The 57,671-nt window shown below is 46.9% G+C and carries 46 protein-coding genes, 5 tRNA genes, 1 other RNA gene and 1 pseudogene (2 of these 53 cut by a window edge); 26 read left to right on the forward strand and 27 right to left on the reverse strand.

Annotation, left to right across the window (positions count from 1 at the left end):
- Together NE536_RS01345 and NE536_RS01350 are read right to left on the reverse strand one after the other, a co-directional pair.
- A protein-coding gene (locus tag NE536_RS01345; protein WP_261271550.1) for a glycoside hydrolase family 13 protein crosses the window boundary here: on the reverse strand, positions 1–1,245 show its 5' portion. It extends 1,068 nt beyond the left edge of the window; only the first 1,245 of its 2,313 coding nucleotides appear in the window; the start codon lies at positions 1,243–1,245; its stop codon lies beyond the left edge, outside the window.
- A gap of 120 nt (positions 1,246–1,365) precedes the next feature.
- The gene (locus tag NE536_RS01350; RefSeq protein WP_261271551.1) at positions 1,366–4,188 is read right to left on the reverse strand and encodes a TonB-dependent receptor; all 2,823 of its coding nucleotides are present in this window, start codon (positions 4,186–4,188) and stop codon (positions 1,366–1,368) included.
- Positions 4,189–4,683: 495 nt separating this feature from the next.
- Between NE536_RS01350 and NE536_RS01355 the strand changes: the two genes are divergently transcribed.
- From NE536_RS01355 to NE536_RS01370, 4 genes are all read left to right on the forward strand, one after another.
- Positions 4,684–6,306 (forward strand): alpha-glucosidase, encoded by a 1,623-nt coding sequence (locus tag NE536_RS01355; protein WP_261271552.1) that lies wholly within the window; start codon positions 4,684–4,686, stop codon positions 6,304–6,306.
- Between the two features lie 394 nt (positions 6,307–6,700).
- Complete coding sequence (locus NE536_RS01360) at positions 6,701–7,972, forward strand: sugar MFS transporter (RefSeq protein ID WP_261271553.1); 1,272 nt, start codon at positions 6,701–6,703, stop codon at positions 7,970–7,972.
- A 144-nt stretch (positions 7,973–8,116) separates the two neighbouring features.
- The gene (locus NE536_RS01365; protein ID WP_261271554.1) at positions 8,117–9,331 is read left to right on the forward strand and encodes an RsmB/NOP family class I SAM-dependent RNA methyltransferase; all 1,215 of its coding nucleotides are present in this window, start codon (positions 8,117–8,119) and stop codon (positions 9,329–9,331) included.
- A gap of 148 nt (positions 9,332–9,479) precedes the next feature.
- Positions 9,480–11,729: a sensor domain-containing phosphodiesterase gene (locus tag NE536_RS01370; RefSeq protein WP_261271555.1), complete on the forward strand. Its 2,250-nt coding sequence runs from the start codon at positions 9,480–9,482 to the stop codon at positions 11,727–11,729.
- A gap of 210 nt (positions 11,730–11,939) precedes the next feature.
- Here NE536_RS01370 and NE536_RS01375 read toward each other — a convergent pair whose 3' ends face one another.
- Entirely contained in the window at positions 11,940–12,953 is a 1,014-nt protein-coding gene (locus NE536_RS01375; protein WP_107947413.1) for a D-alanine--D-alanine ligase, read from the reverse strand.
- A gap of 377 nt (positions 12,954–13,330) precedes the next feature.
- On the opposite strand from NE536_RS01375, the pseudogene NE536_RS01380 reads away from it, so the two are divergent.
- Positions 13,331–13,788: pseudogene (locus tag NE536_RS01380) on the forward strand (GNAT family N-acetyltransferase).
- Between the two features lie 21 nt (positions 13,789–13,809).
- On the opposite strand, the gene recD reads toward NE536_RS01380, so the two are convergent.
- From recD to rmuC, 9 genes are all read right to left on the reverse strand, one after another.
- Complete coding sequence (gene recD, locus NE536_RS01385) at positions 13,810–16,044, reverse strand: exodeoxyribonuclease V subunit alpha (protein WP_261271556.1); 2,235 nt, start codon at positions 16,042–16,044, stop codon at positions 13,810–13,812.
- Positions 16,041–19,862 (reverse strand): exodeoxyribonuclease V subunit beta, encoded by a 3,822-nt coding sequence (recB, locus tag NE536_RS01390; protein WP_261271557.1) that lies wholly within the window; start codon positions 19,860–19,862, stop codon positions 16,041–16,043. The genes recD and recB overlap by 4 nt, the downstream gene beginning before the upstream one ends.
- Entirely contained in the window at positions 19,859–23,626 is a 3,768-nt protein-coding gene (gene recC, locus NE536_RS01395) for an exodeoxyribonuclease V subunit gamma (protein ID WP_261271558.1), read from the reverse strand. Before recC ends, recB begins: the two co-directional genes overlap by 4 nt.
- A gap of 155 nt (positions 23,627–23,781) precedes the next feature.
- Positions 23,782–26,007, reverse strand: a complete 2,226-nt coding sequence (locus NE536_RS01400) for a transglutaminase TgpA family protein (protein ID WP_261271559.1) — start codon at positions 26,005–26,007, stop codon at positions 23,782–23,784.
- Complete coding sequence (locus NE536_RS01405) at positions 26,004–27,101, reverse strand: DUF58 domain-containing protein (RefSeq protein WP_261271560.1); 1,098 nt, start codon at positions 27,099–27,101, stop codon at positions 26,004–26,006. The genes NE536_RS01400 and NE536_RS01405 overlap by 4 nt, the downstream gene beginning before the upstream one ends.
- A gap of 99 nt (positions 27,102–27,200) precedes the next feature.
- Entirely contained in the window at positions 27,201–28,112 is a 912-nt protein-coding gene (locus NE536_RS01410; RefSeq protein ID WP_261271561.1) for an AAA family ATPase, read from the reverse strand.
- Positions 28,113–28,297: 185 nt separating this feature from the next.
- A complete protein-coding gene (locus NE536_RS01415) occupies positions 28,298–29,002 on the reverse strand; it encodes an EAL domain-containing protein (RefSeq protein ID WP_261271562.1) in 705 nt (234 codons plus the stop codon).
- Between the two features lie 239 nt (positions 29,003–29,241).
- Positions 29,242–31,167, reverse strand: coding sequence for a transglycosylase SLT domain-containing protein (locus NE536_RS01420; RefSeq protein WP_106650408.1), 1,926 nt, complete (start codon positions 31,165–31,167; stop codon positions 29,242–29,244).
- Positions 31,168–31,313: 146 nt separating this feature from the next.
- Positions 31,314–32,870 carry a DNA recombination protein RmuC gene (gene rmuC / locus NE536_RS01425; RefSeq protein ID WP_261271563.1) on the reverse strand — a complete coding sequence of 519 codons (1,557 nt, stop codon included), beginning with the start codon at positions 32,868–32,870 and terminating at the stop codon, positions 31,314–31,316.
- Between the two features lie 263 nt (positions 32,871–33,133).
- Between rmuC and msrP the strand changes: the two genes are divergently transcribed.
- Both msrP and msrQ read left to right on the forward strand, forming a co-directional pair.
- Positions 33,134–34,168: a protein-methionine-sulfoxide reductase catalytic subunit MsrP gene (msrP, locus tag NE536_RS01430; protein ID WP_126492015.1), complete on the forward strand. Its 1,035-nt coding sequence runs from the start codon at positions 33,134–33,136 to the stop codon at positions 34,166–34,168.
- Positions 34,169–34,211: 43 nt separating this feature from the next.
- Positions 34,212–34,880 (forward strand): protein-methionine-sulfoxide reductase heme-binding subunit MsrQ, encoded by a 669-nt coding sequence (gene msrQ, locus NE536_RS01435; RefSeq protein WP_261271564.1) that lies wholly within the window; start codon positions 34,212–34,214, stop codon positions 34,878–34,880.
- Positions 34,881–35,052: 172 nt separating this feature from the next.
- Here the strand turns inward: msrQ and gloA are convergent, their stop codons facing one another.
- On the reverse strand, positions 35,053–35,463 hold the full coding sequence (gene gloA, locus NE536_RS01440; protein WP_006087315.1) for a lactoylglutathione lyase: 411 nt from the start codon (positions 35,461–35,463) through the stop codon (positions 35,053–35,055).
- A gap of 463 nt (positions 35,464–35,926) precedes the next feature.
- Between gloA and NE536_RS01445 the strand changes: the two genes are divergently transcribed.
- On the forward strand, positions 35,927–36,184 hold the full coding sequence (locus tag NE536_RS01445; protein ID WP_261271565.1) for a hypothetical protein: 258 nt from the start codon (positions 35,927–35,929) through the stop codon (positions 36,182–36,184).
- Between the two features lie 11 nt (positions 36,185–36,195).
- Here the strand turns inward: NE536_RS01445 and nth are convergent, their stop codons facing one another.
- From nth to NE536_RS01515, 14 genes are all read right to left on the reverse strand, one after another.
- A complete protein-coding gene (gene nth / locus NE536_RS01450; protein ID WP_106650414.1) occupies positions 36,196–36,837 on the reverse strand; it encodes an endonuclease III in 642 nt (213 codons plus the stop codon).
- 244 nt (positions 36,838–37,081) lie between these two features.
- On the reverse strand, positions 37,082–37,780 hold the full coding sequence (locus NE536_RS01455) for an electron transport complex subunit E (RefSeq protein ID WP_106650415.1): 699 nt from the start codon (positions 37,778–37,780) through the stop codon (positions 37,082–37,084).
- Positions 37,773–38,411, reverse strand: coding sequence for an electron transport complex subunit RsxG (gene rsxG / locus NE536_RS01460; protein WP_106650416.1), 639 nt, complete (start codon positions 38,409–38,411; stop codon positions 37,773–37,775). The genes NE536_RS01455 and rsxG overlap by 8 nt, the downstream gene beginning before the upstream one ends.
- A gap of 56 nt (positions 38,412–38,467) precedes the next feature.
- Positions 38,468–39,517: an electron transport complex subunit RsxD gene (gene rsxD, locus NE536_RS01465; RefSeq protein WP_220592905.1), complete on the reverse strand. Its 1,050-nt coding sequence runs from the start codon at positions 39,515–39,517 to the stop codon at positions 38,468–38,470.
- 26 nt (positions 39,518–39,543) lie between these two features.
- On the reverse strand, positions 39,544–42,177 hold the full coding sequence (gene rsxC / locus NE536_RS01470) for an electron transport complex subunit RsxC (RefSeq protein WP_261271566.1): 2,634 nt from the start codon (positions 42,175–42,177) through the stop codon (positions 39,544–39,546).
- On the reverse strand, positions 42,171–42,770 hold the full coding sequence (gene rsxB / locus NE536_RS01475) for an electron transport complex subunit RsxB (RefSeq protein ID WP_261271567.1): 600 nt from the start codon (positions 42,768–42,770) through the stop codon (positions 42,171–42,173). Before rsxB ends, rsxC begins: the two co-directional genes overlap by 7 nt.
- A gap of 1 nt (position 42,771) precedes the next feature.
- Positions 42,772–43,350, reverse strand: a complete 579-nt coding sequence (rsxA, locus tag NE536_RS01480) for an electron transport complex subunit RsxA (protein WP_006081543.1) — start codon at positions 43,348–43,350, stop codon at positions 42,772–42,774.
- Positions 43,351–43,475: 125 nt separating this feature from the next.
- On the reverse strand, positions 43,476–45,380 hold the full coding sequence (locus NE536_RS01485) for an EAL domain-containing protein (RefSeq protein ID WP_261271568.1): 1,905 nt from the start codon (positions 45,378–45,380) through the stop codon (positions 43,476–43,478).
- Positions 45,381–45,584: 204 nt separating this feature from the next.
- Positions 45,585–45,660: transfer RNA gene (locus NE536_RS01490), tRNA-Asn, on the reverse strand.
- 50 nt (positions 45,661–45,710) lie between these two features.
- Positions 45,711–45,786: transfer RNA gene (locus tag NE536_RS01495), tRNA-Asn, on the reverse strand.
- A gap of 43 nt (positions 45,787–45,829) precedes the next feature.
- Positions 45,830–45,905 (reverse strand) — tRNA-Asn (locus NE536_RS01500).
- A gap of 32 nt (positions 45,906–45,937) precedes the next feature.
- Positions 45,938–46,013 (reverse strand) — tRNA-Asn (locus tag NE536_RS01505).
- Positions 46,014–46,067: 54 nt separating this feature from the next.
- Positions 46,068–46,143: transfer RNA gene (locus NE536_RS01510), tRNA-Asn, on the reverse strand.
- A 1,128-nt stretch (positions 46,144–47,271) separates the two neighbouring features.
- On the reverse strand, positions 47,272–48,015 hold the full coding sequence (locus NE536_RS01515) for a LexA family transcriptional regulator (RefSeq protein WP_261271569.1): 744 nt from the start codon (positions 48,013–48,015) through the stop codon (positions 47,272–47,274).
- A 289-nt stretch (positions 48,016–48,304) separates the two neighbouring features.
- Between NE536_RS01515 and NE536_RS01520 the strand changes: the two genes are divergently transcribed.
- The 18 genes from NE536_RS01520 to NE536_RS01605 form a co-directional block, all read left to right on the forward strand.
- The gene (locus NE536_RS01520) at positions 48,305–48,532 is read left to right on the forward strand and encodes a helix-turn-helix domain-containing protein (protein ID WP_041411143.1); all 228 of its coding nucleotides are present in this window, start codon (positions 48,305–48,307) and stop codon (positions 48,530–48,532) included.
- Positions 48,525–50,741: a DNA-binding protein gene (locus NE536_RS01525; RefSeq protein ID WP_261271570.1), complete on the forward strand. Its 2,217-nt coding sequence runs from the start codon at positions 48,525–48,527 to the stop codon at positions 50,739–50,741. The genes NE536_RS01520 and NE536_RS01525 overlap by 8 nt, the downstream gene beginning before the upstream one ends.
- Positions 50,742–50,801: 60 nt before the next feature.
- Complete coding sequence (locus NE536_RS01530; protein WP_012089134.1) at positions 50,802–51,524, forward strand: AAA family ATPase; 723 nt, start codon at positions 50,802–50,804, stop codon at positions 51,522–51,524.
- Positions 51,525–51,529: 5 nt separating this feature from the next.
- Positions 51,530–52,066, forward strand: coding sequence for a hypothetical protein (locus NE536_RS01535; protein ID WP_049770355.1), 537 nt, complete (start codon positions 51,530–51,532; stop codon positions 52,064–52,066).
- Positions 52,063–52,578, forward strand: a complete 516-nt coding sequence (locus NE536_RS01540; RefSeq protein WP_226058524.1) for a hypothetical protein — start codon at positions 52,063–52,065, stop codon at positions 52,576–52,578. Before NE536_RS01535 ends, NE536_RS01540 begins: the two co-directional genes overlap by 4 nt.
- A gap of 1 nt (position 52,579) precedes the next feature.
- Positions 52,580–52,792, forward strand: a complete 213-nt coding sequence (locus tag NE536_RS01545) for a hypothetical protein (RefSeq protein WP_063884365.1) — start codon at positions 52,580–52,582, stop codon at positions 52,790–52,792.
- A gap of 1 nt (position 52,793) precedes the next feature.
- Positions 52,794–53,429: a DUF3164 family protein gene (locus NE536_RS01550; RefSeq protein WP_261271571.1), complete on the forward strand. Its 636-nt coding sequence runs from the start codon at positions 52,794–52,796 to the stop codon at positions 53,427–53,429.
- A gap of 19 nt (positions 53,430–53,448) precedes the next feature.
- Entirely contained in the window at positions 53,449–53,757 is a 309-nt protein-coding gene (locus NE536_RS01555; RefSeq protein WP_261271572.1) for a hypothetical protein, read from the forward strand.
- A gap of 2 nt (positions 53,758–53,759) precedes the next feature.
- Positions 53,760–53,832: hammerhead ribozyme type II (locus NE536_RS01560), an RNA gene on the forward strand.
- 15 nt (positions 53,833–53,847) lie between these two features.
- Complete coding sequence (locus NE536_RS01565) at positions 53,848–54,069, forward strand: hypothetical protein (RefSeq protein ID WP_261271573.1); 222 nt, start codon at positions 53,848–53,850, stop codon at positions 54,067–54,069.
- A complete protein-coding gene (locus NE536_RS01570) occupies positions 54,063–54,698 on the forward strand; it encodes a gp16 family protein (RefSeq protein ID WP_261271574.1) in 636 nt (211 codons plus the stop codon). The genes NE536_RS01565 and NE536_RS01570 overlap by 7 nt, the downstream gene beginning before the upstream one ends.
- The gene (locus NE536_RS01575; RefSeq protein WP_131524994.1) at positions 54,691–55,146 is read left to right on the forward strand and encodes a Mor transcription activator family protein; all 456 of its coding nucleotides are present in this window, start codon (positions 54,691–54,693) and stop codon (positions 55,144–55,146) included. The genes NE536_RS01570 and NE536_RS01575 overlap by 8 nt, the downstream gene beginning before the upstream one ends.
- Before the next feature lie 109 nt (positions 55,147–55,255).
- Entirely contained in the window at positions 55,256–55,537 is a 282-nt protein-coding gene (locus tag NE536_RS01580; protein ID WP_261271575.1) for a hypothetical protein, read from the forward strand.
- Positions 55,538–55,573: 36 nt separating this feature from the next.
- Positions 55,574–56,008, forward strand: a complete 435-nt coding sequence (locus NE536_RS01585) for a DUF4124 domain-containing protein (protein WP_261271576.1) — start codon at positions 55,574–55,576, stop codon at positions 56,006–56,008.
- 166 nt (positions 56,009–56,174) lie between these two features.
- Positions 56,175–56,807 (forward strand): hypothetical protein, encoded by a 633-nt coding sequence (locus NE536_RS01590; RefSeq protein WP_261271577.1) that lies wholly within the window; start codon positions 56,175–56,177, stop codon positions 56,805–56,807.
- Positions 56,808–56,826: 19 nt separating this feature from the next.
- Positions 56,827–57,126 carry a hypothetical protein gene (locus tag NE536_RS01595; RefSeq protein ID WP_261271578.1) on the forward strand — a complete coding sequence of 100 codons (300 nt, stop codon included), beginning with the start codon at positions 56,827–56,829 and terminating at the stop codon, positions 57,124–57,126.
- Between the two features lie 5 nt (positions 57,127–57,131).
- Positions 57,132–57,545, forward strand: coding sequence for a protein-export chaperone SecB (locus NE536_RS01600; RefSeq protein ID WP_261271579.1), 414 nt, complete (start codon positions 57,132–57,134; stop codon positions 57,543–57,545).
- A 92-nt stretch (positions 57,546–57,637) separates the two neighbouring features.
- Positions 57,638–57,671, forward strand: partial view of a hypothetical protein gene (locus NE536_RS01605; RefSeq protein WP_261271580.1) — the start only. It continues 278 nt past the right edge of the window; 34 of the gene's 312 nt are visible here — the first part of the coding sequence; it begins with the start codon at positions 57,638–57,640; its stop codon lies off the right edge, out of view.

Below are 57,671 nucleotides of genomic sequence, written 5' to 3' on the forward strand. Positions count from 1 at the left end.
ATTCGGGTACTCAGTCATTACGGCCTTAGACCATTTAGCGAGAAACTCTTTGTCGGCGTAGGAATAAGTATCTTCGCGGATCCCTGAAAGTCCTGCGTACTCGACCCACCAAATACTGTTTTGGATGAGATAGGTTGCCAGTTTGGGATTGCTTTGATTCAGATCTGGCATAGTGTCGGTAAACCAGCCGTCGACAAAATCGATATGATCTTGCGCTGCCGCGTAGGGATCTTGCACTGTGGTGCGCCTATGACTGGTAAAACGGGGGCTGGTAAAGCTGGATTTAATAGCAATAGCACTGGATTTAGTATCGGCAGACTGAGTCAAGTGAGGCTTGGATTTTTGATTCTTTAGCTGCATTTTTGTGGCATCGTTCAGCCAGTCTTGGCTAGGTAAATCGTTGAGCCACCAATGATTAGAGCCGATATGATTCACGACAACATCTTTAATCACTCCAAGGCCAAGCTTGTTCGCCTTAGCGACTAAGGCTTTATAATCCTCGTTGCTGCCAAAGCGGGGATCGACGCGGTACAAATTGGTAATTGAGTAACCGTGGTATGAATACTGGGCTTGATTATTCTCAAGCAGTGGATTGATCCATAACTGAGTCACCCCGAGTTTTGCCAGATACGCTAAGTGCTGGCTGATCCCTGCGATATCGCCGCCATGGCGAGCATCGGGATAATAGGGGGTGCTGGGATTGCTAAGATTGCTAGGAGAGTTAGCCGCAACTTGCTCTAGCATATCGGCCTGATTGTCATTGCTCGTGTCGCCATTGGCGAATCTGTCCGGGGTGATAAGGTAAATCACATCCTTATTGCTAAACCCTTGGCGCTCACGACTGCCCTTAACACGCGCTTGCAACGTATAGGGCAGGCGATAAAGAGGCGTGTTGGTTTTTGAAGCCGAGTCCGAGCTGGAAATCACCAGCTCAAAGGTTTGCGGCGCAGCTTGGCTAAGATCTAAATTGATAAACAGATAGTGAGGGTTATCAGTGTGTTCAAGGCTTTTTAGCGTGATGCCTTGCCCTTGGATATCAACCTTAAGCTGCTGCTGTAAGCTAGGGAAATCGCGGCTATACAGCATCAACTGTAACTCAGGATTGTGCATCCCCGCCCACCAAAAAGCGGGTTCAAGTTTAACGTCCGTCGATATCTTCGGCTCTAGAGTGTTCGCATGGACAGGATTAAATGAACAGCACACTACGGATAAATAAAGCGCTATTAGCCAGTTTTGACGGATCATAATCTAAGCCTTTTAAAGATAGAGAAGTAAAATGCGCTGGCATGATGAAGTTTAACATCGCTGAAATCTACATAAGCAAAAGCCTGCTTCTTAATTGAAGCAGGCTTTATTCTGGGTAACTTATAAAGAGTAACTTAACCCTAGGAAGTACTGTCTACCGAAGTATTGGATTGTTCCTGTCTGATGTTCTTCACCAAAATAGGTTTTGTTCGGTTCATCAGTTAAGTTATTAATTTGGAATAAGAACTTAAGTCCATTTTCCAGAGCGTATGAAGCTTGATAATCCACAATCGTTTCGGCATCGAAGAAGGCGAGTTGTGATTCAACTGCAACTTGTTCTGAAACGTAGCTGCTACGATATCTCATGCTGACGCGAGTATCGAAACCATCTAGTGAATAGAACAGGGTTGTGTTCAGTACGCTTTCTGATAAACCTGGTAATGGAATCGTTAGGTTTGAACCACTTAAATCTGTTGTAAATTCCACTTCACTGTCTGAATACGAGTAGCTACCAGTGAAGCCAAGACCACTGAGTGGTGATGGTAGGAAATCAAAGACTTGGGTATAACCTAACTCAACACCACGAATATAGCCGCCATTGTCGTTGTTGATTGCAGTTTGATACTGACCTTCATCTTTCACCACTGGGAACTCAACACCATTATCGACAATAGTATCGGGAACAATAAATCCATTACCTTCAAAGTCATAAGGTTGGATTGTGAAGTTGTTGATAAAGGATTTAATATCTTTGTAGAACAAGGCTACGACAACTGCACCCTGTGAATCTTCAAAATAGTGCTCGTAAGATAAGTCGTATTGATCGGCATAAAATGGATCAAGTAGCGGACTGGTATTACCCCAAGCATTGTATTTTTTGTATCCCGGTGTGGCTGAATCGTCATACCAAGATCCCATGCCTGATTTCAGCTTGTCGATTGGAGGACGTGACATCACAGAAGCTGCAGCAAAACGCAGTTGATCATTTTCAGTGAGGTGGAAGCTCAAGTTAATCGACGGCAAGTAATCGGTATAGGTTTTACCTATCTCGTTACGAATATAGTCGTTACTGATCACGCCAAGTTCATCGGTAATCGCTTCACCTAGACCATAGCCAACTTGTTGTAGACCTTTACTGCTTTGGTCTGTGTGCACAACACGCACACCCACGTTACCCGTGACTTTAATATCACCTAAGTCAAACTCAAGATTACCCTGAACATAACCGGCTAGTACGTCTTCATTAACCGAACCACTTTGGATCATGGTCCAGTTATTAGACCAATTGGCCGTTGGGGTAAAAGGAGATTGCCCTGTCGCGGCTAACTGTGCGTTAACCAGTTCAATGGCTTTGTTGAAATCAACGGAAAGGAAGTTCGGGTAGCCAGACAATTCTCCGCCAAAGTTAACGACATTTGTCATGTCAGTGTTCATTTGAAGCACAGGTTGATTAGTTGGGTTTTTACCAAATTCAAAACCATATCCCGCTTGTGAACGTTGAGCATTAAACTCACGCTGTGAGTAGCGCAGACCAAAATCGACAGAAGATAAGAAACTAGAATCTAACACGTAGTTAAAATCTAACTTATAGGCGACAAGATCATTTTGCTGATCGTATGGCCACATACCCACTTCTTTCAAACCCAAGGTTGCCGTATTGGTATAGTCGTTTGAGAAATTAACATCGGCAGGGTTTAAGCCATGTAGTTGATAATTAATTGATTCGGCTGAACGTACTTCATTACCTAAATCATCATATAACACGGCACGCGTACCACCGTTGACGAATTCGCCATCGGCTTTTGAATAGCTAACGTCAGCCGCAACCGTTAAGGCGCCGCCATTATTCCACTCAACATTTACTGAGCCAGACGTCAGTTCTGAATACTTTGAGTCGTTATCATTGATAACAAAAACGGCAAAGTTATCATTGCCATCGGTTGATACGGTTCCGCCAGTCATAGAGCCATTTTCGACAACTGCATCACTGATCGTGCCGTTTTTTAATGACTTAACGCGAAAGCCACGGGCAAAGTTTTCGGAAGTGAATTTTGAATGGAATAAATCACTTTTCACACTAAGATTGTCTGTCGGTTGCCAATGGATAGCCGCCATATAACCATCGCGAGTATCATCACCGCCTTTTTGCTGTAACTCAAAACCTTCACTGATTGATTCGGCAACACCGTCGCCATTGACATCTTTTTTATCATCGTTGAAACGTAAGCCAATGAACTGACTTGCAACATAAGGTTGATAAAGGTGGGCATAGCCTAGCGCCACACCGAGCGTGTCTTCTAGGAATTTGCCTTGATAGGCTAAGCTGAGGCGATTGCCATACTGCTCGGCATCAGAGATTTCATCGGCTCTGTCATTAAAACTGCCACGAGCATTGATATTAAATGATTGGTCTTTATCGTTTTTTAGTGGATCTGCGGTTTTTAACTCAACAGTACCAGCAACGCCACCTTCAATGAGCGAGGCCTTGGGCGTTTTATATACTGCAGCTTGGCTAATCAATTCTGATGGGTATTGGTCAAACTCAATCGCGCGTTTACCACCCGTAGTAACTTGTTCATGTCCGTTAAGTGTTGCAAAGACAAAATCCCCATCAAGACCACGAATGTTGAGGCCGCTTGCTTGTCCACCAGTACGGACTGCAGTCACGCCGGGTAAACGAGTTAACGCATCAGCAATTGACTGGTCGGGAAGGGCGCCAAGATCATCGGCTGAAATCGATTCAGAGACGGTATCTCCAAAGCGTTTATCATTTAATGACTTGATAACACTGGTTCTAAAACCTTTTACTTCAATAACTTCAATTGCAGCTTCTTTCGCTTTCGCTTCTTTATCTGTGGTCACTTCATCTGCCGCATAGGAGTGCATACTCGCACCTGCGGCAATGAGCGCTAAGGTTAGCAAACTGGGTTTAAATCGCATCATATCTCTCTTCCCCTTGGAGTCGCTTTATCGCTTTGTAGAGCGTTTTATCGTTATCACCGCGTTATGTTTGCGGCCTTTTTTTGGTATCTAGGCGCTTAATTGACTGCATAAGTGCTGCGTTTATGACCAAATTGTTATGCAACGGTGAAGATATTACTCCCGAGCTTCTTAGCGGAACAACAGAGTGCATACGTATTCAATGCCTCGTTGAGTTAAGGATAGCCGTTAATTGAGGGAAATCTCATGGAATAAAATGATTTTACTTTGCAATTAAGTAGCTGTTAATGAATGGTAAAGTGAGTTAAAGCTCAATGTGATTTCTGGCGCGGTCTTTTGCATACGTATGCAGGTGTATTGAACCTTATTTCCCTCTTCACGTATGCTCGGTGACACAAAATAAGCCGCGATACCTTTACTCTGCAGTAACAAAACGATAACTGTTTGCGTGAGTGTGTTAGGGAAAAATCGCTGTAGAATAACGATAAAGGGGCAACAATGAGTGAGTTAACTTGGTGGCGTGGTGCGGTGATTTACCAAATTTATCCGCGTAGCCTTTTAGATACGAATGGTGATGGCGTTGGTGATTTACGCGGCATTATCACTAAGCTGGACTACATTGCAAGCCTCAATGTCGATGCCATCTGGATTTCGCCTTTCTTTAAATCGCCTATGGCAGATTTTGGCTACGACATCAGTGATTACCGCGAAGTTGACCCTCTTTTTGGCACTATGCATGATTTCGATGAATTGATTGAAAAAGCCCACGGCTTAGGCATTAAGGTCATTATCGATCAAGTATTAAGTCATACCTCTGATCAGCATGCGTGGTTTGTTGAAAGCCGCGAGAGCCGTACGAATCCCAAAGCGGATTGGTACGTGTGGGCCGATCCTAAGGAAGACGGCACTGCGCCTAACAACTGGCTCGCGATTTTTGGCGGTTGTGCTTGGGAATGGGAACCGCGCAGACAACAATACTATTTACATAACTTCCTGCGTAGCCAGCCAGATATCAATTTCCATAATCCTGACGTGCGCCAAGCTGTGCTGGATAATGTTGAATTCTGGCTTAAAAAAGGCGTTGATGGATTCCGCTTAGATGCGATTACCTTCTGTTATCACGATGAACAGCTCAGGGACAATCCGGCAAAACCTAAGGATAAACGTCAGGGCCGAGGTTTCAGTGAAGATAACCCTTACGCCTATCAATATCATTACTACAATAATGACCGTCCGCAAACCATCGCGTTTATCGAAGATTTACGAAAGCTCATCAATCGCTATCCCGGTGCTGTGACCTTAGGTGAAGTGTCGGCCGAAGATTCTTTAGCTGTGATGGCGGCTTACACTAAAGGTGAAGATCGCCTGCACATGGCCTACAGTTTTGAGCTATTAACCGACGATTACAGCGCCGCTTATATTCGCCAAACCGTAGAGGCATTAGAAGCGAGCATAGGTGATGGTTGGCCTTGTTGGGCTATCGGTAATCATGATGTGCAGCGCGTGGCGAGCCGTTGGGGGCAGGGCAAACAGAATTCTGACATGGTTAAAATGCTCAATGCCATGCTAAGTTCACTGCGCGGTAGTGTGTGTAGTTATCAAGGTGAAGAACTCGGTTTAACCGAAGCGTCGATTGAATACCATGAGTTGCAAGATCCCTTTGGCAAAACCTTCTGGCCTATGTTCAAAGGCCGCGATGGTTGCCGTACGCCAATGCCATGGCAGCAAGGCGCCGATTTTAGTGGTTTTAGTGAGGTATCGCCTTGGCTGCCGATAGCACCTGCACATCAAGTGTTAGCGGTAGGTGTACAAGAATCAGATGCTGATTCCATGCTTAATGGTTATCGACGTTTTCTTGCTTGGCGTAAATTACACCCAGTGCTGATTGAAGGCGATATCCAGTTTGTGGATACCAACGAGCCCATCTTGGCCTTTATCCGTACCTTAGGAGAGCTCAAAATATTCGTCGGATTCAACTTAGGGAATACCGATGTTGAGTTGGATTCATCACAGTTTGAATTTAGTGAAATGTTGCTGGGACATGGCCTGAAAACCGCACAAATAGAAAACAATCAGCTGAAGTTTTCGGCATTTGCCAGCTTTTATGCAGTTTTAAACTGAAAATGATTCATTTTTATTCGGCTGAGGTGTTATATACCCAAACAACTTGAAGATGCAGGATTCAGGGAATTTAACGCACTTTAGGCAAGGCGGTTATTTGCAGACCTAGTGGACTAAGTTAAAAATAACCAACACGGCATAAAGTGCGTTAAAACCCGCCGGGACGGAGCGCCTAGGGCACTCCACTTCGGTGTTGCATCAATTCAAAAGGTGGCCGACATTCTGTCATTGATGCGCCTTGAATTGAAGCACCCTAGGCGCTCTGAAACTCGTATCTTCAGGTAGCTTGGGTATATACCCAAGCCCACTATTCGACGTAAAGCCGCCCACGGGCACCATGGGGAATGTAACCTTAATTAGTTCCTGATAATAAAAACATACAGAGAGAATAACTATGGCGTCATCAATTAATACCGGTAGCTACACGAGCAGCACTGGCGAAAATGGGTCGGGCAGTTATCGTTTTGCCTTGATCTCATTGACTTCACTGTTTTTTATGTGGGGTTTTATCACCTGCTTGAACGATATTCTGATCCCGCATCTTAAAGCGGTGTTTTCACTGAATTATACTCAAGCCATGTTGATCCAATTTTGTTTCTTTGGAGCTTACTTTTTAGTGTCGATCCCAGCTGGTAACTTAGTCAAAAAACTGGGTTATCAAAAGGGGATAGTTACCGGTCTTGTGATTGCGAGTATTGGTTGTGCGCTGTTTTATCCAGCGGCCACGCTAGCGACCTATAATCTGTTCCTTGGCGCGCTATTCGTTTTAGCATCGGGCATCACTATCCTACAAGTGGCAGCCAACCCCTATGTTAACGCCTTAGGCAGTAGCGAGACCGCCTCGAGTCGTTTGAATTTAACGCAAGCTTTCAATGCGTTAGGTACAACTGTGGCACCATTCTTTGGTGCTATGCTCATTCTTTCTGTTGCCAGTTCAGTATCCAGCGATTTAGCCAACGCGAGCGCCGAAGCCGAAGTGGTTAAACTGCCATACCTGTTACTTTCTGGCGCCCTGGCAATCTTAGCGCTGATTTTTGCAAAATTAGATTTACCTGTGATCCGTGAGCATGATCACAGTGTTCAAGGTGAGGTCCAAACCCATCTAGGTAAAACCAGTGCCTTACAAAGCAAGCACTTAGTGCTCGGCGCTGTGGGTATTTTTGTGTATGTCGGCGCCGAAGTGTCTATCGGTAGTTTCTTAGTTAACTTTTTAGGCGAAAGCCACATTGCGGGCATGCCAGAAGCTGAAGCCGCCCATTACATCGCCTATTACTGGGGCGGCGCTATGGTGGGACGTTTCATTGGCTCTGTGGTCATGCAAAAAGTGCCGGCTGGCTCAGTGCTTGCGTTTAATGCCTTTATGGCGGCGCTACTTGTGGTTGTGGCGATGACAACCAGTGGCAGCATTGCCATGTGGGCAATTCTTGGGGTGGGGTTATTTAACTCGATTATGTTCCCAACGATCTTCAGCTTAGCGCTGCGTGATTTAGGTCCACACACTTCACAGGGCAGTGGCATTCTATGTCTGGCAATTGTGGGTGGTGCGATTCTACCTTTATTCCAAGGCATGTTAGCGGATAACCTTGGCGTGCAACTCGCCTTTATTCTGCCTGTTATTTGTTATGGCTTTATCTTGTTCTATGGCTCTAAAGGCTCAAAAATGTAACGGGTTAACTGGCTGACACTTAAAAGCGATCCCTTTGGATCGCTTTTTTTATGGCTTTAACCTTAACTCAGCGCCAGCGTGCTTGCGTATTAGGGCCTGACCTCCTATGATCCTCCGGTTTTATCATTCATGGTGACCTTTTAAATGTTGAATTCTCCGCTTTCTGCCAGCTCGAACGAATTAGTGATCAGTATCTTAACTATGGTGCTGAGCCAAGGAAAACCCTTAGATCGGGCCTATTCTCAGCATTTTTCTGGGTTGCAATTGGTACCCGCCGAACAGGCGCGTATCGCATTCACGACGGGTGATATCCTACGTCGCTTAAATTTATATTGTTATCTGGCGGAAATCAGTCCAGATGAGATGGAGCGCTTTGGCTCTAAATTGCTTAATGCGTGGCATTTATTCCACGGGCTTGAACTGCCTAAAATGCAATATTCGCTGCAAGTCGATGAGGCGCGTTTAGCCGAGCGCACCGAGCAGGCGAAAACTAAGCCAGTACTGTGGGACGGTTGCCCTGAGTGGCTCGATGCGATGGGCCGTGAGCAATTAGGCGAGTCTTGGGAAAAGGAGCGCGCCGCGTTAAGTACAGCGCCGAAGCGTTTTTTACGCGCAAATGGCCTTAAAGTGACGCGTGATGAATTGGCCGCTAAGCTTGCCGCTGAGTTTGTGAGCACGCTGAGCGTTGATGGGGTCGATTCTGCCCTTGAAGTGACCTCCGATTCTGCCTTGTTCCGTACCCAAAGCTTTAAAGATGGCTTATTCGAGCAGCAAGATGCGGGCTCTCAGCGCGTGGCGGCGGCGCTTGATGCCAAGCCAGGCATGAAAGTTATTGATGCTTGCGCAGGCGCGGGTGGCAAAACTTTACACATAGCCGCGCAAATGCAGGGAAAAGGGCGCTTGTTGGCCATGGATGTGGAGCAATGGAAACTCGACAAACTCAAAGAGCGTGCCCGTCGCAATGGCGCGCACAATGTCGAAACCCGCGTGATTGCCAGCAGTAAAACCATTAAACGCTTAAAGCTCAGCGCCGATCGGGTATTACTCGATGTGCCATGCTCAGGTTTGGGCGTATTAAAGCGTAATCCAGATGCAAAATGGCGCGATACTGTTGAGCGTTTGCCCGTGTTAATGGAGCTGCAAAAGCACATTTTGACCAGCTACAGCCGCATGGTGAAGGTTGGTGGCATAGTGGTTTATGCGACCTGTTCAATCTTCCCCTGCGAGAACCGCGGTCAAGTCGATGCGTTTTTAGCCGAGAATCCTAATTTCCGCCTGATTGAGGATGAAAGTATCAGCCCAGCCGATAGCGGATTTGATGGTTTTTACCTTGCAAAACTTGAACGTATTCAAGAATAAAGCCTTGCAGTTAAGACTAAAGTAAGCCCTTTATTGAATTGATACAGGGTTTACTTAGTTAACATTAGTGCCTAGAATTTCCTATAAGTTATAAATATTTTAACATTGTGAATGTGTATTTATATTGCAACTTTTTTCTAAGGGAATTATGACGTCCGGCGTTAATCTTCCAGATCTGCTCGACCATGCTGACGTTAAACTCGCCCACAATGTCAGCATAGCTTGCTATAGCAGTATTCTCTCTATGCTGCTTAATGGCGCACCGCTACATGAAATCTTGCACGCCTTAGTGCTAAAAATCGAAGCGCAAAAGATAGGCACTCGAGGGTCTGTATTACTGCTCAGCGGTGACGGCAAACGTTTGTTGTTAGGCGCCGCGCCCCATTTACCCGACAGTTACAACCAAGCGATTAATGGGGTCGAGATTGGCCCGAATGTCGGCTCCTGCGGAACGGCGGCTTATTTCGCAAAGCGGGTTATCGTTGAAGACATTGCTACACATCCCTATTGGGAAAATTATAAAGAACTGCCATTACGCGCCGGTCTTAAATCTTGCTGGTCTGAACCTATCAAAGATACTCAAGGCAAAGTACTCGGTACATTTGCCATGTACTACGATACGATAAAGTCCCCAACCGAGCTTGATTTAGAACTGATTACAGAGGCGGCACGATTAGCCAGCTTAGCCATTGAACGCAGTCGATCAATGGAGTTTCAGCGTTTAGCAGTGAAAATTTTTGACCGCTTACCTTTGGCACTGGTTATCTCCAATTCCGATGATTCCGTTCTCTATGCTAATCCCGCTTTTAAACATATCGCTCTTCCACAAGATATTGATATAGCAAACTTTAACCCCAAGATGTTTTTATCTGCGTCTCAACCCAATGAGTTAGCCGGCTTATTCGAGCATTTAGCGCAGGATAGAGTGTGGCAGGGGGAATTGGTTGGCTTAAGGGGCAATGGTGAGGAGTTTTATCTAGATCTCATCGTGAGCACATTTCGAGAGCCCAACGGATTACAACCTTGTTTTGCGTGGTTATTTTCAGATATTAGCGAACGTAAAAAAGCGGCGCAGCTGATTAAGTATCAGGCTAATAATGATTCGCTGACTGGGCTTGCTAACCGCAATGCCTTGTTTAAACTGATCCAATCCTTCATTACCTCCGACAGTCTGACGCCCGGCTTTAGTTTTATGCTGATGGATTTAGATAACTTTAAACAAGTTAACGACACCCATGGTCACGACAAAGGTGATGCGTTATTAGTGCAAGTGGTGCGGCAGATTTGCGAGTGCCTGAATGACACTATGGTGTTTGCGCGCCTCGGCGGTGATGAGTTTGCCTTGCTGTTACCTGGGATAGTTAACCAGAAAGAGTTGGCGCAACTTGCTGAAAAAATTAATAAGCATGTGGCTAAACGTTATGTGCTTGCCGATGGCAAAGGTGTTTATAGTTCGGTCAGTATAGGGATTGCGCGTTTTCCTGAAGATGCCCTCGATCTCGAGCAGCTGTTAAATTGCGCCGATCAGGCCATGTATATTTCAAAGGCTAATGGTCGTAATCGTTATCATTTTTTTACTGAGCAAATGCAGCTCAATGCCGAGCGTATTGCCAGCCTTCATAATCAACTTAAGCAGGCACTCGATCAACAGACCTTCGAGCTTTATTACCAGCCCATAGTGAATGCGACCACAGGTTTGATTGTTCGCGCCGAGGTTTTACTTCGTTGGCAGCTTGAAGGGCAATTCATTCCCCCCGATGAGTTTATTCCCATCGCGGAGAACAGCGGCTTAATCGTTGATATTGGTCGAGATGTGCGCCTTGGCGCTATGCAAACTATCTTAGAAATGCAGGCTCACAATTGGCCGATTAACTTGTCGGTGAATGTGTCGACCTTTGAGTTTTGGTCCCATGAACTGCAAGATGCCTTTGTGGAGTCCTTTGCTGCGATTACTGAGCAACTTGAGGTGACAGATTTCCCCTATGATAGATTAACCCTTGAGATCACTGAATCTTTGCTGATGAAGCAACATACGCATCTAATTGATGTGCTTAATGGTTTACGGATTATGGGGATTAAAATTTCCTTGGATGACTTTGGTACTGGCTATTCGTCCTTGTCCTATTTGGCGAATTTCCCTATCGATCAAATTAAAATCGACAAGAGCTTCATCGACCGATTAGATGAAGGCAAGCGCCACGAAGCGTTGGTGGAGGCCATAGTGCGGTTAAGCCATGCGTTAGATTTAACCGTGACGGCAGAAGGGGTGGAAACTGAGTCACAACTTAAGTTTGTGATGTCGAATCATATTCAAGAAATTCAAGGTTACCTTTTCTATAAGCCTATGCCTAAAGCCGCTTTCTTTGCGCTGTTGGCAAAGCAAGCTGAGCTGCATTAGGTTTTTTGACGTTGGACCTTGATGTGAGGGCGGCTTAATCAGCGACAGTTTGATTTAGATATCGGATTTAGATGTAAGGTAAGAATTCAAGTTTTAGATATAACACATTGAAATATAATAAATAAAAAGAGCGCTTAGGCGCTCTTTTTATTACTGAAAACGGGTGCTGCACACTGTATCTGCGTTCACATTGAGTCAGGTTGGCGAGCGTTAAGATTTAGCGGTTAGCTGACCGTTAATCACTAGGCTCAAGTATTCAGTAAAGTCATGACCGTGATTTTGCAGCATTTTAGGGAACATAGAAATCGGCGTAGAACCTGGGAACGTATTGATTTCATTCAATAGAATTTCATTGTCCGCGGTTAAGAAAAAGTCGATGCGCGACAGATGACGCAGCTTCATTCCTTTGAATGCCTTGATTGCATAGGCGCGGATCTGTTCGCTGATCTCTGCTGAAACATGTTGCGCGACCACATCGGTGCGCGCTTTACTGTTTTTGGCGTATTTCTCATCGAAGGTGTAGAAGGTGTTGCTATCACAGATGATTTCACCTGGCACTGTCGCCACCACTTCACCATTGTACTCGTAGACTGCGACTTCTAACTCGCGGGCTTTTATGGTTTTTTCAACGATCACATAGGGCGCATAACCAAACGCATCCTTGAGCACGCCTGCAACTTTATTGCTGTCGTCCACTTTGTAACAACCGACAGAGGAGCCCTGTGATGCTGCTTTGACGAAGATCGATCCCCATTGTGCTAAAGCCGCTTGGGTTTGCTCAATCGCCGCATCATCGAACTGATTCAGGAAAATATACGGCGTATTAGGAATACCTAAGGCCGAGAACCACATTTTAGCGGTGATCTTATTGAAGCAGTTGCTGCTCGCTTCGGATTCGCAGCCAAAATAGGGCAGTTGGATCAGATTAAAATAGGATTGAATGTCGCCGGTCTCACCGGGATAGCCATGAATGCAAGGAATGACGTAATCGACTGGCCATGGCGTTTTGCTTTCATCACGGAAGCGAATCTCGCGGCTATTGGTCAGCTCACAGTCGTCACCAGCTGCTGTGCGGTACTGGCCGAATTTATCCAGCTCGACGCGTAACACAGAAAACTGCTCAGATTTTGCCAGTGAGGTTTCAAAATAGTTGGCCGACATTAATGAAATATCGTGTTCGGCACTTCCGCCGCCGCACAGCAAAAGCAGATTGATCTTAGACATTATGATTCCTCAAAGTGAGCAAAATCGGATGATATCGGCCTGTGGCAATACGAACATCATCCTATAGTACAACCGCTGTCATCTTAGTTTTCTTGTCCCTATGAGTGCAAGGTTTTGCTGACTGACGGCAATTAAGTGGTGAATTTTAACGCATTTAATCGCATTGCAAATAAGGGCTTGTGCATTTGGCGAGGTTATTTTGATTTTTGTGGGGTTAACTGACAATGTCTTGCAATTGTGGAGTTACTATTCGCTGCGATGAATAGCCGCGAAAAAAATTAGCATTCGGGATGCGTTTCAACATGGCATTGTTGTAGGGAATACTTGGTTGAAAGTTATCGTAAAGAGTTTTGGTAAATGGCGAGGGTAAAATTTGTATGATTAATAAAAACATTCGGTTAGCTCAGTTACACGATGCAGAGAGTATTCAGCTGCTACTTGAGCAGCTAGTTACGCTTTGCCTGTGGCCACGTTAGCCAAGACGTTAACTGAGTACCAAGATAACCCTCAGTCCCGCAGTGATGAGTTACTGGTATACGAGCAACTCAATGCGCAGGGTGAGCCGCAAGTTGTTGCTGTGATGGCCTTGATGTTCTTTGATTATTTCCCCGCTTTGAGTCGTATCTGTCGCATTACGGCGATAGTAGTGGATGCCGATATGCGAGGTCAGGGCATCGGCACTCAACTGATTGATTTTGCTAAAGCACGGGGAAGACAAGAAGCCTGTCAGTTACTCGAACTCACTACATCGACCCAGCGCATTGCCACGCAGCAATACTATGAAAGTATAGGGTTTACCAAAACCTCTTTCCGTTACAGCTTAGTCTTGAGTTAAACGAACCTAACCCAACCTAACTTAACCCCAAAGCCTGTCAGCAAGACCCGATGCGCGTTGAGTGGCTTGGCTACTGGCCCGCTCGAATACGTGCTGGGTGCCTAAGCAGGTAAAGTGCACTTTAGCGCGGGTGATGGCGGTGTAAACCAACTCTTTAGTCAGCAGTTGCCACTGGGCTAGGCTGGGACTTGGCGGCAATACTAAGGCCACACGGCTAAATTCGCTACCTTGGCTTTTGTGGACTGTCATGGCGTAACAGGTTTCATGGCTGGGCAAACGGGCTGGCAAGACTTTTAACAGGCTGCCATCGGCCTTGATGAAGTGCGCCATTAAACGTTCGGGTTTATCTTCATCCTGCAAAATCAATCCGATATCACCGTTAAACAGGCCTAAGTTATAGTCATTGCTTTGGATGATAATCGGCCGACCCAGATAAAACTCCTGTAGCGGTTTAATCAGCTTGGCATTGGCCAATGCTTGAGTTACATACTGATTGATGCCTTCAACCCCATAATCGCCCGAGCGCATGGCGCATAAAATGCGGTACTGGTTAAAGCTTTCTATGATCTCAGCTGTGCTTGGACGTGCGCTAAAATCACTATGACTTTCATCGCTAATGTTTACATTGCTATTCAAGGCGCTGAGATAAATACCATATTGCTGGCAGGCTTGCTCCAGCAGTAAATTGAGTCCCATATTATTAGCAGGCTCGCTCACTTTGGCTTGGGTTTGGCTTACGACCATACTGTGTTCTAACCAGCTCAATTCAGCAGGGCCTTGTTGCCAAATCTGCAAAATGCCTTGAAGATCTGCGCGATTAACGGCGCTCGCAAGCAGTCCAATCCCTGCATCGCCTTTAAATCTGTGGCTGTGCATCAGCATACACAAGCTATCGCCAAGTTTAGGGGCATCGCTGATATAGGGCGTTAACTCAAAACCCGTTAAAGCACTCAGGCGCTCGGCTTGTTCCTTGGAATAGCGCATTTGCCACAGAGCAGGGCTGTTTGACGCTAAGTTGTTCTGAGCAAAATTATTGGGAACAACTGACATTTTTAGGCCAGCACAAATATCGGCGAGCACAGCGCCAGCCTCAACCGAGGCGAGTTGGTCCTGATCGCCGAGTAAAATCAAACTGGCGTGCTCGGGCAAGGCGCTGAGCAATTTATACATCATGGGCAAATCGACCATAGAGGCTTCATCGACGATCAATAAGTCGAGCCGCAGCGGATTACCTTGATGGTGGCGAAAGTGCGGCGAGTTGGGGATCACTCCGAGCAGTCTGTGTAGGGTTGATGCCTCCTCTGGAATACGCCCCAATGCCGTTAAAAAATCTTGGCTATGTCTATTGCGAGCTTCATCAATAACATCAGCACGGGTGCTGAGTTCCTTCGCCAGACGCGCTTTCGAGGCTTTGATCGATTCGCTTAACCGAGCGGCCGCTTTTCCCGTGGGTGCGACTAAACGGATTTCCTGCATGGACTCCATTTGTAACAATAACAGAAGCTTAGTCACAGTGGTGGTTTTGCCCGTGCCTGGGCCGCCAGTGATCACCGACAGTTTTTTACCCAGCGCGGTTGCTGTGGCGACCTTTTGCCAATCAATGGGTGCTGCGCTTTGTGTGCCTTCACTTTTAGTGATTACATTGGTAGTGAGTGCATTGCGAGTGAGTGAATGGGGATCGCTCACATTGGCAGGGAACAGTTGATCTAACAGTGACCTCAATTTAGCGGTTTGAGTATGCTCTTTGTGGCTTGCCTCTTCAGAGTGTTTAGATACGCTTCCCGATAGGCGGATTAACGAAGCGGCCACTGAGGTTTCAAATTGATGATAACGTTGTAGATAGAGTCTGCCATTATCAAAAATAAGTGGTTTGTTACTGCCATGTTGGCCAACGGCATCAAAGCTTTGCAAGGTCTCTGTGAGCGCTTCGAGACTTAAACTGATTTTACAATGGCTATTTTGCTCGGCCATAGGATTAAGCGGCACGATATGGGCAAGCACTAGGCAGCTATGCTGTGAAGATAATTGCTGGCTTAACAGCGCACATAGCAACATAAACAAGGGTTGTTGGCTGCCACTTGGATGCAAGTGGCTCATCTCGAGCGCGAAATGTCGGTCGAGCGGTGTGAGCAGTCGTTCTTGCTCCCACTGTTTTAACAGCTCTGGCAGCGGCGCGCTAAGCTGAATTGCGCCATGGTCTATCCATTTCGCGGCTGTGAGTGAATGTGCATTTAGCCCTTGGGTTGAGCGCATCATGCCGTGACTCCTGTATCGATTGCACCAGCTAATTTGCTGTGAAATAAATTATCATTAAAAAGTGAATCCAGCGCGAGAATAAGTGCCTTCGGCGGCTTGTCGTAGTAAATACCGTAGCCGGGATACTGAGCCGACATACCCCGTAAGAACAAGTAATAACAACCGCCGATATGGCTGTCGTAGTCATAACTTGGCAGGCGTAAACTCAAATATCTGTGCAGCGCCAATGAGTATAGGATGTACTGCAAATCGTACCTATGATCGGTTATGGCACTTTGCAGCGCGCTTTGATGATAGGCATTGATGTTGTCGCCTAAATGATTCGACTTATAGTCGGCGATATAATATTTTCCTTGGTATTCAAAGGCTAAGTCGATAAAGCCTTTGAGCATGCCCTTGAGATCATCAAACTTAAGTGTCGACTCATAGCCAAACTGCTGCAGTAGCGCATTGAGCTCAGTATCCTTAAGTTCGCTTAAGGGTAAATAAAACTCCATTTCGACTAAGGTATCCTGTGGCGATAACTTGGCTAAGCACAAATCAGGATGCTCAGGTTTGGGTGTCTTGGAATGATTCTCGAAGGCCGATGTTGAAGGCATTGTCGTAGGCATTGTTGATGCTGGCACTGTTGTTGGCATTAGCCCAAGCGGCGCATGCAGCACATCCAGATACCAAGTGTGCAATACCGTTTGCCACTCGGGCGCGATACCGTATTTCAGCATGGCTTTAGGCAGTTGCAGCGGTAAGTCTCTGTCTGCCTGCGTAAAATCAATCTCTTCTAGCACTAAATGCATAAAGCTACCGGCATTAGCGCCGCGCTCAAAGTTAAAGCGATTAAGCATGCCATCCTGCAGCTCATGACTTGGCTCATCTGGAATAGAGAGTGTTTGCGCAGCCATATATTCAAGCGTACCTAATGCTTCATCATCGGCGCCCGGAGCGGCTTTGCCATGACTGGTATTTTTAACTAGGCCTGAATAACTGCCGACTCGCCACGGAGTGCAGTATTGGCGGGTTAAGGTTTTCGCGCTCAGTATTTGTGCTATGTCTTGGCTTGAGGGCAATGGCCGCTCGCCTATGTCATCGGGAACCTTATCAATACTTATGGCTTCCACATTTTGGGCGAGCTGCTGCGCTGCATTGCAGACACGGGCAAAGTCACATTCTGAGTCGCCTATGCCGAGCAGATAGCCGATGGCGGTTTCATGCAGCTGACTTTTAAGGCCATTTTTAAGCTGACGACTGTGATTGGCGATATACAAGTAACACAAATACACAGGGCGAGTGAGCGCCACATATAACAAGCGCAAGTCTTCGGCCAAGGTTTCTTGTTGGGCGCGCTCCCAACCCTCATCTGTGCCTTCGATATCCCACACGAGTTCTTGCTCACCTGCGTCGTTGATTCTGTGGTACAGCATAGGCGTCGGGCGACGGCGATTGTCGCGGGCTAGGCTGACAAAGGGCACAAAGCACACGGGATACTCAAGGCCCTTACTCTTATGGATAGTAACGATCTGCACCAGATTCTGCTCGCTCTCGAGGCGCAGCTGCTGTTCATCGGTTCCCGTGTTATCAATCAGTTGTTGTTCATACCAATTGAGTAGGGCGCTAATACCATCAAGCTCGGTGGCCTTTTGCTGTAATAGCTCGGCAAGGTGACGAAAATCCGTCAAACGGCGCTCGCCATTCGTGGCATCTTGCTCCTGTGCATCGGTTTGCGTACTAGCGGAGTGCAGTAAACGGTCAATCAGCTTAGTGCTATTGGCAAGGCTTAATAGCGCGGGCATGATGCCGCGTTTTTGCCACACTTGGTGCAAGTTAAAAAACTGCTCTAATAACAGCTGTCTGTGCTCTTCATCTTGGTTAAAGGCATGAATTTGCTCGGCGCTGTAGCCTAATAATGCCGTGGCTAGGGCGCTGCGCAGTGCCCGCTCATCCTTAGGATTCGCCAGAGATCGTAAAATTAACGCCATTTCCCGCGCTTCAAGGGTATCGAATACACTGTCGCGACTTAAAAACACCGCGCCTATGTGGCGTTTACTTAATGCGGTTTTCATCACCGCCGCCTCGTTGCGATCCCGCACTAAGATAGCGATGTCTTTAGCGATTAAAGGTCCGTTTGGGCTGTGGCATTCGCCATTGGCCGCATCTGTCAGTAAACGGGTGATCTCCGCCGCTGCATCTTCGGCGAGCAAGTGTCTGGCGGTGGTTTTGTTGAGGCCGTTTTCTGCGCTTTCGCTTAAGAGTCTTAATCTTAAGGCCGCTGGATTGACGGTTTTTTCAGTGAGGGTTTTCCCCTTGGCACTGCTGGGCGTTTTCACGCTATCAAAGGGGATCGACTGACTGATAAAAGGATCGTGATGCTGGCTAAACAGATGGTTAACCCCAGCGACCATGTTTGCGCTTGAGCGGTAGTTGGTATCCAGATGATAGTGCGCCTGCGTATGATGGCGGGCCTCAATATAGGTATGGATATCGGCACCACGGAAGGCATAAATGGCTTGCTTAGGATCGCCAATCATCAACAGGCTGAGCTTATTTTCTGTATCGTTTTTGCCTTGCTGCTCAAACGAGTAGCGGCCTTGGTAGATGCCAGAGAAGATCGCAAATTGCAGCGGATCGGTATCTTGGAATTCATCAATAAGCGCGACGGGGAAACGTGTCGCCACGGCTTTGGGCAAGGTTTCATTATTGGCGTTTAACGCGCTCGCTAATGTCGTGAGTAAATCATCTGGGGTCAGCACATTTTTTTGCTGCTTTTGCTGGGCAAATCGCTCGCTTATACCAAGTTTCGCACTATACAAAAACGCTGGTTTAATGGCGGCAATCAATGTAGCGAGCTGCTCCATATGATCCATCAGCGGCGCTTCGCTCACGCTTGGGATCACGCCGCCCTTGTTGAGCTTTAACTCAGACAAGGACAAGGCTTCTAACTCTTTCAGTGGCGGCAACCCATGACCGAAGGCGAGCCAGTTATCCAGCGCATCGAACATGGCGGCGAGCTTGGGGTATTTATCCGTTGCCTTGCCAAAGCGGGTGCCATTCAGTGGCAAACTGTGTAGCAATGCCAATAAGCCATCGCGTCCCCGTGGCCAAGCTAATTTAAAGCGCTCTAAACTTTGGCGCAGTGACATGGCCAAGGCATCAAACTTAAGCGCGGGTTTCAGAGGCTTTGCTTGACTGGCGCCAAGGAGCGGTCGCAACTGCTTGACTAAGCCATCGGGCTCGCCAAATTCCTTGGCAATGATTTGTGCTAAGTAATCGGGCAGCGGATAACAGGCCTCACGCCAAAAATCCCGCACGGCATGGTGCAAAAACTCGCTGTCGTCTAAGGTGAAGTCCGATTCGAACAGCAGGGAGGACTCAAAGGCGAGATCCGATAAAATTCGCTGACAGAAACCGTGGATGGTAAAAATTGCCGCTTCGTCGAGGGATTTAAGGGCGAGATCGAATCGCCTCAGGGCAATGGCGCGTTCACTCTCTGGGGTGTTGTCATACAGCGCCTGCACAAAGGGATCGGCAATCGTTAGCCCTAAGAAGCACTTGAAGGCGACTTGAATACGCCGGCGAATACGGTCCCGTAACTCTTCGGTGGCCGCATTGGTGAAAGTTACCACGAGAATTTGCTCACAGGTCAGCGGCGCTGCTATGCCATCACCAAGCAATAAGCGTAAATAAAGACCTGAAATAGTGTAGGTTTTACCTGTGCCAGCGCTGGCCTCAATAAGACGACTACCGCCAAAGGGCAATGTGAGTGGATCAAGCGCCTGCGCCGCTGAATGTAAGGCTGCTGCGTTTAACTGAATCTGTTCACTCATGCTTGCTCTCCCTGTGCGCTATCGCGGTTTAAATGTGCTGCAGTAGCGTGTGTTTCAGTCGCTTGTACATTGGGAGTTTGGCCTTGGCTCATGCCATCGTTCAGCGCAAATTCCTCAAGCTGAGCCAGCGTATCTTTGAGATATAAACTCACCATAGGGCGATAGATGCGCTCGGCTAATACGCCAAAGCTATTCTCAGAGAAATCCCGCGGAAAACTGAATAAGCGTTGGTAATGGGGCTCGTTCCCTTCACCTAATTGACTCTGCTCATCCAGCCATTCAGGTAACGCTTGCTGCAAACGCTCATCGTGCTCACCCTCGCTGCTGACGTAGGCCAGTGAGGTGCGCGGCATAAAACACAGTGGGTATTGCTGACCTTGATAAAACAGCACCAGCAAATCGGCCAGTAACGCATGGGCGCGCTCAGCTGTGATTGGCGCTAAGGCGTGGAAATGCCCCATGTCGAGTAGATAGCTTGCATGTGTGTGGCCCATTGCCATTAAACACAGGTGGCGAAGGTATAACCTAAGCGCATCGCGGCCGTGGGCGCTACCAGGGCGGTAATTGACTAATCCCTTAGGGCTTAAGTCATCGATACGGCCTTGCAGTAACACTTGCTGGGATCTGCCCGCCGTGATGGGCAAGTCAAACACGAGTTTAATATCCGCATGGCTGCTGGCTTGTTCTCCCTTGAGGAACAAGGTTCTGCCAATCAAAGGTTTAATATCATGCTGATATTGGCGCAGTAGCAAATCATCGAAGGGCTGCATCGGCAAACTGCCGCTGGCTTTGAGGCGTTTAATCAGCTCGATATCGGGCTCAGTCAGACCTTGGCCTATGGCATCGTCGAGTAACTGGGCCTGCAACATATAGCGCTCTAGGGCATTTAGGCTAAAGGGCTCGTCATTATCATCGGCCTGAATATTAAGGCTAAGATCGACTTTAAGCGTTCGGTTGAAGAAGTACTGCGCCGGATTTCGAAAGAAACGGATCAGGGCAGACACATCCACTTGCTTGCTTTGCTGTTGTTCGCGCACAGAAGCGGGCTGTGCCTCTGTATCTGGCATTGAGTCTTGCTCATCCGCTTCGAGCAGGATGCGAGTTTGTGCGCCGATAAAGCGGCCCGCATGTGTGCCCGCAGCGTCGACATTGGGCGGACACCATTGCTGGCTGTAACTTTGGCCTATGTTTGAGCCATCTTTGTCATCACTTTTTACTGCGGATTGATACAACTTAGGATCGAAGGGTTGCAGCGGCTGGTGGCTGACGATCGCGTTATAGAGGGCTTTTTCAGCATCTTCTGGTTCTATGGGGCTTGAAGCTTTCTGCGATTGAGCCAATAGCGTTTCAGGCAAATAGCACAGCTGACAATATTCAATCAGTTCAGAGACGAGCATAGAGGCGATACGCTCAGAGTTATCCCGTTCGCTGCGGCCTATATAGCTGATATACAGTTGCTCGCGCGCCGACAATAAGGCTTCTAAAAACAAATATCTGTCATCGAGGCGGCGGGAGCGATCGCCTTTACGGGCACCAAAGTGAGCCATTAAATCAAAGCCGACAGGATGCTGAACCCTAGGATAAACCCCATCATTCATGCCGAGTAAACACACGACCTTAAAGGGGATCGAGCGCATCGGCATCAAGGTACAAAAGTTCACGCTTCCCGCAAGATAACGCTGGCCGACCCGAGATTCGGTTAAGCGTTGATTAAACCATTGCTGCAGCACTTCAATACTGAGGCTAAGTCCGCTTATGCTCTGTTGGGCTAGCGTCTCGAACATACTTGTATCTAACGAGTTTGTATCTAATGGCTTGCCCGCTGATAGTAACTCTTGCTCTAGGGCGGCAATGGCATCGCGGATTTCCTGTAACTGCTCGCGCTCATCTTCATCTGTGTCGTAGAAGGCATCCAGCAGCTCAGTTAATTCAGCCAAACGCAGGGCGCCCACTTGCGGTAAGGCGAGTATTTGCGCCGTTTTATCGAGTACTTCAATAAAATTGAGTAACTTACCTAACGCCTGCGCCGATTGGCCTTCGATGCCAGTCACGATCAGATGATCTTGGTATAGCGGCGCATCGTCACTCAAGGCGTAGCCTAAAATCAGCCTTTTAATACCAAAGGCCCAGGAGTTTTGCTCAAATGCCGGTACGCCTTGTTTTAGGCGACTTTGTTCATCGCGGCCCCAGCGCACGCCCGCTTCATCTAACCAGCGGCGGATGAGTTGCAATTCATCGTCATCGAGCTGGAAACGGCGCAAAATGGCGGGCACTTCGAGTATGCTCAAAATGTCGGTCAGACCAAAACGGCTCTGATTAATCCCGAGTAAATTCAAAAAGCTATTGATGAGCGGTGATTCCTGCGCTGCGCCGCGGTCGGCAATTGCGTAGGGAATGTAATGCAGGCCTTGCTTCGCCGAGAAGACGGCATCGATGTAGGGCGCGTAGGCGGCGACATCGGGCATCATCACCACTATGTCTTTGGGTGTCAGGTCGGCATGGTTGCAGAGTAACTCAAGCAAGTGATCGTGCAGGGTTTCGACTTCCCGCAGTGGACTGTGACAACTTTTGACTCGAATGGATTCATCGTCGTGCTTAAGCAGGCGTCTGTGCTTGACATTCTGATACAGCTCGGCATCAGGCCCTAGCACTCTGTCTAAGGTTTGCATCTCTAAAATATCGTATTGCACCCCGTGGAGCATGCTGGCATGACTGTGTGGCGAGTTGGGATCGTCACAGGGCTCACAATACACATCGTCGCCAAAGTCGCAGTGTTCGGCGGGGAGCTCAAGCAGCATATCGAGTAATTCACGGCCCATCTTGCCGTTATTGGCAAGCAGCGGATTGCCTACTTCGAGTTTATCTTCCCATAGTTCTGCTAATTGACGTTTACCCGCATATTGCACCGCCATGCGGGCACGATTACGGGGATCAACAATGTCACCCCAATAGTGCTGACATGGGCTTAAACCCAGCACGATCACATCGATGCGGCCTGCCAGATGGTAAAGCACCTCAAGGGTTTGCGGCGCCATTGAGGAAATGCCAAACACAAATAAGCGTTGTGGCAATTGGGCGAGTGACGTGTCGGGGTTATTCAGCGCGGCAATCAAGTCACTGTGCAGGTTAGCCCTGTGGTAATGGCTTTGATTAAGCTCATCACGGTTAAAGGCAATGAGCGCGCGCCATAAAATAGGTTGCCAGCGTTGGTCTTCATTCAGCGATTTGGTGAGTGAGTCGGGATGCTCGTTTTGCTCCCACGCTAAAATCCAATCGGGCCGATACACTAAGTATTGGTCGAAGATATCGGCAATCCGGCCACAGAGTTGGTACAGCTTAATATCGTCAGCCGTCATATCACGGGTGTTGTGCAGTTCACTTGTATCGGCGGCATTTGTGCGGGATTGCTGATGACTTAGATAGTGTCTCAACGGCCCAAAGGCGTCATCTTGTAACATGCGCGGCAAGAGTTGCATCAGCTTCCAGGTCATCGCCGCCTTAGTGAAGGCGTTGTCCTTGGGCACATCGGGTAATAAGTCATGGCACAACTGCCAGGTAAAGCTCGACGGCAGCGGAAATTCCAATGCGGCGGCAATCCCATTTTGTTTGGCGATTTCGAGGCGCAGCCAAGTCGACATGCCAGGACTCTGCACCAGAATATGCTCGTTACTCAGTAGACGTGCAAAAGTAAGGGGTTGGGTCAGGTAAGCGGCTAAATGGGCGCAGAGCACTTCCATCTGATTGGACTGGATTAACTTTAGCATGTGTAACTCGGCATGGTGACAGTAAAACAATTCTATGTGTTTGATTTATAAGATTCAACACTATTGCTGCTTCTGTGGAATTAACCCGCAATTTTAGGCGTTTACTTAGCATTAAACTGGTGAAACTTGGCCGGCTAATGCTCAGCTTACCAATGCTAGGCTAGCGTGAACTTCTTTTTCACCTTTACCCTGAGCAATAACCAATTCAGTTGCTTCGCCGCCGCTTTAAATTTTGTTAAATGCGCTTGATAGTCATCAGCCGGTAAATCTTGATACTTCAGCGCCACATAACTTTGGGTCAAGGTGTGCATCAGCGTACAAAGCTGTGGTGCACTGTGTTGGTATTGCTCGATAATCTGCTGCGCAAATTGGTTTGGCCCATCACTGTCATTACGCTTAATACCATGGCGGGCGAGGCGATTGCAGATCTGTTGATAGCGAGCACTGATAGGATCGCCCTGAGTGCTAAAATGTAATAGTCCCGCACTGTAGGCGATATAGAGCACGATAAGGCTGATACACAGCCCCATAAATACCGCGATTTTAGTGTTAGTTACATCACCTAAGATGCCGCTGAGCACTTGATTCTGTCTATCTTGATTGAAACCCAGTACCCACACGCTCCAGTAATAATCTATGCTGGCAAAACGTTGCCTTAACTCATTGAGCCAAGGCATAGATTTAAAGCGTAAGCTACTAAAAGGGCTTTCCTGCAGGTAACTTAGCGCAGGATCAAACTGGGCGTCGAAACCTTGTTCGATACGATCGGGCGCCACCATAGCGGTCGGGTCGAAACGCACCCAACCTTCACCTTCGAGCCAAACCTCTGCCCATGCATGGGCCATATATTGATACACGCTGTAGTAACCCGCTTGCGGATTAAATTCGCCGCCCTGATAACCTGTAACCATACGTGCGGGTAAACCTGTGGCCCGCGCCATAAAAACGAAGGCTGCGGCATAGTGCACACAAAATCCGGCTTTGTTTTCAAATAGAAAATCATCCACTTGCTGCGGCCCAAGTGGAGGCAGCGTGAGTGTGTAGAAAAAAGGCTCGGTATTGAAGTGGCGCATCATGGCCCACAATCGTGGCTTAGGCTCGGGATATTGAGTCTTGAATTGCTCGGCCAGTGCCCAAGTTCGTGGATTACTGTTACTCGGCAGTTCGAGGTTAATCTGCCTTTGCCGCGCCGAGAGCTTGAGATCCATCTTCGCCTTGGGCCAAGACTCTACTTGATAACTCATTCGCTGATCGACATTGCGCAGCGCTAACAGCCGATAGTCGGGCATATTGACCACGTTATCATCTTGGCTATAGGCGACATCGAGACCAAATAACCACTGCTGGTGGCTCGGCTCAGCAATCACTTGGTAACGAATACTCGGCTTATTGTTTTGCTTGCCTTGTTTTGCAGTATCTTGACCTTCGCTACTTATCGAAGCGGGGTTCTTTGTTAAATCAGGATCATTGGTCATTAAATCAGGGATATTGTTCATAGCGTCAGGACTGGTGACCATCAAAGCTGGATTATTAAGCATCAATGCGGGGCTGGGCCGAGAGGGCGGAAACAGCAGCGCATCTTTTTGCAGCTTTTTAATGCCTTCCTCCTGACGCCAAGTCATACCGTCATAGTTTTCCATCACCAGAGCGCGCCAATATAACTCAGCATTAATGGGCGCCGCATTGGTAAAACTCGCCCTAAAGGCCAGCTCGGTCGAACGGGTGAGCTTACCGATATCACCAATGGCCAGACTATCGGACAAGCCCGTTTGCGCTTCTTTCATGTTGGGCACTAACCAGAGCGGCGCAAAACGCGGTAACACCAAAAACAACAGCAGCGCGAGGGGCACACTCTGGAGTAAAAATTTACTACCGAGCCACGCCGTGTGTTTTAGGGAGTGTTTATCTTGATACAGGGTCACGAGCACGCAGGTGTTGATCAACGTCACCACGAGTAAATGCGCGGTATTGAGTAAGGATTGGTGATCAATAAAGGTCAGCGCGATAATAAAATAGCCCGCGAGGACGACAACCCGCACATCCCTTTGGTTACGCATTTCAATGTATTTTAAGGCATAACCTAACAGCAGCAGATTCACGAGTGCGTTGAGTAAGCCTATTTCCTTGGACACGAGTGCCAGTGTGGTTGCGGCGCCGATCGCAAGACTGGTGACCAGAAAACGCGGCGGCTTTGCCACTTTGCCGACATAAATCCCCACACGCCACAGCAAACAAATTGCGCAAATGCCTAAGGTCCAAGGCGTGGTTTTATCAAATAGCGGGCTGAGTACGGCGATATTGGTGATCAATAACCAAAATAAAGTCTGACGGCTGATATTATCGCCAATTTGCGGTGTCGTGCTGTTGGCCGTTAATGTCATACCTGTTCCCTCGTGGTCGGGATATGACGTTTCTTGCTGGTGGTTTTAGCCGTTTTATTTGAGTGCTTTGCCGCTGATGACGAATTAACGGCTGACGGCGCTAGCTGGGGATACAAGGCGAGGGCCTTATGGCAGGCGATCCTATGGCTATGACAGATAGAGGGCGCGATCAATATATCCTCGCCCATGGGTGTTTGCAGATGTAAGCCGAAATACTGCTCGAGTTGCGTGAGTTTATTGATTTGCCAGCTTAATTGACTCAACTGGGTTTCGAGCCGTTTAGCATCGGGTCTGAGTCTTAACCAAACGGGATCGCCTTGGGGCTGCTGAAACTCTTTACTCAACATACCGCGACCCTGCGCCCACTGTTTCCACGCCACTTGCTTGAGGGACTCGCCGAGCACATGGGGTTTAAGTCCTTTAAACTCATCGATGCCTGACACATGTTTACCCGCCAGTAACAGGGGATCTTGCTCAGACTGAGTATGATCAGCCTCAAGTTGCAGCGGCGCTTCAATCGGCTGGGCAAAGACTAAGTGACTAATGGCCAAATCCACATGGGACCATGCGCGGCAAAGCCCTAAGGGATAGAAGGATTCAATTTTGAGCCGACCTGGTGACACTTGGCCCCGCTGATGATATTCGAAGGGCACGAGCGCTTGCTGTTCATCTGTACCGACGTTCTGCACTGTATAAGTGTGATTATGCGGATAGTTTAGCTGGATGTTATGACCACTATGATGGGTGCTGATGAGGACAGGAAAAGTTAAGGTCTCGCCCGCATAGACTTCGGGCGGCGTCATGGCGCGTAAATGTAGACCAGCAAGATTTTTGTAACTGTAGAGAATACAGGTATTAAACAGGCTTAGGAGTAAGATGCTAAGGCCAATGACTAAGTTATTTTGATAGTTAGTGCCAAATAGATATAAGAGTAAAACCAACCCGAGCCAAACCAAACCGAAACCACTCGGCAAAATAAAAATGCTGCGATGGCTTAAGGTGATTTCAGGACTCGGTGGTAAACGCCTTGCTAACCAACGCTGCCAAATCGGTACTAGAGTCGGAACGAAAGTAGGGCGTATCAGTCGTTTCACTTCTGCATCACTTCCATGGTTGAATGGCTTGCTTTAATGCCTAGGTTAACTGCTCGATTAACTGCATGCCTTAGCAATATTGTTCATGACAGCGGTTCATCACATGATGGGGTTAACGCTCGCCAGAATTCGCTCGGATAAGGCTTCACCCTGTAATTGGCTACTGGTTCTGAGTCTATGCTCCGCCACGCAGCAAAATACCGCTTGCACATCTTCGGGAACTAAATAATGTCGGCCCGCTAAAAAAGCCCATGCTTTAGCGGCTTGCAATAGGGCTTTGGTAGCGCGGGGCGATAAACCCACGCTATCACTTTGGCTGCGAGAAAAATTCACTAAGGCCAGAATGTAATTGAGTAAAGCATCGGAAGCGCTGACCTTGTCGCATTGTTCTTGCAGTTGCATCAAGGCCAGTGGCGTCAGGCATTGGGGCAGTTGATCTAAGGTTAAGTGGTTATGATTGCTCTTCAGCATCGCAAGTTCGGCGTCGTGGCTTGGATAACCAATAGATAGACGCATCATAAACCGGTCGAGCTGCGATTCTGGTAGCGGAAAAGTGCCGGATTGATCGGTGGGATTTTGGGTCGCGATCACAAAGAAAGGATTGGGCAATCTGTGGGTGATGCCATCGACGGAGATTTGTTGTTCTGCCATCGCTTCAAGCAAGGCGCTTTGGGTCTTAGGGCTGGCTCGGTTGATTTCATCGGCCAAGATCATCTGCTTAAAAATCGGCCCTGGATGGAAAATAAATTGCGCCTGATGTTTATCAAAAATAGACACGCCGAGAATATCAGCGGGCAGCATGTCGCTGGTAAATTGAATTCTTTGGTAACTCAAGCCTAAGCTTTGGGCTATGCCATGGGAAATACTGGTTTTACCCATGCCGGGTAAATCTTCAATCAGCAGGTGGCCGCGGGCGAGAATGCAGGTCAAGGCAAGCCGAATTTGCCTTGGCTTGCCCAGCAACACTTGTTCGAGTTGTTGTAGTAATTCGCTGATCCCAGATTGTGCCACGGGCGACTCCTAATACATTTAAAAGCGTAACTGAAAGTGCATGCGAAAGCAGACAAGCTTTACCACTATGGCGGATCATCGCCTGCTTATCCAGTGGCATTTCTAGTGCGAAATCAATTACTCGACTGAATGACGTTTAGGCTTGCGTGTGCTGGTGGCGCAAAGTCAAAGGGCGGCGCGTAGAGCTATGCAAGACACAGCGCTTGGCTGCTGGTGGGGCGAATAAACCAGGATTTAAACAAAAAGCCTTGGACTAAGTCTACGCCTATGTCTCGCGCAAAGGCTAAGTGAGCTTCAGTTTCTATGCCTTCTAAAATGCACTGTTTGTTGGTTTGCTTGGCAAAGTTAATCAGCGCTATGAGTAACTGGACGCCTTCAGGATGCGTGATGTGCGTTAACCAATGGCGATCGAACTTGAGATAATCCACATTCATCATCAAATCAACACAAAGCATGGAGTGGGGCGCGCCAATATCATCGAGCGCCACTTGGATATTCGCTTGTTTAAATTGGCCGAATAACTGATTGGCCAGTTGAGCATCGCTAATGCAGGTATTTTCAATGATCTCGACCGTAATTTGCTGGTATTGCGATAACAGCTTTATAAGCTTGGCAGTATGTGGCCCATCGACTGCGTGGGGATCGACATTGATAAAAATACGCTGCTGGCTGGGCGCGTGAGCGAGTTGAAATGCCTTGGCTTGATATTCAACGGCGGCGAGCAACTCTGTGGATTCATGCAATTGCTCGAACACGATATTGGGTGCAACCGCATCGCCATTAGGTAGATAAAAACGCGCTAAGGCTTCATAGCCGTCGATGGCTAACGTATGGGGATCGACAAAGGGTTGGTATTCGCAGCTAAGTGTTAACGAGCTAAGGTTAATCATGGGCCTAATGGGAGTCTTAATGCATTAATACTAATTATTCGCATTTAATCACTCGCAGTGCAAACAAGTTTACGATAAAACGGCGTGACTGCTGAATAATTATTCGCTTTGCTAATTATTTGAATTTAGAGAATATCATTAAGAATTTTAGGCGGTTAAAGCATGAGCATTATCTTAGGGTATGCTGAAAAGTAGGAACTCGATACTGCTGAGCATCGAGTTCCATTTTAGGTTGCGACTTAGTAAGCAAACTTAAGTTCAGCTTCGCTGAATAATGGCTGCGCTTTTTGCTCCTGCGCTTCATAAATCAATCGATAGCTGAAAACGGCTTGCACATATTCACGGGTCTCAGTGAAGGGAATAGCTTCGATAAAGCCCATAGCATCGAGTTTGCCATCTGAATTTGCTAACCAGCGACGCACTCGTGACGGGCCTGCGTTATAGGCGGCGGTCGCGAGGATACGGTTCTGGTTAAACTCCTTCAACAACTGGGCATAGTAAGCACTGCCAAGGTTGAGGTTAAGCTCGGCACTATAAAGATCCTTAGGATCGCTATATCTGGCCCCATGTTTTTTGGCGGTTGCTTTAGCGGTTGCTGGCATAATTTGCATTAAGCCGCGGGCACCCACGCCTGAGGTCGCGTACAGATAAAACGCGCTCTCGCGGCGGCTGATCGCGCGAATCTCATCTATGTTGACTTTGTGCTTTTTACTGGCATGCTCAAAACCTTCTTGGTGCGCCATCGGGAAGCGCAGGGGAATGTCATCCCACAACTTACCTTGTATGCTGGCTTCGACGCCGAAATCATACCAGCCTTGCTCATGGGCATAACGGCCGTAACGGGCTCGCATCGTATTGTCACTGCGTTTTAGTAGCGAAATCCATTCATAGCGCGCATCGAAATAACGGTCCAGCGCCATCAGCTCTTGCACCCGCACAAAACCCAGATCATCGGTTAATTTTTGGCTGCTGGCGTCGACGATAGGCTCTGGGCTTTGATTCAGCGAGACGGGTTTATTTAAAAATTGTGCGGCGGCAAAACCGTAAAAATTACGTTCATTGCTGATTGTCGCAAGAGCCTTAGTGGCACTTTCAGGCGCATCTTTGGCATTGGTGCGATAGAGCCAATATTGCCAGCGTTCCTTAGCTAAGGTTTCTGGTTGCAGCAAGTTCAAGTAACGGGCAATGCTGCGCATGTCGTGATCGCGAATGGCCCATCTTAAGCGGCGTTCAAATAAGTCGTCACTTTTTAGCTCGGCCAGCACATTATCAACATAGCTTTTATGGCTATCATCTTGTTCGATTAAGATACGGCGAACTAAGTATTTATCCAGCTGTTGGGCTTGTGCTGGCGTAAAACGATTTGCCTTTTGATACCGTTCATACAAATTGATGGCTTGGTCGAGATCCTTGCGGGCAAGGCGTTTTAATCCCGCTGCGACTATGTCGCCGACAATCGGATTTTTATCCTTAAACTTTTCGGTATGGCGTAGGCTGTTTGGATCTTTATAGACAGCGACTAAACGCTTCGCTTCGTTGTTATGGGTGGTGATTTTCTGGGATAAAAAGCTCAGCAGACTGGTTTCGCCAGTTTCAAAACTCAGCATCATCCGCGCCCAGATCACATCTTGAGTGCGTTTACCCGCTTTGGTCCAAGCGTTGAACAGGGGATCACACTCTTTTGGCCGCGAACTACCAAAGACCCACAGTGATTGCGCCGCCGCGTAAGCCGTCTTTACATCGCCCTTGGCGAGTTTTGCCTCGTAGTAATAACATTGCAGGCGGATGTCGGTAGGGGCATCGGGACTTATCGCAAGATAATCATTCCAACGTTTTTGGGTTCCCGCATTGTTTAAGTATTTAGACCTTAACCTGTTGTACATAGGCGTGGTTTGATACTTATCAATCAGATTTTTTGCCGCAGCACCATGCAAACCATTGAGATCGCCTATGTCGATATCATGGTCTAAATAAATCGCCAGCGGATAATTACCTAATTTTGCTCGTAGGGGTTTATAGACTTCATAGTCTTGTTTCTTTAAGGCTTTTTCGGCCTCAAGGAAAGTTTTTTGCGTTGGCGTTAACGCGAATGCAGAAGGGGCATTCAAGGCGCCTGCGAGCAATATTGCGCTGGATATAACCACATTCATCACGGCTTTGCACATGGAGCGTTTGCCTCCGGGCATCAAGGTATCAATCGACATGTCCGTATCGATTCAAGGTTATTGGTGAGTGTTTAACTTTATTAATCAATTAGGTTTTTCAACTTTGTAATCAACTCAGTCTCTCAACTCTCTATCTCATTCTGGATTTATGCGGGTTCGAGTTCTGTGTCCTTAGGATTGCGCGTTGGCGGCAGCGTCTGCTCCGCGTCATCCTGTGTATCGTTGTCGTCTTGGGCTTCATTGAGCGCTTTTTCTAACAGCATTTTATCCAGCTGTTTACTGGTATCGACCCCGAGTTGCTGCATTAAGTGGGCTTGACGCACTAGATTGCCTTTGCCCGATGACAGCTTGTTCATGGCGCTGTGATAGGTTTTTTCGGCGTTATCTAAGGCGCGGCCGAGTTTTTCCATGTCTTCAATATAACCACATAACTTGTCGTAAATTCGACCCGCTTGCTTAGCAATGGTTTGCGCATGTTGGTTTTGATATTCGTAGCGCCAAATGTTGTTAATGGTGCGCAGGGCTACCAGTAAATTCGTCGGGCTTACCAACATGATATTCTGCTCAAGAGCGAAATTCACTAGGCTAGGGTCATGCTCTAACGCCAGTAAAAAAGCTGGTTCAATAGGAATAAACATCAACACATAATCGAGGCTCTTAAGCCCGTGCAGATTTTGATAATCCTTTTGACTTAAGCCTTTAATGTGGCTGCGAATCGAGATCACATGCTCATTAATGGCCTGTTGGCGCAGTGCCGGATCTTCACTGTTGAAGTAGCGCTCATAACTGACCAGCGATATCTTAGCATCGATGACCACGTCTTTATTTTCCGGCAGATGCACAATCACATCCGGCTTAAAGCGCTTACCATTGTCGTCTTTGAGATCTTGCTGGGTATGGTACTCATGGCCTTCGCGTAGGCCGCTTTCCTGCAGGACGCGATCGAGGATCACTTCACCCCAGTTACCTTGCTGCTTGTTATCACCCTTGAGCGCTTTGGTCAGGTTGATTGCATCTTGGCTCATCTTCAGATTGAGATCTCGCAGGTGCTCAAGTTGATGTTTAAGGGCGCTGCGCTCGGACTGTTCGTGGGTGTAGGATTCACGAATTTGCTGTCTGAATCCTTCAAGCTGTTGTTTCAATGGCCCAAGCACGCCTTCGAGTTGGTTGGCATTTTGATGCTTAAAGTTTTCGCTACGTTCTTCAAAGATTCGATTGGCGAGGTTTTCAAATTGGGTTTGTAAGCGCACTTCGGCCGATTCTAGGCTGGCGATTTTATCCTGCAGCGATTCTTGCTGGGCATCGGCCTTGGCTTGAATGGTTTGCTGCATGGCATTGGATTTCGACAGGGCCAATTGAATTTCTAACTGACGGCGCTGGCTGTCATTTAATTGCTGCTCTAAGGTGGGAACGCGTTCGGCTAGGGCCTCGGCTTTACCTAATTGTTCAATTTTAAGCTCAAGGCGCTGTTGGTATTGACGTAGTTGCGCTTCTTTGTCATCGACCAAAATTTGCTGCTGTGCTAAGGATAATTCAGCATCTTCATTTACTTGACGCATCTCTTGCTCAAGTTGGTCTTTATGTTGTTGCCAGCGTTGGCGGGTGAGTCTTTGGTTGAGCAGGGCACCGATCAACAGGCCTAAGAAGGCGATGGCGAGAAGGCCGATGATTTCGGCGACGGAAAAAGATTGAGAAAATGGCATGATCAATAGCACTCCTTTAGCTTTGGCGCTTAGGTTCGCATGCCCCCTAACAGGCTTCAAGCCCTTTAATCAACTATATCTGCGCTTAATGCTTGAATGAGCAAGTCTTATACGTTTAAGGTGAATTTATTCACGGGTGGAAAGTTTTTCTGGCTTTTACCTGTCTATATTAAGGTGAGCATAAAAGTGAGCGATACAGACGAGCGCCAGATAGATTTTATCGCGACTCGGTGGCGTTAATCATTGGATGGTAGAGGTGTCAATTGGCTAAACATTCCCGTTTTACCCCAGGTATTCTTAAAAAAGCGCAGTGGCACATGCAAGACAACCAAGTAACACCCGAAGCGGTGTTTCGCTCGCGCCGGCAGATTGTGAAAGCCATGGGGCTTGGTGCTATTGGTGCCAGTGTGCCCGGTTACGTGCAGGCCGGACTGTTCGATCTATTTGGCGATCAGCCTAAGTCCTCATTTATCACGACACCACTGACGTTTCAAACCAATAAGCAATACGGTGATGCCGATGTGTTAACCCCGCTTGATAAGGTGACGCAACACAATAACTTTTACGAGTTTGGCACGGATAAGCAAGATCCCTTCAATAATGCCCAAGGCTTTAAAGTTGATCCTTGGCAACTGCGTATTGAAGGTGAAGTCGAACGCCCCATGACGTTAGATTTTAATGATCTCACCAAAATGTTCCCGCTTGAGGAGCGTAATTATCGTCTGCGGTGCGTTGAAGCTTGGTCCATGGTGATCCCTTGGGTGGGATTTCCGCTGGCGGCATTATTGAAAAAAGTCGGTGTGACCAACAAGGGCAAGTATGTCGCCTTCGAAACCGCTTTTGATCCTGAGCAAATGCCGGGGCAGAAGAGCCGATTAATGGGCGGTGGTATTCATTATCCCTATGTTGAAGGCTTGACGATAGCCGAAGCCATGAACGATTTAACCTTAATGTCGGTTGGCTTGTATGGCAAAACCCTGCCGCCGCAGAACGGCGCGCCCATTCGCTTGGTGGTGCCGTGGAAATATGGCTTTAAGAGCATTAAATCGATAGTGCGAATTCGCGTGATGGATAAACAGCCGCCAACAAGTTGGAATCAACTTGCTCCGCATGAATATGGATTCTATGCCAACGTGAATCCGGCGGTGGATCATCCACGCTGGTCACAGGCCAGTGAACGTCGTATTGGCGAGGGAGGGTTATTCTCAGCAACCCGCATCGATACCCAGCCGTTCAACGGTTACGGCGAGTTTGTGGCTTCACTGTATGACGGCATGGATCTGAGGAAAAACTATTGATGTTTGTTTTGTTTGAAAATATGCCATTTAGCGGGGATGACCTATGTTGAGATTAACCGCTAAGCACTTGTTTTGGCTAAAAGCGTTATTTCATTTGCTGGGTTTAGTGCCCATCGTCTACCTAGTGCTCACTGTCGTGTTAGGCCGTGCGGGCGGCGATCCTGTGCAGCATATTATTCACTACACAGGCATAGGTGCGTTAAATGCTTTAGCGGCGACCTTACTGATTTCACCCATTGCCAAGCTGACTAAGCAAGGGCTGTTGATGCAGACTCGTCGTTTAGTGGGCTTATATGTGTTTGCCTATGCCACCTTGCATATCTTGGCGTTTTTTAGTTTAGATCTGTTATTTGCTTGGGAATTACTGTTTAGCGAGGTGGTAAAACGGCCGTATATTTTAGTCGGCGCAGTGGCTTATCTTATCGTCACCGCTTTGGCGATAACATCGTTTAAAGCCTTGATGCGTAAGATGGGACGTCGTTGGCAGACCTTGCATAATGGGGTGTATTTAGTCGCGATATTAGCGCCAATCCATTTTTACTGGTCGGTTAAATCGGAAATTATCGAGCCGAGTCTGTATATCTTAGGTTTTAGCGTGTTATTGCTATGGCGCACGCCTTGGCTTAAGCGCATCCTCAACCGCAGAGGGATGAGTAAAACCGTGAAAAAGACGACCAGTGGACAAGATAAAACGTCGATAAAATCAGCTTAAATGCAAGGTGCGAGCGGTGAATCGTTGGCTTGTTTTACGATTCTTTGTGCCTAACGCAAGATATAAATTATAAAAACAAAAATGCCGAATCCAGATTCGGCATTTATCATTTAGCGAACTGTTCTGCTCACTTAATCTAGCTCAGTTAATCTTCTTGCTCAGGTGGCAAGACTTAACCTAAACCTTGAGTCGCCGATTTCATTTGGATGAACTCAATTTTATAACCGTCTGGATCTTCAACAAAGGCAATCTCAGTGGTGCCGCCTGCGACTGGACCTGGGGCGCGTGTTACTTTGCCACCGGCTGCAGCAATTGCAGCACAACGGGCGTAAATATCTTCATCACCAATCGCTAAGTGGCCAAAGCCTGTGCCTAAATCGTATTTGTCTGTGCCCCAGTTATAGGTCAGTTCAACCACGGCTTGGCCTGTGGACTCTTCACCGTAACCCACGAAAGCTAAAGAATATTTGTATTCTGGATTTTCAGAGGTACGAAGTAGTTTCATGCCGAGCACTTCAGTATAAAAAGCAATACTGCGTTCTAAGTTACCGACGCGGATCATAGTGTGTAATAGTTGCGACATAGGTCCTCTCTCTAAATAGATTCCGGTGGGGAGTATATCAAAAATGTCTCTGCGCATGACCACAAATCTCATCCATGGTGTTTTTATCACACTTGATCAATTCGATTGGTTAGGATAGGAAAACGCTGGCTGTCGAAGGGCGAATTTGCGGATTGTGATAAGAAAATTGCCGATAAATTGGCTGTCGCTCACAAAACACAGAGACAAACGTGGGATTTTACCGCGAGGTTGACGATAATACAGCCATACCAACTAGGAGAGTGAATGATGAACACCGAAGTTAAAATGGCCTTAGGCACTACAGTTGTAATTGCTTTATTTTTCAGCGCGTTCTTTGTTTCAATGTTTTAACTACTAATATTAGTTTGAGTTAACCCAGCTCCAAGTTAAGCAAAAAAGCCGCTATTGCGGCTTTTTGTTTGTCTGTGATTTAATGCACGTAAAACTTAACAAGGATTGGAAAATGTTGTTTAGCGAAACTGAAATAGCATTAATTGCATCGGCTAAGCGAAAAGTACAGATGGCGCAGAAAGTGTGGTTAGCTGTGATTGCATTAGTCGTGCTGGGTACTGGACTGACGATATCTGGTTTGTGGGTCAATGAGTTCGCCATTTATATGGCCTTTGGACTCGTGGTCTTTGCAGTGGCCTTGCCGCAATTTGGGCAAGGGCCGAAATATGAAGAGTTAGTCAGTTTGCTAGAGAAGAAAAGCCAAGGCTAACTGGCTTGGGTTTACTCTTCAGGATAAATTTTTTCTTTAAATTCGCATAAATCTTCAATGATACAACTACCACAGCGGGGTTTGCGCGCAAGGCAAGTGTAGCGGCCATGCAGGATAAACCAGTGATGCACATCGACTTTAAATTCAGCGGGAACCACTTTTAGCATTTTTTCTTCCACTTCAACCACGTTCTTGCCGGGCGCAAATTTAGTGCGATTGGCGAGGCGAAAAATATGGGTGTCGACGGCGATGGTTGGCCAGCCAAAGGCGGTATTGAGCACTACGTTAGCCGTTTTGCGCCCTACACCGGGCAGGGACTCAAGTGCTTCGCGGTTTTCAGGCACTTCACCATTGTATTTCTCAATCAAGATCTCACAGGCTTTGATCACATTGATGGCTTTGTTGTTATACAGGCCAATCGTCTTGATATATTCCTTTAATCCATCCACGCCTAAGGCATAAATGCTGTGGGCGGTATTGGCTACAGGAAAGAGTTTGTCCGTTGCCTTGTTGACGCTCACATCCGTCGCTTGGGCGGATAAGGTCACGGCGACTAAAAGTTCGAAGGGACTGGAAAAATTGAGCTCGGTTTCAGGTTTCGGATTGTTATCGCGAAGACGGGTGAGGATCTGGATGCGTTTTTCTTGATTCATGTACGATTCCTGCGCGGTTGTTGGATTCAACTGTTAATCATTTATTGTCAATTGGCCATTAATCATGATTGAACGAGCTAAAACCTAGACCCGCTGATTTCCTATGCTTTGAGTGCTTATGTTGAGTGCGTATGTTTGAAATTATATGGCTCAATTCCAGTCGCTTAATGTGCGCTGAGCGCACATTAAGCGGTGAACATAATACTCTTTTTGATGCTTGAATAGGAGGTGTTAGGTTGAAAGCCTAACCGACCTTAGTAATGCGCGCGCGGGTAACACTGGGTTCTGCGGCGACTTGAGGCTGGCGTTCTTTGACTTTTTTATCAATCACATTTTTCAATGCAATCAATAGTCCCATCACGATAAATGCGCCAGGTGGCAGCATAGCGAGTAGAAAAGGAGTGTCGACTTGCCATAAGTGGATGGTTAAGGATTTTGCCCATGGGCCGAGCAGTTGATCGGCGCCATCAAACAGTGTGCCTTGACCTAAGATTTCCCGCGTTGCGCCTAATACGGTCAGCACTAAGGTAAAACCGAGCCCCATCATCAAACCATCGAAGGCAGCGCTAAAGGCGTTATTACGCGAGGCAAAGGCTTCGGCGCGGCCGATAATGATGCAGTTGGTCACAATCAATGGCAGGAAGATCCCAAGGGATAAATACAGACCGTAGGCATAGGCATTGATGAGCAATTGCACTGTGGTCACTAACGCGGCGATGATCATCACAAATACTGGAATACGAATTTCTTTGGGCACATAGTCGCGCACCAGTGACACTAAAATATTAGAGCCAATCAGCACCAACATAGTCGCTAGGCCAAGCCCAAGCGCATTCGTGATCGTCGCTGTGACCGCAAGCAGCGGGCACAAGCCTAATAGTTGCACTAGGCCAGGATTATTCTTCCACAAACCTTGCCAAGCAATTTCGCGATAATTAGCCATGGTTAGCCTCACAATTTAGTGGTTGGCTGAAAATTTGCGCTTGGTTATTATTGAAATATCCTACTGCGTTCTTGACTGCTTTGACATAAGCACGCGGGGTGATAGTTGCGCCAGTGAATTGATCAAAATCGCCACCGTCTTTTTTAACCAACCATTGTTTATCATCTGCCGAGCTTAAAACTTTACCGACAAATTGAGTGACCCAATTGGATTTACGCAGATCGATTTTATCACCAAGCCCAGGTGTTTCTTGGTGGGCTAAGGTGCGAACACCGAGGACTTCACCTGTTGTTTTGATACCTACAATTAATTTTATATTGCCGTTATAGCCATCGGGCGCGATGGCTTCAATGGCGATGGCCACAGGTTTGCCTGCTCGAGTGGCAATATAGGCGGGCATTGGGCTGTCAGTCCCTAATGCGTCTTTATCTAGCAGCAGAGTACACTGAGCCGTTAGCTCGTTATCGTGCATTTCATCAGGAATTAATTGATGTAACACTCGCATTAACTCTTGCTGTTCTTGCTGCTTAATTTTATCGACGGTTTGTTGATTGACTGCGGCGACGAGCCCAGTGCAAATCAAGGCAAACAATGCCAATAAAAAACCATTTTTAATCATCGGATTTTTCAACTCTTTTTCCTTAAGCTCTCGTTGCCCGCAGAATGATGCTATCGCTTAGCATGACCTTAGTTCGTTGAATGGCCATAGGTGCGTGGACGCACGTAATAGTCAATAAAGGGCGCGCAGAGGTTAGCCAATAATACGGCAAAGGCAAAGGCGTCAGGGTAACCGCCTTTCGTGCGGATGATATACACCAACACACCAATTAACGCGCCGAAGATAATGCGGCCACGGGGGCTGGTTGCGGCAGTAACGGGATCGGTGGCGATAAAAAACGCCGCTAACATGGTTGCGCCAGAAAACAAATGCAGCAACGGACTGGCTTGGTTATCGGGTGAGAGTAAGAAACCAATACTCGATGCCACAAAGAGGCCTAATAACACGCCAGTGCTGATGTGCCAGCGAATAGCTTTAAGTTTAAGCAACACTAAACCGCCAGCAAGATAAGCCAAGTTGACCCAGAACCAACCTACACCTGTGCTGCCATCAAAAATGGCTTTGGTGAGACTTTCTGTAGTGGTTAATCCCATGGATAAATCGGTTTTGAGGGTATCGAGTGGCGTCGCCATTGTCATGCCATCAATGCCTAAACGGAACTGCTCCATATTCACGTGCGCGCCAACATTGAAGATAAGCTGCAAGCTTTCAACAAGGCTTGGTGAATGCAGTGCAACGGTACTCGGTGCTATCCAAGTGGTCATTTGCACCGGAAACGAAACTAACAGCAGCACGTATGCCGCCATCGCAGGATTGAACAGGTTATGGCCTAAACCGCCGTAGAGGTGCTTGACTATCACGATCGCAAAGGCGGTGCCCATGACTATCATCCACCAAGGGGCGAGGGGCGGAATGGCAACGCCAATTAAGATGGCGGTGAGCATGGCGCTGTTATCGCTAAGGCTCGTTTTGATATCACGATTGCGAAGTTTCATCACAGCGGCTTCGCAGCTTAAGGCAACGAGGATCGCCAGCAAGACTTGCACAAGTGTGCCCCAGCCAAAAAAGGCACATTGCACGACAAGGCCCGGCAGTAAACATAAAATCACCCTTTGCATGACCGTTGAGGTATGCAAGTTACGCGTTACATGGGGTGATGAGGCTATTTTAAACGCCATTGTGTTCCCTTTTAATCATTCTGTTCTTAATCATTAGTCACACTTGAGTCGCTCGAAGCGTTGGCTTCTTGGGCGAGTGCCGCTTTTTTAGCCTTTGCCTTGGCGATGGTCGCAGCAATCCGCGCTTTTTTAAGCTCTTCACTGGATAACTGCGCCGTTTCAATGGGCTCTGCAGTGGGTTCCACTGATGATAAAACGGCTTCAGCTTCAGTTGTGATGGTATTAATTGCTGCTATCGAGGGCGATGCCACGTTAGCTTCTGCTCGAATCACGTCAACGGACTCTATTTCGGTATCAGTATCAGTTTTAGACTCTGCTGATGCTGCTATTTTCTTCGCTTTAGCACGAGCAACTGCGGCGGCCACTTTGGCTTTTTTAATCGCTTCAGCGTCGTTAATGTCAGTAGCGGCTGCTTCTGTATCATCATTCACATCTGCTTGAACGTTAGCTTTGAAATCAACTGCTGGAGTCGCGGTCTGGCTTAAATCGTTTTCAGCATTTGTCTCAGCTTGTTGCGCCGCTTTCTTGGCCTTGGCACGGGCTACGGCAGCGGCCACTTTGGCTTTCTTAATGGCTTCAGCGTCATTAACGTCACTAACACTAACGTCATTAACGCTAACTTCAGTATTACTAACTTGAGTATCGCTAGCTGCGGTTTCTGCTTGCTGCGCCGCTTTCTTAGCCTTGGCTCGGGCTACGGCCGCAGCCACTTTGGCCTTTTTATCATCAGCAGCGTTTAACTCTGATGTGCTGTCAGCGGTATCAACATGCTCTAGCGCTGCGGTATCTGTTTGCTGAGCCGCTTTTTTGGACTTGGCGCGCGCAATCGCCGCAGCGACTTTGTCTTTTTGGGATAACGGCGCTTCCTGCGCTATCGCATCAGTGGCTGATTCAGTCGCATCAACATTCGCCGAACTGTCTATTTGAGCGCTATCTGTTTCCACACCATGTGTTTTAGTACTCTCGGTATTTGCTTGAGCGGCTTTTTTCGCCTTCGCACGGGCGATGGCAGCGGCAACGGCGGCCTTACCCTTTGGTGCTGCTGTGGTGTCAGTCGCTGTGGCGTTTAATTCTGCAGTTGCTGGTTGTTCTATTGTTGCTCCACCTGTGGCTGCTTGTGCCGCTGCGGCTTTTTTCGCGGCGATGCGTGCCATGGCCTCAGCAACGGCATTTTTATCTGTGCCTGTCATCGTCGCTTGTCGGCGCTCTGCGGCTTCTTTCGCTTTAGCTTCACGGGCAAGTTTTTCTTCTTCGAGACGCGCTAAGCGGGCATCGAAGCGTTGTTTAGCGCGTTCCGCTTGTTGTTTCTCATCGGCGGCTTGTTTAAGTGCTGATTTGGCAATGCGGTAATACTCGACTAAAGGAATATCACTCGGGCAAACGTAACTACAGCAACCGCATTCAATACAATCCTTTAGATTGTAACTGGCGGCTTTGTCATATTCTTCGGCCTTGGCGTGCCAAAAAAGTTGCTGTGGCAACAAGAGTGCAGGGCAGGCAGTGGCACATTCGCCGCAGCGGATACAGGCTTTCTCTTCTGGCGCGCTACCAATTTCTTGGCTGCTGGGTACCAGAATACAGTTAGTGCCTTTTAAAATTGGCACTTGGATATTGGCTAACGCATGGCCCATCATAGGCCCGCCAATAATCACCTTTTGTTCAGCTTCTGGCGTGAATTCAGTTGCCGTCAGTATGTGATCAACGGGCGTGCCTATCGGTAACCAGTAATTTCCCGGTTTGCCGACATTTTTGCCTGTCACAGTCACTACGCGTTCAACCAAAGGCTTACCTTGGGTCACTGCTTGATGAATGGCAAAGGCTGTGCCGACGTTGTGCACCACAATACCGAGTTTGGCGGGGATCGACCCTGACGGGACTTCACGGCCAGTAATGATTTGAATTAACTGCTTTTCACCGCCCGAAGGGTATTTTGTCGGGATAACCGTCACCCGAATGCTGCCTGCAGGGAGTCCGCATTGGTTGACTGCAGCTTGCATGGCTTTGGCCGCTTCAGGTTTATTGTCTTCAATGGCGATAACAATGCGTTTTGGCGCTAATAATCGATGGATTATGCCAATACCGGCGAGGATATCTTGGCTGTATTCGCGCATTAATCTGTCATCGGCGCTGATATAAGGCTCGCACTCGACGCCGTTGATGATGACTAAGTCGATTTCACTGACTGGATTTAGCTTAATATGAGTCGGAAACGCTGCGCCGCCCATGCCTGCAATGCCAGCAGCACGGATCTTATCGATCATCTGTTGATGGCTTAAGTCATCAAGATCATTTTGCACCAGCTCACACCAAGTGTCTTTGCCATCGGCCTGGATAACGCAAGTGTTAACCGGCAATGCAGAAGCATGGTTACTGGCCCTTGGCTCAATGGCAACGATAGTGCCTGATGTCGGCGCATGCACAGGTAAATGCCAAATGGAGGTACCTTGCGTTAACGGTGTGCCTTTTAATACGCTATCGCCGATGTTTACCGCAAGTGTGCAGTTTTCACCGACTTGAGGAATGGGCACTAAGTACGTAGCGGCTAAGGGCAGTTGGCTAATCGGCGTCGCGTTCGAGAGGAATTTGACTTCGGGTGGATGTATACCACCGGGTGAGCGCCAAAGGGTTCCTTTATCTAATTGATCTAATAAAGTTAACACCGCTTTTCCTCTTCTAACTGTGGGTCTTGGTTCTGAATCTCTTGAATGAGAGTCACTGGGATGGCATTTAAGCGCCAGTTCCAATTTTTAAGATTCTGGGTGACTGGGATCATATCAATACAATCGACGGGACAAGGCTCAACACAGAGATCGCAACCCGTGCAATCGGTTGTCAGCACAGTATGCATAAGCTTGCCTGCACCGATAATCGCATCCACGGGGCAGGCTTGAATACACTTAGTGCAGCCAATACATTCGTCTTCACGTATGTAGGCGACCTTTTTCACTTGAGATTGTGCTTCGGCATTCAGCGGCTCTGGCTCTACGCCCATTAGGGTCGCCAGCTTTTCCATGGTGGCTGTGCCGCCAGGTGGGCATTTATTGACTTTATCGCCATTGGCAATGGCTTCTGCATAAGGGCGACAACCTGGGTAACCACATTGACCGCATTGGGTTTGTGGCAGAATAGCTTCGAGCTCATCGACAATCGGGTTGCCTTCAACCTTGAATTTAAGGGCGGCAAAACCGAGTAACACCCCAAAGACTAATGCCAATAGGGTCAACAATATGACTGCAATTAAAATTCCGGACATCTTACTTAACCAATCCTGTGAATCCCATAAAGGCGAGGGACATAAGACCTGCGGTGATCATCGCAATCGCGCCGCCTTTGAAAGGTAGGGGGACATCGGCGGCCGCTAAACGCTCGCGCATCGCCGAGAAGAGAATTAACACTAATGAGAAGCCTAACGCAGCACCAAAGCCATAGATAGCCGATTGGATAAAATCGTGCTTCTCGTTCACGTTTAATAAGGCAACGCCCAATACCGCGCAGTTAGTCGTGATTAACGGCAAGTAAATCCCTAAGGCACGGTGCAGAGCGGCACTGGTTTTTTGCACCACCATTTCAGTAAATTGCACCACAACGGCAATCACTAAAATAAAGCTCATGGTTCGCAGGTAACTCAGATCAAAGGGTAATAACAGATACTGGTTGACGAGATAACTGAGAATTGAGGCTAACGTCAGCACAAAAGTGGTCGCCATAGACATGCCAATAGCGGACTCCAATTTGCTGGAGACCCCCATAAAAGGGCACAGGCCTAAGAATTTCACTAAAACGAAATTGTTGACCAGCACTGTACTGATCAACAGGAGGAGATATTCAGTCATCCTAATACTTTTCTAAACGGATCTTGGCCGTATTATCGACTTTTCCGTATGCATAAACAACATATAGAATGCAGGGTTAACCATCTTTACTGTAAATTTTGGCGACGAATTAACCCGTTAAAGTATTAAATCTGATCTGTAATGGCCATAGCTTGTGGCTGTGCGATGTAATAGCCCTGTAATCCATCGATGAGGAGTTTTTCGAGGGTTAATTTTTCTTCTTGGCGTTCGACGCTGGTAGCGATGACCCGGATGCCAATCCGCCTTGCGACATCCACCATCATACGCACGAAGAACTTATTGTTGCTGTCTTCATCGATATTAGAAGTGTAACTACCATCGAGCTTGATGAAGTCGGGCCGCACTTCGCTGAAGAATTTGAAGGAGGTAAAACTCATACCAAAACGCTCAATCGACACCCGCGAACCGACGCTGTGCACTTCGCGGACAAACTTATAACTCGCCCCTAAGTTAGACTGCATGCCGGACTCGTTGATCTCAAATACTAAGCGCGAGGCGATGTATTTTTGCTTACCTAATATGTCCTTCAACCAAGCGACAAACATGTCTTGATGGGCCGAAAATGCGCTGATATTGATACCAAAGTTACCGGTAATGGTCGGGTTTTCCTTAAGTATTCTTAATGCACTGATCACCACCAGTTTATCTAACTCAGTGCTCATGCCGTGACGTTCAGCCATGGCAATCACTGTGGTGGTAGGTAAGAATTTGCCTTCGCTATTATAAAAACGGGCTAATAACTCGCGGTAAACTTCGACATCAGTACGACACGGCTGAATAGGTTGCTGGTAAAATTTTAATGCTTGGCGAGTGACTAAATCATTGATCGCCATCTTCCAGCGATCGTCTCCAAATTGTTCATCCCCATTGAGTTTTTCTTGGATATGATAACTATTGGGCCCAAGGGTTTGCGCTATGCTGACCGCAGTATCGGCAATGGTCAGTAAATTAGCCGCTTCCACTCCTTGGTTGTAGGGTACTAAGCCTATATGGGCAACGGATTCCGCTTTTGTCATCTGCTGATATTCATCGAGGTAAATCTTTAGCTGGTCTAAAAATTTCGGTGCATCTTTGAGCATAACTTCGGGAATAAACACTGCAAAATCAGCACTCGCTACTCGAAAATATTCGGCATCAGGATAGCTGCTACAGGCTTTACGGATGCAATTGGCGACTCTTGCGAGATAATCATCTCCCGCTGTTCGCCCTTGTTTCTGGTTTATTTGCGCCAGCTCGGTCGCTTTAACCATAGCCATCAAGCCCAGTTGAGGAATATTTGGATTACTAATGGTTTCTAGTTTTTTTGTAAATCCTGGGCGGGTGCTAAAACCTGTCACTGTGTCTTGATAGGCGGCTTTATGTAGCTTTTCGTTTTCTTGATTGAGCTTATCGATTTGAGTTTTAAGTTGCAGGCGACATTCTTCAAGGGAAATACCAATAGGGTTGAGCTCGCCAGTCAGCTTTGATGATGCGACTGCAGAAAACCCTAACTCAGGTATTTTGGAAATATAATCAGCAGCATAACGTATTGCAGCCCTATGTTTTGACATTAATAGAACAAACACTAACAGTAATGTCAGATAAGCTACTAGCAACATGAGGCCAAGTTTTTCAGTGTTGCTAATTGCCGTATCAATGGCTTGATTGGCGCTGAGTTTGACTTGTAAACGACCCGCGGCCAATTTTTGTGTGTGGCTGAGGTCGATGGAAAATAAACTGGCTAAAGGATGGGAGTGTTGGCTGTCTAAGCTGCCTTCGGTATGGCTCAGTTGCCCGTCGGTATCATCAATATATTGGAAAAACTGAAATTGATAGTCTTGAGATAGTTTTTTGAAGAGTTCAGTGCCATTACCTTGCCATTCTTGGTAGCGGATTAAGCTGGATTTAAAACTATCGAGTTCTTGCTGCTGTTGGACTTGCAATTGACTGTTTTCACTTTGATACACCCAAGCAAAAAGACCTAAAAAAATAAGCAGTAAAAAAATTGGATATGATTTTGACATGGCCATAAAAATCCGCTCTAGATTTTGGTGAGTACGAACAGGATAAGTTTAAGTCAAGAATGCTTAAAAACCGCTATCTGTGTGAAGATACTCAGAAATTTGTTTAATAAGCTGATAACAGTGTAACTGCATTTGCTTAAAAACAAAACGAAAAGAATAAGTTGCCAAGCAGGAATGAAACTGAGAAATGGAGTGTTGAATTAGAAAATATGGCTCCCCTGACTGGACTTGAACCAGTGACATACGGATTAACAGTCCGCCGTTCTACCGACTGAACTACAGGGGAGTAGAGGGTGCGATATTGCTATCGACTTTTAAGAAATAACACTTTGAATATGGCTCCCCTGACTGGACTTGAACCAGTGACATACGGATTAACAGTCCGCCGTTCTACCGACTGAACTACAGGGGAATCGGGTGCGATATGACTATCGACTTTATTCTGTGCTTTAAATTGGCTCCCCTGACTGGACTTGAACCAGTGACATACGGATTAACAGTCCGCCGTTCTACCGACTGAACTACAGGGGAATCGTTTTAAATCAGCAGTGTAATAATGTAATTGGCTCCCCTGACTGGACTTGAACCAGTGACATACGGATTAACAGTCCGCCGTTCTACCGACTGAACTACAGGGGAATCGATTACATATTGTTACTGCTTGTTCTTACTTGCTTTTACTTTGCGTTAAATTGGCTCCCCTGACTGGACTTGAACCAGTGACATACGGATTAACAGTCCGCCGTTCTACCGACTGAACTACAGGGGAATCGTTTCACACAGTCGTAGCGACTCGTTGAGAACGGAGCGCATAGTAAAACGCTCTGTGGGATGAGTCAACTCGAGTTACTAAAAAAAGTGTAATTATGCTGTTAAGTGCTCATCTAATGTGCATCGTGGTGCAGAATTCGACATTTTTAGTGAAAAACCACTTAACAATTCGCAATATAGCTTTGAACGCCGCTACCGTTCGCAGGGTGAAATTGCTATAAAATTGAAATCACTCGTTAAAAAATAAGCACTTTTTGGAAATCAGTTGAGCTCAGAGTCAATAAATAGACTTAAACAATTTAAATATAAAGCGCTACCAGATATTGCTGCGGGTTTAATTCCTCTTTCTACTGACTGATAAGCATTGGGTTAGTTTGGTAAGCCAACATAGTGATGCAGTGTTAAGTTATCGCAGCAGCATAAATAGGGATATAGAGCTTTGGTAAACCTCAAGGCTTAAACCGTGAGGCACATTGCTGTATGGTCGGCGATTAACGAACGCTTCTTTCTTCGGTATGGCATACGTCACCATGTCCGACTAAAGATTGGCTAGCAAGTATGCACCGTAAGCAAGTTAAAGGTTAAGCTGTTTATACGTCGTATGTCGTATATAGAAGACATTTACTGTAAAAGTGAACTATTAATGGCGTTGAAGCGTATCTTAGCTTCGAAAGTAGGATAATTAAGGGGTGCTAGAGTATTAATCACTGGTCTATGCTAGGTTTTAGCTTAGCGCCAACAAGTTATTCAACGAGATTTGATCGCCGTTCATTGCTTTTTAAACGTTAAAGTGTCCAATTCAACACGCAATATGTGACTGATTTTAATTTAGCTTTCATCAAATTAGCCGTATCTGTTACTCAAGTCGAATGGCTTACAACGCAGTGAAGAGCAAGGGTAGTTGCAATTATGTAACCAGTCAAATGGATTGACAATAAGTGAGAACAGCCGAGATTAGTTGAAACTAGGCGGGAGGCCTTGGTGTACAAGAGTTGTTCGAGTGATGTGTTAAGTCGGAAGTGATTCACTAGGATTGATAAAAACAAAGCCGGAGCATAAACAATGCGCCAGCTTTGAAAAAAAATCATAGGTCATTAAGATTGATAAACTCGGAACTGTTAAAGATTTAATCGAGGTTTTTACCCATCCAAACGACTTTGCCGATAATTTGCAGCATTGGCAGTTCCCCCGCAGAGACAATCTGAGATTTATACTCCTTGTTGTCACTGATTATCTCTATGCCGCCATCAAACAGTTTCTGCAAGCGTTTAGCATAAAGATCGTCGCCCAGGCGTAATACGAAGATACAGCCGTCTTCTAGCGTCGTCTTACTGATATCAACCAGTAAGCTATCACCGCTGTGTATAGCGGGCTCCATCGAATTGCCTTTGGCATAGACGACTTTAAGATTCTCAGGCTTTAAACCACGGTATTTAAGCCAGTTCTTTCTAAACGAAAGTCGTCTGCGTACACCTGTCTCATCATTAAACGCGCCATGCCCAGTGCTTACCACCACGTCATAGCCTTCAATCAAATAATACTCTTCATTGAACTGGTCTTGGTGGACGTAAACAATACCTTCCTGGGAAATGTCATCGCGTTGGCGATTGGGGTATTTAGGACCATTGCCAGTTGCAAGCCAACGAATACTCACGCCAGCCTCTTCTGCGATACGTATTGCGGTGTCTAACTTAGGTTCTCCACCTTTGATTAGATTACGCAGGGTACCTTCAGATACGCCAATTTTAATGGCGAACTCACGAACACTATGCTTTCCAATTGCTTCCGAAATGCGGTCAGCAAGAGTGCCGACTTCAGTTGTGGAAGTCGGATCTAAAGTTGGATCTGAATGTAAGGCTTCCGACTTCATTATTTTCCTCGAACCAAAATCTATTTAACGCTCAAGAGAGCAATAGTTATTACTTAAAAACTACCGAATAAGTAATGGTTTACTGAATATCCAACCGAAACTACATCAATCTTTTGCGCACTAAAATAACTTTAGTGCGTAATTTTCTGCGCAAAAAAGCAAAAAGCTGTTGATTTGTGCCTAACTCGGATCTATATTCGCAATACGTTACGCACCGCGTAACGTATTGTAGTTAAACTGCGTTCGTTCGCAATGCGAACGTAATCAAAATATTAGCACGGTAATTCTTATGAAGATAGAAAGCGCTCGTCATATACATGCAGCCTTGCTCGCAAATGGACAAAGCTGCCGTGCGTGGGCGATTACGCATGGATATAACCCAAGGACGGTTCAGAAGTGCGTTCAATGGTTTGCACCCAATACAGGTCGTAAACCTAAACGCTTAAAAGCCATCAAGATCATGGCTGCTTTATCTGAATACCTTGGTGTTGATTTAGTGGGAGAGCACCATGACTAAGGAATGGTTTAGCACTGTAGAAATTGCAGAGCTATTGGATGTCGGGGATAGACGCGTCCGCGATAGGGCAAAACATGAGAACTGGCAAAAGCAAAGGCGAAAAGGGCTAGGTGGGGGATTTGAATATCACCTCAATAGTTTACCCCTTGAGGCTCGTCAGAAGCTGGCAAAACAGGAAGCGGAGCAGATAGCCAAATCTCCATCGTCCCTGATGCGTGCGGGATCTGCTGTTGCCAAACTGCAAATGCCTGCAGTGAGTCAAACAGAAAAAGCCAAGAGCATTCAGCAGTTTATAAACCTACCTGATAAAGCACAAAAGCGGGCTGATGCAAAGATGCTGATCGTCAATGCCAAGGCAAAATTCTGCATGCCTTACCTTGAGGTTCGCAAGCTCGTTGATGGTGAAAAAGCATTCTGCAAAGCGTATGCCCAGCGTTCGATTGCACTACCGGATTGGGTATTCTCAATTATTAGCAGCGTTTCTATTGTAACGATCCGCCGTTGGGAAAAGGTCTTAGAAAAAGATGGCGTTAGCGCACTCGCTGGTAAATATAAAGTTGAGCGTCCTTGTCTACTGAATGACGAGCCCGACTTAGCCGACTTCCTAAAGGGGCTGATCACTGCCAAACCGCATCTGGCAGGCAAGGCAAAGCAGCTTAAAAAGCTAGCCGAGATCTATGCGATAAAAACCGACATGCCTTGGCAGATCCCAAGCATCTCCAGCATTCGCCGCTGGGTGAATAAATGGATAAGCCAGAATCAAGCGGCTTTTACATTCACTACAAACCCTAAAAAATTCAACGATAAATACCGGACTGCAGTTGAGCAAACCTATCCATGGATGGCTGCGCCAAACGATGTATGGGAATTTGACTCAACCCCAGTCGATGCCATGTTGAAAGAAGGGCGACACACCATTATTGCGGTGATCGACTGCTTCACACGTCGCGTCAAACTGCTTGTTTCGCCCACTTCATCAAGCGAAGGCATTTGCCTTTTAATGCGCAAGACCTTACTGGCTTGGGGAGTTCCAAACCAAGGCGGCTTAATGCGTACCGATAACGGCAGCGATTATGTCAGCCAGCGAACCACGAGCATCTATCACTTACTCGACTTAGAACAAAGCCGAGCTAACCCATACTCAGGTTGGGAAAAGCCCTTTATCGAACGTTTCTTTAAGACGCTCAGCCATGATCTTATTGAGTTACTGCCTGGCTACATTGGCCATAACGTCAATGATCGCGAGGCTATCGAGGCTCGGAAAGAATTTGCGGTACGCCTTAAAGAGCGCAACAAGAAAGAGAACGAAAAGGCTGATTACGATCTCCGTATGACGCAACCGGAATTGCAGCAACTTCTTGATAATTGGGTTGATGCCTATTATCACCTCCGCGCACACGATGGCCTAAAGGGTAAAACACCCAATGAAGTCTATCGCGCAGCTCAATATCAAGTGCGGGCAGTCGAACATCCTGAAGCCTTAGATCTCCTGCTTAACCACGTTGGCGAGTACACCATCCTTAAGGGCTTTATTAAAGCGGGAGGATTGCGTTATACGGCACCGGAAATGTTGGAGCATGAATGGAAAGGGCAAAGAGTCCGAGTATTCCTCGATCCAACGGATGTCGCTCGAGCGTTTATATACCCGATCAATAATTGGGAAACCCGAATCGAAGCAGTTGATAGCCGTCTTTTAGGTCAAGAGATCAGCCCTGCGGCTTATCGTCAAACCAAAAAAGAAGAAGCCAAGGCATTGCGTAGTTTCAGGGCCGAAATGAAGCAACTCGCTAAAACGTTCAACATAGGCGAGATCCACCAAACCGTCATTGAGCACTATGCCAAACAGGCCAAATCTTTGGTCGAGTTTCCAACCCAGCCAATAGCCCACCAAAACCCCAGCTTAATGGCATTAACTGAGGCTGCAGAGCAGCTCGTTAAAACCAATAAGCCTGGATATAGCGACCAACAAATTGAGCATTTACGCCAGAAGCGTAAAGCGATTGAAGAACGTAAAAACACCATTAATCAACAGCATGCAACCTTAGTGCGTAATGAGCACGAAAAGGCACGTTTGCTTGCCGCTGAATCACTCAACCGTGAATTAACGCCAAAGGAGGATGCATTCCTAAAGGATTACAAAAAGCACAACAAGTTAGGGGCAAAACGCATTGATGAAATCATGGGCCATAAGCGCAGAGCGACCAACTGAGCACTTATGACCCACAACGGCCATGAAGGCCATAAAACTAAAGCAAATGGAGTATACAAAATGAAAGCAGTGATCGCACCTGTAAAAAATGTCCTGACAGCCCAAGACGCCTTCGACAACCTTTGTACCCGAGGCATAGGTGTACCAGGTCTCGGTTTGTACCATGGCCCAAGTGGCTTTGGTAAAACAACTGCAACCACTTATCTGTTTAACCAAGTGAACGGTATCTATGTTCGAGCCATGGCAACAGACAGTGCCAGTACGCTTATGAACCGCATTGTCGGCGAACTCGGATCGAGCGGCATGTGGCGCATCAATAAAATGGTCGATTTCACTATTGAGCAAATGAGCATGTACGAACGCCCGCTGTTTATCGATGAAGCCGACTATCTCATGTCAGACGTTCGTATGCTTGAAACGGTGCGCGATCTCTACGACAACACCGAAGTTCCTGTGATCCTCATCGGCATGGACCAAATCGCCCGCCGTATCAGCACACGCAAACAGTTCTTTAACCGTATTTCAGAGTGGGTTGAGTTTCGACCAGCCGACTTAGATGACGTCATGGTGATGGCCGATTCCCTCTTAGACAACGACATCAAAGTCGAACCAGAACTCCTTGATGAACTGCGTAAAGCCAGCAGTGGTGAGGCTCGTCGCATTGTCATTGGCCTTAATCAAATCGAACGTCTCGCCAAAATGAACGAACTTGATTACGTCACAGCAGAACACTGGGGTGCACAGCCATTCCATGGTGTTCGACGTCCAAGCCTTGTGGGTTAAGCGTTATGGCACAAGTCAAACGATCAACCCCGTTAAGGCACAGCGCATGGTTGTTTATGTGCTGCTGTCGTAATCGAAAAGTCAGCTTTAGTGCTGAACAAGTTGGCGATGCATCGGGAATGCCCAAGTGCCTCGCGAATCGCTTTTTGCGTGATTTGTATCGAGAAGGGCGCTTAACACTCGAATGGAAAGGGCGTACAGGGCTGACAAACCGCTACTGGTTAAACGATGACAGCCCGTTAAAGCCCCAGTCTCAGTTCGCCAAGATCAAGGCGAATCAGCGGATCTGGAATAGCTGCCGCATCATGCGCAATTTTTCGATTGAAGAAATCATGGTCACAGCCAGGGTGGCGCGCTCAACCGTAAAGCGTTACCTCAACGCCCTGCAACGGGCAGGCTTGATCCGTATCAGAGCTATCGAGGAGGAAATGGTCATTTATCACCTCAACGTTGACTGTGGCGCTTTAGCACCAGAGCTAATCGATGACGGTATTTATGCCCCAACCAAATCGAAGTTTTATCCCTATAGGGAGGCGCTATGAACAAGGAAAAATGGTTCCAAGTGCTTGAGTTAAAAGTCAGTGAGAGCAGCCAAGCGCAGATTGCCAGAGAGCTAGGTGTCAGTCCGACCATGCTTAATCAGGTCCTGCTGAACAAGTACAAAGGCAATATCGACACCATTAAAAATCGTGTCGAAGGGCGTTACTTACGTCACCACGTGCAGTGTCCCGTTGCAGGGCAAATCAGCGTTGATACCTGCCGCGACAATCAAGAACGGCCTTTTAGCTCTACCAATCCGCAACGCGTCCGGCTCTATCGCGCCTGTCGCGGTGGCTGCCCACATTCGCAGTTAAAGCAGTCGGCAGTAACACAGAGGATCGATGTGCAATCAGCGACAGACAGTCGTTACAACGTTGAGGAACAGCTCGCGTTCTGTCGCCGACTCGCCCAGGGCGATCAACTACAGCATATCGAACTACTCGAAAGGGAATTGCAAAAGGTGGCTAACCGCCTAAATAGCGCCCTTTGGGATAACAAATGGAAAGGTAAATAACATGCAAACAAAAGCTATCAATGTGATTGCCGCCTTAAGGCTTCGTGGGATGAAGGTCGTTAGCCAGCATCGCGGTGTTATCCAAATTGACGTTCCAAGCCGTGATTTTAAACGCATGGCAGTTGAGATTATCGAGAACATAAAAGGCATTCGTCGCCGTTGTATGGCGGTGCAATTTCATGGCGTGACAGTGCGCTGGAATGAGGACAAATAAGATGAACATACAAGAACAAACCCACAACCAAGCTGCTATTCCGCAGGGCTACCGCAAAAACGCGGTAGGGGATTTAGTACATGAAGATCGCATTAAGCCAGTAGACAAACTGCGCGATGAAGTGGTCAAGACCATAGTCAATAACGCCAAGCTGCTGCGTCAGTCGATGACCGAATTCAAGCTAACCACCATGGCAAATATCAATGACTTTGTGGAACTGTCTTCATCGGAGTATGGCACTAAGTTCGGCGGCGCTAAGGGCAATATTCTGCTCACTTCCTTCGACGGCCAATACCAAGTGCGCCGTGCAGTGGGTGAACACCGCGTGTTTGATGAGCGCATTCAAACCGCTAAAACCTTGATTGATGATTGCATTAAAAGCTGGAGCGGTGGCGCGGATACCCGCCTGATGGCGATGGTTGAGCATGCGTTTCGGGTAAATCAACAAGGTCGTATCGACGTTAACCAAGTGCTCAGTCTGCGCCAGCTGGATATCGACGATGCCAACTGGAAACGGGCCATGGACGCTATAGCCGACGCGATTCAAATCACAGGCACTAGCCAGTACCTGCGCCTATATGAGCGTCAGCCTAATGGCAAATACACCCAACTACCACTGGATATAAGCACCCTTTAGGGTGAGCAAGGAGCACATCATGACACTCAGCACACAATCGGGCATTCAACACCTATTCGATGACAACCAAGCCGCACTCGATCGGGTGGCGTTTCAATTACGCCAAGCGACCTTACTTGAAGCTAGCTTTGACAATCTGCGCAGCGAACTCAGTGGCCTTGCGGCGGAAAGGCCGTATTACTGCTTGATGATGTGCGCCGCTCTGCTCAATGCACTTAAGGAGTTAAGCAAAGAGTTTGCGGGCGAGCGCCGCGCTGTGATCGCCTTTTTTATGGAGAAGTCACTCAATAATTTGGAGCTGTTAGAGCCAAAGCGAGCAATGCGTTAACCCTGCGAAACCCGCTCCATAGCTTGGAGCGAGGTCTGTCTAATGTAGTGATTAGGCACTGATGAGCAGCTAACCAAAGAGCAAAGATAAATGACGCCCTACGCTAAACGCTTACTCAAATATGCCATGGATTATTGCCCCATTCGTCAAGTACGTAAGGGCAAAACCAAAGCTGAACTACGCAGTGATCGCGAGCAATGGGCTGTTAACTTTTTAAATGCAGCAACGCCGAATTGGCAGCAGCTTAAGAGTCAGCCTAAAGCCATCAAGATAGTATCCAGTGCGACAACCGATGAGGATGACGAATGTTAGAAACTAATCAAAAAGCCCATGTGCAGACTAATGCGCAGGCGCACCCAGTCGCTCAACACAAGAAGCGCCTGATCACCTTAATCAATGTGGCTAAGGGATCATTGCAGCTCGATGAAGCCATCTACCGCGCCATGCTGAAAAATGCCACGGGTAAAGATTCCTTGCGGGCAATGAACTTGCCAGAGCTTGAACAGGCGCTAGAAGTGTTTAAACAAAAGGGCTTTAAACCTACTGTAACCAACAATAAAACAGCGGTTAAACGCCGTTTAAGTCCTGCTGCAGGTAAAAGCAAATTGGCCAGCATAGATAAAATACGTGCCATTTGGATCACCATGGGCCACCACTTAGTTATCCAGGATAACAGTGAATCGGCGCTTGATGCCTATGTGCGTCGCATGACGCTACGCAGCCGCATTACTAATAACCAAACCCAAGGCGTGGACGCCACCGCTTGGATGACAGAACCGCAAGCCTACAAGGTACTTGAAAGTCTGAAAAACTGGCATAAGCGCGTACTTATCGAGCGCATTATTGCCCGTGGTGAGCGGCTAAAGATGAATGAAGCAGGTACACGCCCCGCAAACTATGAAGTGATCGTCGCGCAATACGAGGGGCATGGCCATGAGTAAGAACACTCTAAACGCGGTTAGCATTCCCGAAAACCAGTTGGATTTATTGTCCACCAGCGCCGCCGAGCTGGAACAAGCCCTCGAAACCTTAGCCACGCTTAAGCCCGATGAACGTGAGGATTTTATTCGTCGCTGGCCCTCAACCTTGCAAAGCCTGTGCGATGTGATGCGCCAAACCCTAAAGCAATACGATATTGATAACGCGGATAATGTCAGCGAAGCCTTAGCCACTAGTCTAAGTGCCTATCTCGGTGGGCGTGATATCTACATCCCCAATGGTGAGCGCCTCAAGGATGCGCTGCGGGATATCCGCATTTGGCGCGAGTTTAAGGGCAATAACCTAGAGCAGTTAAGCCGCGACTATGGACTCACCGAGCGCCGGATCAGTCAGATAGTGGCAGAGCAAAGGGCGGCTTTTGTGGCGAGGAAGCAGAGGAGATTGTTTTGAAATCCAATCTATATCACAGGGTTACCAAAAGGTAGCCCTTTTTATTGGTTTACTTTGGTAATAAACTTATCGATACTCATTACGGGCTTAGGATATATAAGGACAATGTATGTTATTAACGATAGACCGTGTTTCTAAAAAAGATTTTGATACAAAAGGGATCGTCAGAATTAATTTTTCACGAACAATGATAAAAGAAAAAAAAGAAGAAATTATAGGAGAGTTTAAGAAAAGAGGTTTTATGGGAGGGATTACCGGTGAGTTAAAGATCTGTGGGGGATTCGATGGCCATGGTAATGAATTTGTACTATTCGATACAGCGCGTTACACGCACACAGAAGCTCTAGACTGGATTAAAAAGCATGCATATGAAACGAGCGGCTTAAATTAGCGTTTAGCTGGCATTTAACAGTTAGGATGTTGAAGCATGATTAAATGGATATTACTCACAAGCCTCATGGCACTGCTTAGCACTAATGCAAATGCTGAAATTTACAGATGCACCGTTGACGGTGTTGATACCTATAGCCAAACTCCCTGTGCGGAAGATGCGCAACCTATCATTGTTACTCCACCCGCCAAGTTGCACTCAGGCGAAAATACCTTAAATGAAGATGAGTTAGTATCACAATGCGTTGAAGTACTTAAGCGTTACGCTGGCTTTAAAGATCCTGACTCGATTAAAGTTGAAGGGCATTTTTTCGATTGGCAGCAGGATGATAGTGGTGCTCGTAGGGTGTTGCAACTCAAGATTAATGCCAAGAACAGCTTTGGAGCGTATGACGGTGGAAAATATCGCCCTTGCTTTTTAAGTTACAATGGTACTAAAGTAAGTGAAAATCAAAAACTTATTTTCAAGTAAACGTATCAAAAGAGATCAATCTTAAACTTTTTATAATGGATTTGAACGAGCAAACCGCTCAAAAGAGCAACAGACTAATTGTTCTTTAATTGATTTCCTGTATGATTGCGCGAAAAAAGTCACCGAGCCATATGAGTTAATGGAAGAATATTATGGGTCTTAGAAAGTGAATTATCCCCAAAAAATGCTTATTATGACAGAAACTGATGTGCTTCTAACTGAGGTAATCTCGGTTCCTCAGAAGTCTTTAGTTGTTGATGCCTATCATACTTGTGAACTGAGAGGAGATGTTGCAGAGGCATTCAGCAAAGCCCCATTTAAAAGTAGAGCTAACAGACATCCACACTGGCAATGGTTAAGCCAAGGTTACTATTTTTGGGCAGTAGAGCACTTTGCTCATAAGTGGGGCAAGGATTCTATATCTGGGGATTACGCAATTATTGGATGTAATCTAACATTTAATGAAGATGAACTTTTAGATTTGGTTGATGATTTTGGACATCAAGACTGGCTTGTTCAACTTATTAATTTATATAGAGATTATCTTGATAGATGTTATCATCAAGTTGGTGGACATAAGCGAGAGGCGACTGTTTGCCAAGTTATTGAGCATTTTAGGAAGGCTAAAGCTTTCCCATTTATCGCCGTAAAAGCAGAAGATAGCTACCATGAAGAAAGGATTAAATTTGCACCAGGAAAAACCGCTTCAATCTTCTTAAAAAAGAGACAGCAAATCTGTCTATTCGAAACTGGTTATAGGTGCATTACTCACAAATCATTGGTTTTCCCAATAATTTGAGAAATTAGGAGACTAAGCAATGAAAGAGTCATTAGTGCTAGCTTTGCAAAATGCAAAGAACTGGTTGGAGTCAATGGAACCCAAACAGTTCATTAAAGAATTTGAAGCATTGTCAGGTGAAAATCATGGCGTTCTCGCTTCAGAATTTGTTGAACAGTTACAAGCTGCAATGCAAATTAGTTCTGAAGTAGTGTTCCTCGATGAAGTTGATGAACCTTTATATTTTAATCTTCGAGAGTTTTGGGAATCCTCAGAACAAAGGGAACATGCCCTAAGCTCATACGCTTGCAATGACGATAACTACGCAATGGCAGCATAAAGATTATGAAAATTCAGATAGTTGAAAGTGAAGTTCTCTCGCTAAATGTGTCAAGAATCCCACTTGAACAACTAATAGAAGAGAAAGATAAATTTAAGTTTTCGTTTACTCCTGAGTTTGAAGAAAGCAAAACAAAAGGTTATTACATTACTTTCTCTGCGAGGATTCCACACCGAAATGGGGTGGTTTACGAAACCGAGTATCGGTCAGAATTCAAAACCAATGACGAGATAACGGAAGAGTTTAAAAACTCTAAGTTTATGTTCATCAATTCGCCAGCAATTGCATATCCGTTCTTCAGAGCATTTGTTGCAAATATGATGTTGGTTTCAGGGCATGAACCTATGATGTTGCCAACTGTTAATTTTGTTCAGTTATTTGAACGGAAAGGGAATTATCACGAGGAAGAATTGGAATAAAATCCTACTAGAGCTAATCCCGAAACCTTTCCAATCCGCTCCAAACCCTTAAGCCGAGACAATGAACCCATGTTCACTGTCTCGGTTTTTTTATGGCCTTTGTCACCCACAATACTTCTCGTAAAT

The organism is Shewanella septentrionalis (assembly GCF_025370265.1).
Lineage (GTDB): Bacteria > Pseudomonadota > Gammaproteobacteria > Enterobacterales > Shewanellaceae > Shewanella > Shewanella hafniensis.

Bases quoted from the DNA above. Each gene is read 5' to 3' on its own strand.
- NE536_RS01580 (WP_261271575.1), top strand. From the start codon at position 55,256: ATGTTATTAACGATAGACCGTGTTTCTAAAAAAGATTTTGATACAAAA.
- NE536_RS01535 (WP_049770355.1), top strand. From the start codon at position 51,530: ATGGCACAAGTCAAACGATCAACCCCGTTAAGGCACAGCGCATGGTTG.
- NE536_RS01415 (WP_261271562.1), bottom strand. From the start codon at position 29,002: ATGATTAACCTTAGCTCGTTAACACTTAGCTGCGAATACCAACCCTTT.
- recD (WP_261271556.1), bottom strand. From the start codon at position 16,044: ATGATGCGCTCAACCCAAGGGCTAAATGCACATTCACTCACAGCCGCG.
- NE536_RS01565 (WP_261271573.1), top strand. From the start codon at position 53,848: ATGACGCCCTACGCTAAACGCTTACTCAAATATGCCATGGATTATTGC.
- NE536_RS01455 (WP_106650415.1), bottom strand. From the start codon at position 37,780: ATGGCTAATTATCGCGAAATTGCTTGGCAAGGTTTGTGGAAGAATAAT.
- NE536_RS01600 (WP_261271579.1), top strand. From the start codon at position 57,132: ATGAAAATTCAGATAGTTGAAAGTGAAGTTCTCTCGCTAAATGTGTCA.
- NE536_RS01445 (WP_261271565.1), top strand. From the start codon at position 35,927: ATGTTGTTTAGCGAAACTGAAATAGCATTAATTGCATCGGCTAAGCGA.
- NE536_RS01530 (WP_012089134.1), top strand. From the start codon at position 50,802: ATGAAAGCAGTGATCGCACCTGTAAAAAATGTCCTGACAGCCCAAGAC.
- NE536_RS01420 (WP_106650408.1), bottom strand. From the start codon at position 31,167: ATGTGCAAAGCCGTGATGAATGTGGTTATATCCAGCGCAATATTGCTC.
- NE536_RS01365 (WP_261271554.1), top strand. From the start codon at position 8,117: ATGTTGAATTCTCCGCTTTCTGCCAGCTCGAACGAATTAGTGATCAGT.
- recB (WP_261271557.1), bottom strand. From the start codon at position 19,862: ATGAGTGAACAGATTCAGTTAAACGCAGCAGCCTTACATTCAGCGGCG.
- NE536_RS01555 (WP_261271572.1), top strand. From the start codon at position 53,449: ATGACACTCAGCACACAATCGGGCATTCAACACCTATTCGATGACAAC.
- NE536_RS01585 (WP_261271576.1), top strand. From the start codon at position 55,574: ATGATTAAATGGATATTACTCACAAGCCTCATGGCACTGCTTAGCACT.
- NE536_RS01350 (WP_261271551.1), bottom strand. From the start codon at position 4,188: ATGATGCGATTTAAACCCAGTTTGCTAACCTTAGCGCTCATTGCCGCA.
- rmuC (WP_261271563.1), bottom strand. From the start codon at position 32,870: ATGCCATTTTCTCAATCTTTTTCCGTCGCCGAAATCATCGGCCTTCTC.
- NE536_RS01360 (WP_261271553.1), top strand. From the start codon at position 6,701: ATGGCGTCATCAATTAATACCGGTAGCTACACGAGCAGCACTGGCGAA.
- NE536_RS01400 (WP_261271559.1), bottom strand. From the start codon at position 26,007: ATGACATTAACGGCCAACAGCACGACACCGCAAATTGGCGATAATATC.
- rsxB (WP_261271567.1), bottom strand. From the start codon at position 42,770: ATGTCCGGAATTTTAATTGCAGTCATATTGTTGACCCTATTGGCATTA.
- NE536_RS01515 (WP_261271569.1), bottom strand. From the start codon at position 48,015: ATGAAGTCGGAAGCCTTACATTCAGATCCAACTTTAGATCCGACTTCC.
- rsxA (WP_006081543.1), bottom strand. From the start codon at position 43,350: ATGACTGAATATCTCCTCCTGTTGATCAGTACAGTGCTGGTCAACAAT.
- msrQ (WP_261271564.1), top strand. From the start codon at position 34,212: ATGTTGAGATTAACCGCTAAGCACTTGTTTTGGCTAAAAGCGTTATTT.
- NE536_RS01520 (WP_041411143.1), top strand. From the start codon at position 48,305: ATGAAGATAGAAAGCGCTCGTCATATACATGCAGCCTTGCTCGCAAAT.
- NE536_RS01355 (WP_261271552.1), top strand. From the start codon at position 4,684: ATGAGTGAGTTAACTTGGTGGCGTGGTGCGGTGATTTACCAAATTTAT.
- NE536_RS01550 (WP_261271571.1), top strand. From the start codon at position 52,794: ATGAACATACAAGAACAAACCCACAACCAAGCTGCTATTCCGCAGGGC.
- nth (WP_106650414.1), bottom strand. From the start codon at position 36,837: ATGAATCAAGAAAAACGCATCCAGATCCTCACCCGTCTTCGCGATAAC.
- NE536_RS01485 (WP_261271568.1), bottom strand. From the start codon at position 45,380: ATGGCCATGTCAAAATCATATCCAATTTTTTTACTGCTTATTTTTTTA.
- NE536_RS01595 (WP_261271578.1), top strand. From the start codon at position 56,827: ATGAAAGAGTCATTAGTGCTAGCTTTGCAAAATGCAAAGAACTGGTTG.
- NE536_RS01570 (WP_261271574.1), top strand. From the start codon at position 54,063: ATGTTAGAAACTAATCAAAAAGCCCATGTGCAGACTAATGCGCAGGCG.
- NE536_RS01375 (WP_107947413.1), bottom strand. From the start codon at position 12,953: ATGTCTAAGATCAATCTGCTTTTGCTGTGCGGCGGCGGAAGTGCCGAA.
- NE536_RS01540 (WP_226058524.1), top strand. From the start codon at position 52,063: ATGAACAAGGAAAAATGGTTCCAAGTGCTTGAGTTAAAAGTCAGTGAG.
- NE536_RS01575 (WP_131524994.1), top strand. From the start codon at position 54,691: ATGAGTAAGAACACTCTAAACGCGGTTAGCATTCCCGAAAACCAGTTG.
- recC (WP_261271558.1), bottom strand. From the start codon at position 23,626: ATGCTAAAGTTAATCCAGTCCAATCAGATGGAAGTGCTCTGCGCCCAT.
- NE536_RS01545 (WP_063884365.1), top strand. From the start codon at position 52,580: ATGCAAACAAAAGCTATCAATGTGATTGCCGCCTTAAGGCTTCGTGGG.
- rsxD (WP_220592905.1), bottom strand. From the start codon at position 39,517: ATGGCGTTTAAAATAGCCTCATCACCCCATGTAACGCGTAACTTGCAT.
- NE536_RS01370 (WP_261271555.1), top strand. From the start codon at position 9,480: ATGACGTCCGGCGTTAATCTTCCAGATCTGCTCGACCATGCTGACGTT.
- NE536_RS01525 (WP_261271570.1), top strand. From the start codon at position 48,525: ATGACTAAGGAATGGTTTAGCACTGTAGAAATTGCAGAGCTATTGGAT.
- gloA (WP_006087315.1), bottom strand. From the start codon at position 35,463: ATGTCGCAACTATTACACACTATGATCCGCGTCGGTAACTTAGAACGC.